This window comes from Thermanaerothrix sp., assembly GCF_056331585.1.
This window is the reverse complement of record NZ_JBWGPQ010000008.1, coordinates 1-56,873: the sequence shown is the minus strand read 5'-3', so window position 1 is coordinate 56,873 and position 56,873 is coordinate 1. Positions and strand designations below refer to the sequence as shown.

At 54.4% G+C, this 56,873-nt stretch carries 51 protein-coding genes, 2 tRNA genes, 1 pseudogene and 1 other annotated feature (1 of these 55 running past the window's edge); of the genes and pseudogenes, 32 read left to right on the top strand and 22 right to left on the bottom strand.

Going from position 1 to position 56,873, the window contains the following annotated elements; translation table 11 throughout:
- From AC01YT_RS04850 to AC01YT_RS04830, 5 genes are all read left to right on the top strand, one after another.
- Window positions 1–2,146, top strand: the end of a protein-coding gene (locus tag AC01YT_RS04850) for a GAF domain-containing protein (RefSeq protein WP_476673200.1). It extends 4,712 nt beyond the left edge of the window; 2,146 of the gene's 6,858 nt are visible here — the last part of the coding sequence; the start codon falls outside the window, past its left edge; it ends in the stop codon at window positions 2,144–2,146.
- Window positions 2,147–2,155: 9 nt separating this feature from the next.
- Window positions 2,156–2,542 (top strand): response regulator transcription factor, encoded by a 387-nt coding sequence (locus AC01YT_RS04845; RefSeq protein WP_476673199.1) that lies wholly within the window; start codon window positions 2,156–2,158, stop codon window positions 2,540–2,542.
- Window positions 2,539–3,324 (top strand): alpha/beta fold hydrolase, encoded by a 786-nt coding sequence (locus tag AC01YT_RS04840; RefSeq protein ID WP_476673197.1) that lies wholly within the window; start codon window positions 2,539–2,541, stop codon window positions 3,322–3,324. Before AC01YT_RS04845 ends, AC01YT_RS04840 begins: the two co-directional genes overlap by 4 nt.
- A 68-nt stretch (window positions 3,325–3,392) precedes the next feature.
- Window positions 3,393–4,328 carry an MFS transporter gene (locus AC01YT_RS04835; protein ID WP_476673195.1) on the top strand — a complete coding sequence of 312 codons (936 nt, stop codon included), beginning with the start codon at window positions 3,393–3,395 and terminating at the stop codon, window positions 4,326–4,328.
- A complete protein-coding gene (locus AC01YT_RS04830; protein ID WP_476673193.1) occupies window positions 4,313–4,717 on the top strand; it encodes an MFS transporter in 405 nt (134 codons plus the stop codon). Before AC01YT_RS04835 ends, AC01YT_RS04830 begins: the two co-directional genes overlap by 16 nt.
- Before the next feature lie 2 nt (window positions 4,718–4,719).
- Here AC01YT_RS04830 and AC01YT_RS04825 read toward each other — a convergent pair whose 3' ends face one another.
- A complete protein-coding gene (locus AC01YT_RS04825) occupies window positions 4,720–5,622 on the bottom strand; it encodes a histone deacetylase family protein (RefSeq protein WP_476673191.1) in 903 nt (300 codons plus the stop codon).
- A gap of 85 nt (window positions 5,623–5,707) precedes the next feature.
- Between AC01YT_RS04825 and AC01YT_RS04820 the strand changes: the two genes are divergently transcribed.
- On the top strand, window positions 5,708–6,025 hold the full coding sequence (locus AC01YT_RS04820) for a hypothetical protein (RefSeq protein WP_476673189.1): 318 nt from the start codon (window positions 5,708–5,710) through the stop codon (window positions 6,023–6,025).
- Between the two features lie 50 nt (window positions 6,026–6,075).
- Here AC01YT_RS04820 and AC01YT_RS04815 read toward each other — a convergent pair whose 3' ends face one another.
- From AC01YT_RS04815 to AC01YT_RS04795, 5 genes are all read right to left on the bottom strand, one after another.
- The gene (locus tag AC01YT_RS04815; protein ID WP_476673187.1) at window positions 6,076–6,477 is read right to left on the bottom strand and encodes a bacteriohemerythrin; all 402 of its coding nucleotides are present in this window, start codon (window positions 6,475–6,477) and stop codon (window positions 6,076–6,078) included.
- 85 nt (window positions 6,478–6,562) lie between these two features.
- Window positions 6,563–8,041, bottom strand: coding sequence for a glycerol-3-phosphate acyltransferase (locus AC01YT_RS04810; protein WP_424912815.1), 1,479 nt, complete (start codon window positions 8,039–8,041; stop codon window positions 6,563–6,565).
- A complete protein-coding gene (locus AC01YT_RS04805; protein WP_476673185.1) occupies window positions 8,038–8,463 on the bottom strand; it encodes a hypothetical protein in 426 nt (141 codons plus the stop codon). The genes AC01YT_RS04810 and AC01YT_RS04805 overlap by 4 nt, the downstream gene beginning before the upstream one ends.
- Complete coding sequence (locus tag AC01YT_RS04800; protein ID WP_476673183.1) at window positions 8,460–9,989, bottom strand: radical SAM protein; 1,530 nt, start codon at window positions 9,987–9,989, stop codon at window positions 8,460–8,462. Before AC01YT_RS04800 ends, AC01YT_RS04805 begins: the two co-directional genes overlap by 4 nt.
- Before the next feature lie 103 nt (window positions 9,990–10,092).
- On the bottom strand, window positions 10,093–10,758 hold the full coding sequence (locus AC01YT_RS04795) for a hypothetical protein (RefSeq protein ID WP_424913205.1): 666 nt from the start codon (window positions 10,756–10,758) through the stop codon (window positions 10,093–10,095).
- A 158-nt stretch (window positions 10,759–10,916) separates the two neighbouring features.
- Here AC01YT_RS04795 and AC01YT_RS04790 point away from each other — a divergent pair, with 158 nt between their 5' ends.
- The 5 genes from AC01YT_RS04790 (at window position 10,917) to AC01YT_RS04770 (ending at window position 16,346) form a co-directional block, all read left to right on the top strand.
- Complete coding sequence (locus AC01YT_RS04790; protein ID WP_476673180.1) at window positions 10,917–11,390, top strand: Fur family transcriptional regulator; 474 nt, start codon at window positions 10,917–10,919, stop codon at window positions 11,388–11,390.
- A complete protein-coding gene (locus tag AC01YT_RS04785; RefSeq protein ID WP_476673178.1) occupies window positions 11,365–13,764 on the top strand; it encodes a heavy metal translocating P-type ATPase in 2,400 nt (799 codons plus the stop codon). The genes AC01YT_RS04790 and AC01YT_RS04785 overlap by 26 nt, the downstream gene beginning before the upstream one ends.
- A gap of 131 nt (window positions 13,765–13,895) precedes the next feature.
- Complete coding sequence (locus AC01YT_RS04780) at window positions 13,896–14,840, top strand: ABC transporter substrate-binding protein (RefSeq protein ID WP_424912205.1); 945 nt, start codon at window positions 13,896–13,898, stop codon at window positions 14,838–14,840.
- A gap of 4 nt (window positions 14,841–14,844) precedes the next feature.
- A complete protein-coding gene (locus AC01YT_RS04775) occupies window positions 14,845–15,606 on the top strand; it encodes an ABC transporter ATP-binding protein (RefSeq protein ID WP_476673176.1) in 762 nt (253 codons plus the stop codon).
- Window positions 15,603–16,346, top strand: coding sequence for an ABC transporter permease (locus AC01YT_RS04770; protein WP_424912207.1), 744 nt, complete (start codon window positions 15,603–15,605; stop codon window positions 16,344–16,346). Before AC01YT_RS04775 ends, AC01YT_RS04770 begins: the two co-directional genes overlap by 4 nt.
- Before the next feature lie 15 nt (window positions 16,347–16,361).
- Here AC01YT_RS04770 and AC01YT_RS04765 read toward each other — a convergent pair whose 3' ends face one another.
- The gene (locus tag AC01YT_RS04765) at window positions 16,362–17,279 is read right to left on the bottom strand and encodes a 1,4-dihydroxy-2-naphthoate polyprenyltransferase (protein ID WP_424912208.1); all 918 of its coding nucleotides are present in this window, start codon (window positions 17,277–17,279) and stop codon (window positions 16,362–16,364) included.
- A gap of 65 nt (window positions 17,280–17,344) precedes the next feature.
- Window positions 17,345–19,282, bottom strand: coding sequence for a glycosyltransferase (locus AC01YT_RS04760; protein WP_476673173.1), 1,938 nt, complete (start codon window positions 19,280–19,282; stop codon window positions 17,345–17,347).
- A 164-nt stretch (window positions 19,283–19,446) separates the two neighbouring features.
- Between AC01YT_RS04760 and AC01YT_RS04755 the strand changes: the two genes are divergently transcribed.
- The gene (locus tag AC01YT_RS04755; protein WP_476673171.1) at window positions 19,447–22,245 is read left to right on the top strand and encodes a helicase C-terminal domain-containing protein; all 2,799 of its coding nucleotides are present in this window, start codon (window positions 19,447–19,449) and stop codon (window positions 22,243–22,245) included.
- A gap of 172 nt (window positions 22,246–22,417) precedes the next feature.
- Window positions 22,418–22,816 carry a hypothetical protein gene (locus AC01YT_RS04750; RefSeq protein WP_476673169.1) on the top strand — a complete coding sequence of 133 codons (399 nt, stop codon included), beginning with the start codon at window positions 22,418–22,420 and terminating at the stop codon, window positions 22,814–22,816.
- Window positions 22,817–22,941: 125 nt separating this feature from the next.
- On the opposite strand, the gene AC01YT_RS04745 is transcribed toward AC01YT_RS04750, so the two are convergent.
- The gene (locus AC01YT_RS04745; RefSeq protein WP_476673167.1) at window positions 22,942–23,703 is read right to left on the bottom strand and encodes a DUF72 domain-containing protein; all 762 of its coding nucleotides are present in this window, start codon (window positions 23,701–23,703) and stop codon (window positions 22,942–22,944) included.
- 77 nt (window positions 23,704–23,780) lie between these two features.
- Between AC01YT_RS04745 and AC01YT_RS04740 the strand changes: the two genes are divergently transcribed.
- The 3 genes from AC01YT_RS04740 (at window position 23,781) to AC01YT_RS04730 (ending at window position 26,475) form a co-directional block, all read left to right on the top strand.
- Window positions 23,781–23,852 (top strand) — tRNA-Met (locus tag AC01YT_RS04740).
- A gap of 250 nt (window positions 23,853–24,102) precedes the next feature.
- Window positions 24,103–25,749: an FAD-binding protein gene (locus AC01YT_RS04735; RefSeq protein ID WP_476673165.1), complete on the top strand. Its 1,647-nt coding sequence runs from the start codon at window positions 24,103–24,105 to the stop codon at window positions 25,747–25,749.
- A 156-nt stretch (window positions 25,750–25,905) separates the two neighbouring features.
- The gene (locus AC01YT_RS04730) at window positions 25,906–26,475 is read left to right on the top strand and encodes a PadR family transcriptional regulator (protein WP_476673163.1); all 570 of its coding nucleotides are present in this window, start codon (window positions 25,906–25,908) and stop codon (window positions 26,473–26,475) included.
- Here AC01YT_RS04730 and AC01YT_RS04725 read toward each other — a convergent pair.
- Window positions 26,469–26,768 (bottom strand): hypothetical protein, encoded by a 300-nt coding sequence (locus AC01YT_RS04725; protein ID WP_476673161.1) that lies wholly within the window; start codon window positions 26,766–26,768, stop codon window positions 26,469–26,471. The two genes, AC01YT_RS04730 and AC01YT_RS04725, sit on opposite strands and share 7 nt — an antisense overlap.
- Before the next feature lie 298 nt (window positions 26,769–27,066).
- Here AC01YT_RS04725 and AC01YT_RS04720 point away from each other — a divergent pair, with 298 nt between their 5' ends.
- From AC01YT_RS04720 to cyaB, 3 genes are read left to right on the top strand one after another with little or no spacing between them, the layout of a single operon-like run.
- Window positions 27,067–29,370 carry a glycosyltransferase family 39 protein gene (locus tag AC01YT_RS04720; RefSeq protein ID WP_476673159.1) on the top strand — a complete coding sequence of 768 codons (2,304 nt, stop codon included), beginning with the start codon at window positions 27,067–27,069 and terminating at the stop codon, window positions 29,368–29,370.
- The gene (locus AC01YT_RS04715; protein ID WP_476673157.1) at window positions 29,367–29,795 is read left to right on the top strand and encodes a hypothetical protein; all 429 of its coding nucleotides are present in this window, start codon (window positions 29,367–29,369) and stop codon (window positions 29,793–29,795) included. Before AC01YT_RS04720 ends, AC01YT_RS04715 begins: the two co-directional genes overlap by 4 nt.
- Window positions 29,776–30,402, top strand: coding sequence for a class IV adenylate cyclase (cyaB, locus tag AC01YT_RS04710; protein WP_476673155.1), 627 nt, complete (start codon window positions 29,776–29,778; stop codon window positions 30,400–30,402). The genes AC01YT_RS04715 and cyaB overlap by 20 nt, the downstream gene beginning before the upstream one ends.
- A gap of 5 nt (window positions 30,403–30,407) precedes the next feature.
- Here cyaB and AC01YT_RS04705 read toward each other — a convergent pair whose 3' ends face one another.
- From AC01YT_RS04705 to AC01YT_RS04670, 8 genes are all read right to left on the bottom strand, one after another.
- Window positions 30,408–31,259: an alpha/beta fold hydrolase gene (locus tag AC01YT_RS04705; protein ID WP_476673153.1), complete on the bottom strand. Its 852-nt coding sequence runs from the start codon at window positions 31,257–31,259 to the stop codon at window positions 30,408–30,410.
- A gap of 16 nt (window positions 31,260–31,275) precedes the next feature.
- Window positions 31,276–33,165: a lysozyme family protein gene (locus AC01YT_RS04700; protein ID WP_476673151.1), complete on the bottom strand. Its 1,890-nt coding sequence runs from the start codon at window positions 33,163–33,165 to the stop codon at window positions 31,276–31,278.
- A gap of 69 nt (window positions 33,166–33,234) precedes the next feature.
- On the bottom strand, window positions 33,235–34,737 hold the full coding sequence (locus AC01YT_RS04695) for a M20/M25/M40 family metallo-hydrolase (protein ID WP_476673149.1): 1,503 nt from the start codon (window positions 34,735–34,737) through the stop codon (window positions 33,235–33,237).
- Window positions 34,738–34,766: 29 nt separating this feature from the next.
- Complete coding sequence (gene recO / locus AC01YT_RS04690) at window positions 34,767–35,612, bottom strand: DNA repair protein RecO (protein ID WP_476673147.1); 846 nt, start codon at window positions 35,610–35,612, stop codon at window positions 34,767–34,769.
- Window positions 35,613–35,642: 30 nt separating this feature from the next.
- A complete protein-coding gene (locus AC01YT_RS04685; protein ID WP_476673145.1) occupies window positions 35,643–36,053 on the bottom strand; it encodes a cytidine deaminase in 411 nt (136 codons plus the stop codon).
- Window positions 36,004–37,308 (bottom strand): hemolysin family protein, encoded by a 1,305-nt coding sequence (locus tag AC01YT_RS04680; protein WP_476673143.1) that lies wholly within the window; start codon window positions 37,306–37,308, stop codon window positions 36,004–36,006. The genes AC01YT_RS04685 and AC01YT_RS04680 overlap by 50 nt, the downstream gene beginning before the upstream one ends.
- Window positions 37,301–38,377 (bottom strand): bifunctional UDP-N-acetylglucosamine diphosphorylase/glucosamine-1-phosphate N-acetyltransferase GlmU, encoded by a 1,077-nt coding sequence (locus AC01YT_RS04675; RefSeq protein ID WP_476673141.1) that lies wholly within the window; start codon window positions 38,375–38,377, stop codon window positions 37,301–37,303. The genes AC01YT_RS04680 and AC01YT_RS04675 overlap by 8 nt, the downstream gene beginning before the upstream one ends.
- A gap of 136 nt (window positions 38,378–38,513) precedes the next feature.
- Window positions 38,514–38,584, bottom strand: a tRNA-Gln gene (locus AC01YT_RS04670).
- A 127-nt stretch (window positions 38,585–38,711) separates the two neighbouring features.
- Window positions 38,712–39,021, top strand: a binding site (T-box leader).
- A gap of 40 nt (window positions 39,022–39,061) precedes the next feature.
- On the opposite strand from AC01YT_RS04670, the gene trpE reads away from it, so the two are divergent.
- The 12 genes and pseudogenes from trpE (at window position 39,062) to AC01YT_RS04610 (ending at window position 49,902) form a co-directional block, all read left to right on the top strand.
- On the top strand, window positions 39,062–40,534 hold the full coding sequence (gene trpE / locus AC01YT_RS04665; RefSeq protein WP_476673139.1) for an anthranilate synthase component I: 1,473 nt from the start codon (window positions 39,062–39,064) through the stop codon (window positions 40,532–40,534).
- A gap of 15 nt (window positions 40,535–40,549) precedes the next feature.
- Window positions 40,550–41,119 (top strand): anthranilate synthase component II, encoded by a 570-nt coding sequence (locus tag AC01YT_RS04660; RefSeq protein WP_476673137.1) that lies wholly within the window; start codon window positions 40,550–40,552, stop codon window positions 41,117–41,119.
- A 12-nt stretch (window positions 41,120–41,131) separates the two neighbouring features.
- Window positions 41,132–42,151, top strand: coding sequence for an anthranilate phosphoribosyltransferase (gene trpD, locus AC01YT_RS04655; protein ID WP_476673135.1), 1,020 nt, complete (start codon window positions 41,132–41,134; stop codon window positions 42,149–42,151).
- A complete protein-coding gene (gene trpC, locus AC01YT_RS04650; RefSeq protein WP_476673133.1) occupies window positions 42,148–42,951 on the top strand; it encodes an indole-3-glycerol phosphate synthase TrpC in 804 nt (267 codons plus the stop codon). Before trpD ends, trpC begins: the two co-directional genes overlap by 4 nt.
- Window positions 42,941–43,603: a phosphoribosylanthranilate isomerase gene (locus AC01YT_RS04645; protein WP_476673132.1), complete on the top strand. Its 663-nt coding sequence runs from the start codon at window positions 42,941–42,943 to the stop codon at window positions 43,601–43,603. The genes trpC and AC01YT_RS04645 overlap by 11 nt, the downstream gene beginning before the upstream one ends.
- A pseudogene (gene trpB, locus AC01YT_RS04640) lies at window positions 43,604–44,788 on the top strand (tryptophan synthase subunit beta); the annotation flags it as partial.
- Window positions 44,789–44,833: 45 nt separating this feature from the next.
- The gene (gene trpA, locus AC01YT_RS04635; RefSeq protein WP_476673251.1) at window positions 44,834–45,688 is read left to right on the top strand and encodes a tryptophan synthase subunit alpha; all 855 of its coding nucleotides are present in this window, start codon (window positions 44,834–44,836) and stop codon (window positions 45,686–45,688) included.
- A gap of 124 nt (window positions 45,689–45,812) precedes the next feature.
- Entirely contained in the window at window positions 45,813–46,349 is a 537-nt protein-coding gene (locus tag AC01YT_RS04630) for a PadR family transcriptional regulator (protein ID WP_476673130.1), read from the top strand.
- Window positions 46,346–47,506 (top strand): ABC transporter substrate-binding protein, encoded by a 1,161-nt coding sequence (locus AC01YT_RS04625; protein WP_476673128.1) that lies wholly within the window; start codon window positions 46,346–46,348, stop codon window positions 47,504–47,506. The genes AC01YT_RS04630 and AC01YT_RS04625 overlap by 4 nt, the downstream gene beginning before the upstream one ends.
- Window positions 47,503–48,561 (top strand): FecCD family ABC transporter permease, encoded by a 1,059-nt coding sequence (locus AC01YT_RS04620; protein WP_476673126.1) that lies wholly within the window; start codon window positions 47,503–47,505, stop codon window positions 48,559–48,561. Before AC01YT_RS04625 ends, AC01YT_RS04620 begins: the two co-directional genes overlap by 4 nt.
- 3 nt (window positions 48,562–48,564) lie before the next feature.
- On the top strand, window positions 48,565–49,344 hold the full coding sequence (locus AC01YT_RS04615; RefSeq protein WP_476673124.1) for an ABC transporter ATP-binding protein: 780 nt from the start codon (window positions 48,565–48,567) through the stop codon (window positions 49,342–49,344).
- Window positions 49,345–49,902: a nucleoside-triphosphatase gene (locus AC01YT_RS04610; protein WP_476673122.1), complete on the top strand. Its 558-nt coding sequence runs from the start codon at window positions 49,345–49,347 to the stop codon at window positions 49,900–49,902.
- On the opposite strand, the gene AC01YT_RS04605 is transcribed toward AC01YT_RS04610, so the two are convergent.
- The 3 genes from AC01YT_RS04605 to AC01YT_RS04595 all read right to left on the bottom strand — a co-directional run bounded on the left by AC01YT_RS04605 (window position 49,895) and on the right by AC01YT_RS04595 (window position 53,148).
- Entirely contained in the window at window positions 49,895–51,607 is a 1,713-nt protein-coding gene (locus AC01YT_RS04605; protein ID WP_476673120.1) for a proline--tRNA ligase, read from the bottom strand. The two genes, AC01YT_RS04610 and AC01YT_RS04605, sit on opposite strands and share 8 nt — an antisense overlap.
- 18 nt (window positions 51,608–51,625) lie before the next feature.
- Complete coding sequence (locus tag AC01YT_RS04600; protein ID WP_476673118.1) at window positions 51,626–52,525, bottom strand: cation diffusion facilitator family transporter; 900 nt, start codon at window positions 52,523–52,525, stop codon at window positions 51,626–51,628.
- Between the two features lie 185 nt (window positions 52,526–52,710).
- Window positions 52,711–53,148, bottom strand: a complete 438-nt coding sequence (locus tag AC01YT_RS04595) for a GNAT family N-acetyltransferase (RefSeq protein WP_476673117.1) — start codon at window positions 53,146–53,148, stop codon at window positions 52,711–52,713.
- A gap of 561 nt (window positions 53,149–53,709) precedes the next feature.
- Between AC01YT_RS04595 and thrS the strand changes: the two genes are divergently transcribed.
- Window positions 53,710–55,503 carry a threonine--tRNA ligase gene (gene thrS, locus AC01YT_RS04590; protein WP_476673116.1) on the top strand — a complete coding sequence of 598 codons (1,794 nt, stop codon included), beginning with the start codon at window positions 53,710–53,712 and terminating at the stop codon, window positions 55,501–55,503.
- Window positions 55,504–55,602: 99 nt separating this feature from the next.
- On the opposite strand, the gene AC01YT_RS04585 is transcribed toward thrS, so the two are convergent.
- The gene (locus tag AC01YT_RS04585; protein ID WP_424911982.1) at window positions 55,603–56,805 is read right to left on the bottom strand and encodes a peptidoglycan DD-metalloendopeptidase family protein; all 1,203 of its coding nucleotides are present in this window, start codon (window positions 56,803–56,805) and stop codon (window positions 55,603–55,605) included.
- Window positions 56,806–56,873: the final 68 nt, after the last annotated feature.

Sequence of the window (56,873 nt, the reverse complement as noted above, 5' to 3'; positions counted from 1 at the left end):
TTTGGCACTGCTGTATAACCTATCAAATGAATTAGGGGCTTCCTTGGATTCGGCGCACATCCTGAGCCTAACCATGCAACGCTTACGAGATGCGTTGGGCGCCGACATGGCGGCGGTGCTGATTTGGGAGGAGGGAAAAGTCTCTTTGGCTATACTTACCCCGCCGGGGGAAGCAACATTACCTCAACCCTTACCCGACCTCGCGCTCTTTGAACGCTTGCAGGAAACGCGCGGGATTTATATTGTGGGGGACATTCACGGCGAGATGGAGATGATTGAGTTGGTTCGCGCATGGCCGACACTGGCAACAATGCGCTCTCTCATCATGGTGCCCCTGGCGAGTGTTCAGGTGATGCAGGGGTGGGTCGTGTTGACTTATGCTCAGGAGCATCGCTTTGCCTCGCCAGAATTGGAACTGGCGCGAACGATCTGTAATCAAGCCGCGGTAGCTTTGCAAAACGCCCGCTTGTTTGCCGAAACCCGTGCCCTCAAAGAGGATCTAGAGCAACGAGTCGCCTTGCGTACGGCCGAACTGCAACAGGCGAACCTGGAGACGCAAACTCTCTTGCGTGTGATCACAGAACTCTCGGCCAGCCTGGATATCCATCAGGTGTTGACCCGGGCCCTAGAGGTGCTCAATCAGGCCCTCGATGTGGAGGTCAGCCTGGTGCAGTTGATGCAAGGTGAGAGTTTCCTGCGTATGGTGCCTGATTTGGACCTGGAGCCGAAAGCCCTAATTGAGGCCGTCAAACCGCTACACCAGCGTGTGGTGAACCAACGCTTGCCTCTGTATTGGGATAATCTTGGCGCAAGCGAGGATGGGGAGACCAACGTTTTACGCGCTATTGGCGTGCAGGCCGTTTTGAGCGTGCCTCTGATTTTGGGTGAAGAGGTGCTTGGTTCACTGTTCCTAATTCACCGTCAACCAGGATACTTTCGGGAAATGCACCTCCATTTAGCCCAGGCCATTGCGCGCCAGATGAGCATCACCCTGAGCAATGCTGAACTCTTTGGGCTGATCCGCGATCAGGCAGAGAGTTTGGGGCAGATGGTGCGCGAACAGCAGATTGAAGCCAGTCGCTCGCGGGCAATTCTCGAAGCTGTGGCTGATGGGGTCATGGTGACTGGTGCTGATCTGCGTATTACGCTGTTTAACGCTTCGGCGGAGCGTATATTGGGCTTGCAGGCAAACCTGGTGCTCAATCAGTCCCTAGAGCGTTTTAGCGGTCTTTTTGGTGAAGCTGGCCATGCCTGGGTGCAGACGATTCAACGTTGGTCGGAGCAGGCCGAGGCGGCGGATGCCAGCGAAACGTTTGCCGGTCAAATGGTGCTGGAAGACCAGCGGGTGGTGGCCATACACGTTGCCCCGGTCTTCTGGCGTGATCACTTCCTGGGCACGGTTTCGATTTTCCGTGATGTGACGTATCAGGTACAGGTGGATCGTCTAAAGTCAGAATTCCTGGCTAATGTTAGTCACGAATTGCGTACTCCTCTCACTGCGATTAAAGGCTATGTGGATGTCATGCTGATGGGGGCGGCGGGCACCATTACCGAATCTCAACAACGATTCCTGCGCATCGTCAAAGAGAATGCAGAGCGCCTGATTCGAGTGGTGAATGACCTGCTGGATGTTTCGCGCATTGAGGCTGGGCGCGTGGAACTCAATCGGGCGGCTTTTGACTTGGCCAAAGTGGTGAGAGAGGGTTTGCAGGCGATGCAGGCGCGCGCTCGGGAAGAATCCCGTAACCTGATTTTTGAACTCGATCTGGCGCCCACTTTACCGCCAGTTTATGGCGACCGGGAACGGGTGCGCCAAATTGTGGAAAGCCTGCTGTCCAACAGTTATCATTACACCCCGGATCAGGGGCGCATCATGCTCAGAGTTTACCCCATAAGCGAACACGAGGTGCAAGTGGATGTGCGAGATACCGGGATTGGCATCCCTATTGAAGATCAACCGCGCATTTTTGAGCGTTTCTACCGCGGTAATAACCCCTTGGTGATGGCGAAAGCCGGCACCGGGTTAGGGTTAGCTCTGGCGAAAATCCTGGTCGAGATGCAGGGTGGACGAATCTGGTTCACCAGCAGTGGTATTCCGGGAGAGGGGAGCACCTTCTCATTTACTTTACCGATTGCGGAGCGTTGAGGGAATCCAATGACCCACATCCTAGTGGCTGAAGACGAACGTGATATCCGGGAACTCATTGCATTTACCCTGCGCTTTGCCGGGTATGAGGTTACAACCGTGAGCAACGGCGAAGAAGCCGTGCAGGTGGCGGCGCAGCTTCACCCGTCTTTAATTCTTATGGATGTGCGCATGCCGCGCATGGACGGCTATCAGGCCTGCCAGGCCCTCAAGGCCGACCCGGTGCTGAAAGACATCCCTGTAGTTTTTCTCTCGGCCAAAGGTCAAGAATCTGAGATTCAAGCCGGGCTGGCTGCCGGGGCAACCGATTATCTGCTTAAGCCATTCGCTCCGGATGAACTGACCCGGCGCGTGCGCGAATTGTTGGAGAGACATCCACCAACGATGGGAACATGAGCGCGATCCTGCTGGAAGACGCCATTGTGCATTATGAAGTCCTGGGGCGAGGCCGCCCGGTCATCTTTCTGCATGGCTGGGTAGGTTCGTGGCGTTATTGGATTCCGATGATGCAGGCGGTTTCATTGAATTATCGCGCCTATGCGCTGGATTTATGGGGTTTTGGGGACACGGCCAAGAACCGGCGCTATCGGTTGGATGATCAGGTTGAACTCCTGGTCGCTTTTATGGAGAAAATCGGGATTCTCAAAATTGCACTCATTGGGCATGGACTAGGGGCTTTGGTTGGAATGCGCTTTGCGGCGCGCTATCCCGAGGCAGTGGATCGTCTAATGGCGGCTAGCCTGCCATTGGGCCGGGATCAGGTCAGTCATCGGCTGCGGAACACCAGCCCGGATGATTTGGCGCACTGGTTGCTCAGCGGCTCTCCTCTCACTGAGCCCGTGTTGACGGATGCGATTAAGACCGATCCCCAAGCCGTGCTCACCTCATTGGATGATTTAAGGGAGTTAAATCTGGTGAGCCTCTGGCAAGAGTTCCGTTTGCCTTGCTTGCTGGTCTATGGATTGGATGATCCTTTGATCGAGCCAGCTTCAAATGAGCAGATTAATTTAATGCCCGAGAACATGCACCTGGTCTACTTTGAGAATGCGGGGCATTTTCCGATGTTGGATGATAGTAGCAAATTTAACCGCTTGACCAATGATTTTTTGGCCCTTCCGTCCGGGGAGAGTCCGCGCCAATTACAACTCAAAGAGGAATGGAAGCGGCGGGTGCGCTGAAGGAACACCTTGGCAACGCCGTGATATTTTGGGGCGAATTGAGCCTGCTTTGAACCTGGGGTACCGCAATGACCATAACGGCACTACGTCACCGAGATCGCGTGCAGCGGGTTTTTTATTGCACGTTTCGGGCTTTACGCCATCGGAATTATCGCCTCTGGTTTACAGGGCAGTCCATCTCGTTGATCGGCACCTGGATGCAATCAGTTGCCCAGCAGGTGTTGGTCTATCGTCTGACTGGCTCAGCGGCGGCGCTAGGCATGGTTAGTTTTGTGGCCTTGATTCCATTGGTGCCGTTTTCGCTCTGGGGAGGGGCGGTTGCGGATCGTTTGTCCAAGCGCCAAGTGGTGTTGATAGCACAATTCGTGATGATGGTGCAGGCGTTCATCCTAGCCGGACTAACCTGGAGCGGTTGGATTCGTATCGGGCATGTGTATGTGTTGGCTTTTATCCTGGGAGCCGCTAACGCCGTGGATATGCCAGCGCGCCAAGCGATGACTGTGGAGTTGGTGGAAGGCAAAGAGGATCTTACCAATGCCATTGGCCTAAACTCAGCCATGTTCAACCTGGCCCGCACCGTGGGTCCGGCGTTGGCGGGTGGCCTGGTGGCGACAACGGGTGAGGCAACCGCGTTTTTGATTAATGGATTGACGTTTATAGCGGTTATCGCCAGTTTGTTGGCTATGCGGGATTTGCCCATCCCAGAAGCAGATCCTTCGGGCGCGCAAGATGGGAAGTACCTATGGCAGGGTCTGCGCTTCGCCTTAGGGCAGGAAGTCCCCCGTTTACTCATCGCCATCGTGGCTTTAAGCGCTTTACTTTCCATGCCTTATACTACCTTGATGCCAGTTTTTGCCCAGCGAATATTGTTGGAAAGCGCTCGTCCAATCATAGCAGCCATGTGTGAAGGGCCTCTGGGTGCCTTTTCGTGCCGTGCGCCTGAGGCATTGCCGCTGGGGTTGCTGTTGACAGCTGTGGGGGTGGGGCGGTGCTGGCGGCACTGACAGTTTCGTCGTTCCCGGGGCGTACTCGCCGGGGAATGTGGCTAACCTTAGGTAGCCTTGGTTTCCCAAGTGCGCTGATTGCTTTCTCCTTTTCACGAACGTTTATACTCTCATTGGGTTTGATGTTTTTAGTCGGGTGGTTCTTCGTCCTCCAAAATGCATTGGCGAATACCCTACTTCAATTGCATACCCCAGATGCCTTTCGCGGGCGGGTAATGGCCGTCTATTCGATGACCGTTCAAGGGATGATGCGTTTGGGCGGCTTACAGGCTGGACTGATGGCAGACCGTGTCGGCGCTCCTGCCGCGATTGGGATAGGCGCGTTAGTTTCACTGCTGTTTAGTGGGCTGGTGGCCCTATACCGTCCAACCCTACGGCAACTGAGGTAATCTTACGCCATGCCCATGATATTTCGTGCCAAAACATAGGTTTGGAGGTGGGCCTCAACCGTGAGCTCAATCGGTTGCGCATAACCCCCGGCCATGACCAAGACCACCGGGATGTGGTGTGCCGAACAGGCATCTAGCACCATGCGGTCGCGTCGGGCTAACCCTTCCAGCGTTAAGTCCAAACGTCCTAAGCGATCCGCAGCAAGAGGATCTGCGCCGGCGAGGTAAAGTACGATTTGAGGGCGAAAGCTCAGCACGGCTTTTAAGCCCTCGTCCAGTGCAGCCAAGTAGGTAGCATCATCGCAATGGTCAGGTAAACCGATATCGAGGGTAGAAGGCACCTTGCGAAAAGGGTAGTTCTTTTCTCCGTGCAGGCTGAGGGTGAATATTTGTGAGTATGGCCCCAGGATGGCAGCAGTGCCGTTGCCTTGGTGCACATCCAGGTCTACCACCGCAATCCGGTGCACCCACCCGTGCTCGAGCAAGGCCATCGCTGTAACCGCCACATCGTTAAACACGCAAAATCCCATTCCCTGGTCGGCCAGGGCGTGGTGAGTTCCGCCGGCCAGGTTTCCGCTAATACCATCGCGCAAGGCGTGTTGAGCCGCTTGCCAGGTGCCTCCGACACTCAATAATGAGCGCCAAGCAAGTTCGGGGCTCCAGGGCAATCCAATTTGGCGTTCAATTTGGGGTGAGAGAGTGCCTTCTAAGACCGCCTGGATATAGGAGGGGGTGTGGGCCAAAGCCAGCAGGTCCAGCGGAATCGGTTCCGCCGGATGGAACCTTGTGGGGGGGATAATGCCTTGCTGAAGCAGGGCCTCGCGCAGCAGGCGGTATTTTTCCGCCGGGAAGCGATGCCCTGAGGGAAGGGGAAACTCGTAATGGTCCGAGTATAAGACGTGCATGATTAACCCTTGGCAGCCATGACTGAAGGGATTATAGTTACTTGAACAGCGAACGTCTATCCCTAGTTATGGAGGTGTCAAACCTATGGAGAAGCGTTTTGGGGCTTTGCGTGTGATTGGAATTATCTTTAAGGTTTTGGGGGTGATTGTTTTTCTGATAGCCCTGATTGCGGCGGTGGCGGCTTTGGTTGGCGGGGCGGCCCGCATGCTTGGTCCGGGCGATTGGCGTTTCATGATGCGTGGCTTGGGGGTGTTGAGCAGCCTGTGGATCCTGCTTTGGGGCGCGATCAGTGCGGTGTTTCTCTATGGCATTGGAGAAGTGCTGGATCTATTGATCGCGGTGGAAGAAAACACCCGCGCCACCCGCCTCTTGCTTGAACGTGAGCGCGGAAACACCCCTTAGAATGGTCTCAGTAGATGTTCCGAAACTGAATGAACCAAAGGCGTGTGATATTAGCGCACGCCTTTGGCGTTTAAAAATTGTCCATACCGCTTATCACTATCGTAGATATGGTTTCGCAGCCAATCTTTGAGAAAATTCATGACTGTAATGGAGAGGGCGATTTGGCCACTGCGGTACTCTTCCCGTAACTCCAGTACCTGCTGGGTCAATTCTTCATGTTGCTGATGGTGGATGGCGTAATCAGGATAGCCGTAGCGCACCATTAGTGCTTCTTCAGAGGCAAAATGGCTGCGGGTATACTCTACCAATTCATCAAAGATGTCGTTTAGAACGGCACGACCTTGGCCGGCGCTCATTGCCTCATAGAGTTTCTGGGCAATGGCGAACAGGCGTTTGTGCTGTTCGTCATACTGTGCTACCCCAATACTGTAGATGGAGTTCCACTCAAACATTATTTTGCTCTCCCTGATTCTTCTATCTTCAAATAAATTATCGCCAAAATCTGTTCGCATTCCATAAAGTAGAGGTTAATTTAACTTATTCGCCCTCCTGCCACCAAGCAGCACCCAGGACACCTGGACCAGCGTGGGCTCCAATCACGGGTGTCAATTCCGTTAAGTAATGCTCATAGGGTTGGAGGAGTTCAACAAGGCGTTGATAAAGCATCTCGCCCTCTTCCAAGGCATCGGCGTGAAAACAGATAAGAGCCACAGTTTTTCCGCCCAAATGTTTTTGCATCCAGTCAACCATACGCTCAATGGCTCTGCGGCGGGTGCGTTCAACGCTTTCCATGCGGATATGCCCCTGATAGAGGGAGAGCACCGGATACAGGCGAAGCGCCGATTCTAAAAGAGGGGTAATCACACTAACCCGACCACTGTGAGCGATGAAGTTGAGAGTATCCAGGACGCCAATGATGCCAATGCGGGGGATCAGGGCGGGCAAGGTATCAATGATCTGCTCGGCACTGGCACCGCTGGCGGCGATCCTGGCTGCGGCAAGTGCCAGCAACCCTTGCGCTGGTCCGGCCAGGCGTGTGTCCACCACGCGAGCCTGCAAACCTTCTTCGGCTGCCATTTGGGCAGCCAGGCTGGCACTGAAGAAACATTGGGTGAGCTCTGCCGGGGGAGTTAGAATCAGAGCCGTTTGGTCTGAGCCAACCGCCTGGCGGATAGCTTGCAGATATTCTCCGGGTGCGGGGGCAGAAGTCTTCGGCAGTAGACCGTCGCTGCGTAAACGCTGGTAATAATCGCGGGTATCCACATCGAGCCCATCGCGGGCAACCCCCTGGGGCAAGATAAGCGCCATAGGCAATATATGGATGCCTTCGCGTTGGCAAAGGTCGGGGGGCAACGACGCCACGCTGTCGGTGAGCACCACTGTGGTGGCTTTGGGTAGGGGAGTGATGCGGGGATGGAGTAGTTCATAGAGCAAGCGACGCGCATTGCGGGTCTGACGCCAATGTGCGAAGATTTCGGGTAGGGAACATACGGCGGTGGTGAAAGCGAGGATTATCGGCGTGGCGATGATCCAGGGATCATAGCCATCCCAGTAAATGAGCAACATGAGCACCGGAAACCCCAGTAAGGTGGCTAGGATGCCACTACCACCGCTGCCCAGGTAAATCATCCCATAAAGCGGAAGAGCCATCAGCGTTTGCTTGGGGGTGAGGGCGAGCAACACACCTAAAGTGGTGGCCAGCCCGCGGCCGCCGCGGAAGCGGAAGTAGAGAGGGAAACGATGGCCCAACACAGCAGCAACACCGGCAAATACCGTGCAAACCTCGGGTGCAAGCGAAGCGCGTGCCACCAGGATAGCAAGGCTTCCCTTGGCAATATCCACAATCGCCACGAAGGCCGCCGGTTTAATCCCTAAGTGACGGGCAACATTGGCGGTACCGGCGTTGGCGTCACCTAAGGTGCGGATATCCCGCCCGCTCCACCAGCGGCTGACCAAAATAGCCCCCGATAGTGAGCCGATTAGGTAGCCTGTAAGTACCACCCACACACATGTCATTGTCCCTCTCCCTCACCCAAGGACTTATTGGCCATGGGCTTCAACCGCACGACAATTTTGCTTTGGGGGTGGCACCAGCAATCATCCCCTTCGTGCTCCTCTAAATTATTATAGCTGTTGTGTCGCAGATGGGTTCGAGCAGATTCAAGGTTGGGAACTTCAAACGTGAGTTCGATTTCGGTATGAGATGGGGCTGAAGCATCTTGCAGAATTAAGTCCAGACCTTCTCCAAGCGAAAATACGACCTGTTGGTCTGAGGAGGTGGGGACCAACGGCAATCCCAATCCCTCGGTAAAGAGGGTACGATATATGGACAGGTTTTCCACCTGCAGGCGAATGCTCCGCAACCACCCGCGGGTGGAGGGGGATGAAGTGCTAAATAACCGGCGTAGCCAGCGATAACCCAGGAAACCGGGCGTCATGGGGTTGAAATCACCTCCGGAACGTGGGGTTGAGCGTTTAGGATATCCGTAGTTTCTGGCGTATGGCCTTCGATATAGGTGTGCTGCCAAACACGATCAGCCATTTCCTGGTACGTTCGCGCGTAATTCATTAAACCCTCTGCATAGGAGGGGTCAAGTAGAGCAGCACGGGCATTCTCATCACTGGGTTCGGGCTCGTGTTCTTTGATGAGCCGACGCAGGACATCATGATGATCACGAATCAGGCACGGGGCGAGAAGGTTCTGATGCTGGTAACTCGCCTGCCATCTTCGTATGCCGGTAAAAAACGGTTCGCGGTACACATCATTAAGATTGTCGCCCCGCGCGTAAACGTCCTTGATGTTGACCACGGCATACGGCACAAACACGCATGGACTGACGTTGCCATTCCAATCCACGTAAAAGTACCCGCCTTTGCCGTAGCCTCCCGCGGAGATGCACCCTCCGACTAGCGTGCCATGGTTCCAGAAATCGGCCAAGAGGATGCGCTTTTCGCGGATGAGACGCCAGGATTGTTGCCACATCCACAACCGTTGCTGAGGGGTGGGCATCAAATCCAGGGTGAAAGAACGCCCAATTGGCATGTACTGGAAAATCCAGCCGTAGAGGGCGTGTCGCTCAAAGAAGATGTAATCAATGAATTCTTCTGAGAGGATGATCTCGGCATTGTGCCGCGTTGCTGTGAGCGAAACCCCAAATGGGACGCCAGCCTGATAGAGGCGGTCCATAGCCGCCATGACGTTGTCGAAGACCCCGTGACCACGGCGTTGATCGGTCTGCTCACGCCAGCCTTCGAGCGAAATGGCCGGGGTGAGGTTACCCAATTCACTTAGGCGTTGGGCGACCTTGTCGGTGATCAACGTGCCGTTGGTGTACATCAAAAAGAAGGTTTTAGGGTGAGCAGCGGCTAGATCCAGGATGGTCTTACCTTGGGAACGATATGCCAAAGGCTCGCCGCCGCTGATGACAATAAACTGTGCTCCCCACAGTGTTTCGGCTTCGGTGACCAGGCGGTCTACGATTTCCCACTCCAATTTTTGGGAATTGGCGCCAGAATCGGCATAACATCCCACACAACGTAGGTTGCACCCCTTGAAGGGGCTGATGGTGAGGAAAGAGGGTTGATCATAACCATATTGTGCGCGGAAGGTTTTTGCGGCTTCGTGACGACGTTGTTTTTCCAGAAACAGATCCCGGATCAGCGTGTTGAACAGCCCTTGCAGCCAGGCCTTGGAAAGGTGGTACTCGGTGAGTGCACGCTCTGCAACCCGTAATAGGGCCAGAGCAAAGGCTTCTTGATCGGCGATCAGGCTGGGCAAGTCATTCCCGGCTAGCCGCTGGGCGTTGAATTGTTCATGAATTTGGCTCTCGATAGTACGCACAATCCAATGACGAGTGGTTTGGCTACGTGCCAGTAAGGGAGCTAATTCCACCACTCGATTGGTTAGCAGACTAAGGTGGCGCAAAGGCGTGAAGGAAGTTGTGGTTGAGGTTTTTGTCGTCATGAATCACCTCCGTTGATGGTCAAGATGCTAAATATAAAATACCCCCATCTGTGGATGGGGGATTGGATCAAAAGTGTTATTTGGGTGTTAAGCGCAGGCCAAATTAAGGTTGATATACTATGAAGTTATCAAAGAGGATCTCAACCCCCGGCTCGGCATACGTGCTTGCTATCAGGCCGACATCACCTTCTTGTAATGTCTCATCATTAACGGTGCGCAGCAAGGTGCCGTTAGCGTGTAGGCTTAGGGTATTGCCCACGCAATCGGCTCGAATATGGTTGGTGGTTGTTCCCTGCCGAATAGCAGTGTGGGATTCTAAGTTTTCAGCCCCGATGATCTGTGTTTCACCGTTAACTTTCTTACCGATGCCAAAATAACCATCGCTACTTATAAGGAAGAAGTAGAAGTTCTGAATATCCACATATCGGCAAAGGACCCCAAAGTCGTTGTCATCCGGACCGGCAACCTTGGTAGCATCCACTTCAATTCGCACATCTTTGAAATTCAGATTGGGATTCGCCCATACTTCCAGGTTAGGGGTATCCACGCGAATGCGGTAAGCACCATCCCCAGTGTAATCGGTCACACCATCGCTATCTTGGCGACGATCCCATCCGCTATCCGGGTCGGAGAAATCATCTTGGAACAGGATCTCAACCTGCGGCGTAGCCGTAGGCAAAGTTTGACCTTGGAATCCGCAGGCCAGTGCAGGCATTGTAAGGATAACCAATCCCAGAAAAAGAACCCAAAAAGCATTGCGCTTGCGCATGATGGGCACCTCCTTTGGTAGCAAAATCTGACTTATTTTAGCGTGTTTGACAATATTTTTGAAGAGATTGAAGGTTGGGGGATTGACAATTTGCGGCTGATGTTTATAATAATTATAAAATTATAATGATTATAATTTAGGAGTGAATACAAAATAAAATGGAGACAACATTTCTTCTCGATTCCCTACGTAAAGCAGGCCTGCGAATTACCCCGCAGCGCCAGGCAATTTGTGAACTTCTGGCGACCAGCCATGACCATCCGACCGCGACCATGATCTATGAGACCCTTAAGCCACGCTTTCCCTCCTTGAGCCTGGCAACAGTCTATAACACCCTAGAAGTCTTGGTGCGGCTAGGTGCAGTCAATGTCTTAGGAAATGCTGGGGATGGCATGGCGCATTATGACGCCGACACCGATCCGCACATTAACCTGGCGTGTGTCTCCTGCCACAAGATTGTGGATTTCCCAAGCCAATATGTGCAGTTTTTAGACGAAGAGATCAGCGCCGCTTCGGGCTATCGGTTGCTGGGAGCGCGCGTGTTGTACTACGGGCTTTGCCCTGAATGTCAGCAAAAGACATCCATCACACGGAGGGAAACCGATTATGATCACCGCCGAGACAACGCCTGAACAACGTTTTTCCAATGTACCCCCTTCGGGCTTGCGTTGCACCGATGTTTTTGCCGATACTTTGAGAGGATATGCCGGAGTTAAAGCCGTCCATTATGACTACAATCAGGGGCGCTTGCGTCTGATTTATGACCCCGAGGTGATCTCGCCCGAACGTGCCCTCAGCCTGGTCAATGAAGCTGGCCGGTTAGCGGCGGGGCGTGCTTATCAATGTGCTGCCCGCCGCGAAAACAGCGAAGCGGCATGTGCGTTATGTGCTTTGCAGTTGGGTCAAGGGCTGGGGTTAGATCCAGAACGGGTGGTATTTCGCAACGGTATCCTAGAGGTGACATGGGCTGAGGCGGTTCGGCCTGCGGCGGAGGTAGAGGAACTTTCGGCCCATTTACCCGGGCGGGAGATCACCCCCTCTCGCCTGGATGAGCGGCATATACAGGTCATATTTACAATTCTCACGGCATTTTTTACCTTAACGGCGTTGTTGCTCCAACGTTGGGATGCACCTGCACCAATTGTCAATGGGTTATTTGCTCTGGCATATCTCACCGGGGGCTGGTTTGGGCTGTTGGCGAGTTTGGAAGCTCTGCGGGAAAAAACCCTCAATGTGGATTTGCTCATGATCCTGGCGGCGTTGGGGGCGGCATTTATCGGTTCACCCGCGGAGGGGGCTGCGCTTCTCTTCCTGTTCTCGCTTTCTAATACCCTTCAGGCCTATGCCATGGATCGCAGCCGCAAGGCCATTGAGAAATTGTTGGACTTGCGTCCCCAAGTAGCCACCGTGAGGCGGGGTTCACGTTTAGTCACGCTACCGGTGGAAAAATTGGTACCCGGGGATATCATCGTGGTGCGTCCCGGTGAGCGCTTCCCGATTGACGGCGAGGTCATCAGCGGTGCGTCAGAAGTTAATCAGGCGACCATCACTGGTGAATCCATGCCAGTGAGCAAGCAGGTAGGAGATTCGGTTTTTGCCGGCACTGTCAACGGCAACGGTAGTCTGGAAGTGCGGGTAACACGCTTGGCACACGATACCACCTTGGCGCGCATTGTCCAGATGGTCGAAGAGGCGCAGGCCAATAAGGCTAAGACTCAACGGGTGCTGGATACTTTTGAGCAGTATTATGCCTTTTTCGTGCTTGGAGCTGCGGTTCTGTTAATTGTGATCCCTTATTTTGTCCTGGGGCAACCCTTTTATCCTACGTTCTACCGGGCCATGACCTGGTTGGTGGTTGCTTCGCCTTGTGCCTTGGTGATCTCGACCCCTGCCAGTATCCTTTCGGCCATTGCGAACGGCGCGCGCAACGGGGTGCTTTTCAAAGGGGGTGTGCATTTGGAGCGAGCGGCCAGACTCAAAGTGGTGGCCTTTGATAAAACCGGTACACTGACCCATGGGGTGCCTCAGTTAACAGGTGTTTATCCTTTGGAGAACCTGGATGAAAATACCCTCTTACAACAGGTGGCCGCTGTAGAAGCCCGTTCAGAGCATCCCCTTGGGGCTGCCATTGTGCGCGCGGCTCAGGAACGCGGTTTGTCCTTGCCCACGGCACTGAACTTCCGTGCTTTTCCGGGGCGTGGTGTCGAAGCCCAGGTTGAAGAACGCCATTGGCTGGTGGGCAATGTCCGCTTTTTTGCCGAACGTAATCTTCCCATCCCTACGGCACTCCAAGCCCGGATTCAGCAACTCGAGGCTGAGGGGCAGACAGTGATGTTGGCTTACACCAGTAACCTTTCCGGGCCCGAGGCTGGGGTGGGCCGTTTTGTCGGGCTTTTGACCGTAGCCGATGCCCTTCGTCCCGAGGCAGCCTTGATCGTCCAGGCGCTTAAGCGAGTTGGCATTGAGCGTGTGGTCATGCTGACCGGAGATAATGAGCGCGTTGCCGCGCGAATCGCGGCGCGCACTGGTGTGGATGCGTATTATGCCAATCTCTTGCCGCAGGATAAGGTGCGTGTCTTGCGAGAATTACGTGAGACTCATGGCTCGGTGGCGATGGTAGGGGATGGTGTCAATGATGCGCCCTCATTGGCAGCCGCCGATTTGGGGATTGCGATGGGGGGCGCAGGTACTGACGTAGCAATTGAGACGGCTGATGTAATCCTGATGTCAGATGATTTGCGCAAGATCCCCTATGCGTTGGGATTGGCGCGGCGCGCGCAACAGGTGGTGTGGCAAAATCTCTCATTTGCGTTAGCCATGATCGTCGTGTTGGTGGTAAGCACATTTGGTGCTACCCTGCCATTGCCATTAGGGGTTCTGGGCCACGAAGGGAGCACGGTGATTGTGGTCCTAAATGGGTTGCGCCTCTTGGCTTATCGTGGAACGGATACATGGCTATTCCAGCGAAAACCTATCTCGCGGATGTTGCGCCAGTTTTCTTCCTAGGTCTGGCTGGCTAATTCTTCTGGTCGCCTGTTCCGGTCTATCGGGCAGGCGACTGTTTTTAGCCTGACCGACGGTCATGGCCGACATTTGGGTTATACTTAGGCGCGGAATCTTCTGTGGAGAGATCAAGCATGAAAAAGTTGATGGGTTTTTTCCTGTTAGTCTTATTCTTCCTAAGTGCATGCGCGCCGGCAAAACCGGCCGAGGCGGTGACCATTCGGGTTGCTCTTCTTCCCATTTTGGATGGACTGCCCATTGTGGTCGCTCAACAAGAGGGTTTGTTTGAGAAATACAACGTCAAAGTTGAGATTCTTCCGGTCAGTTCGGGGCCTGAGCGGGATCAATTGGTGGCTGCCGGGCAGGCAGATGCAATGATCAATGAGTTAACGTCGGTGATGTTCTTCAATAAGGAAACCCCACAGGTACAGGCGGTACGCTTTGCCCGTACGGCAACAGCAGAGCAAGCTCTTTTCCGTGTTTTGGCGGCTAAGGGGGCTAATATTCAAAAGGCAGCGGATCTGAAGGGCGTTCCGATCGGGGTATCGCAAGCGACAGTCATTGAATATCTGACCCAGCGCCTGTTAGAAGTTCAAGGCTTCCAGCCAGACGAGATTCAGACGATTTCGGTGCCGAAAATTCCCGACCGCATGGCGCTTCTGGCCAGTGGGGAACTGAAAGCTGCCATGTTGCCGGAACCGTTTGCTACCTTGGCGGAGCAGCAGGGTGCAGTTCCGCTCTTTGATGATAGGCTTGCCCCGGAGTATTCCTTCAGTGTGATTTCTGTACGCAAGGCGCTCATTGATCAGCATCCGCAAGCGGTAAGAGGGTTTTTGGCCGCCATTGAAGAAGCGACCCAACACATCAATGCCGATCCCCAGAAATACAGTGGGCTGATGGTCGAACAAAAGATGGTGCCCGCACCCTTGGCCGAGGGTTTTCGCGTGCCCACCTACCCCTTGAAGGGGGTGCCAACCGAAGCGCAATTTATCGATGCGCTGGTATGGGCGAAGGCGAAGGGCTATCTGGATAAAGACCTGACCTATAGCGATTGCGTCAATCCAAAATTGCTGCCCTGAGAGGATGATCGAGGTCGAATCCATCACGTTTGGCTATACTCCCAGTGCGCCTATCTTTGAGGATTTTACCTGGCGCGCCGGGCGCAATGAATCCTGGGTAATCCTGGGACCATCGGGCTGTGGCAAGAGCACCTTGCTTTCCTTGCTAGCCGGTCTGCTGCGCCCCCAGCGGGGTGTGGTTCGCATTGATGACAAAGTACTCATCCGCCCACGTCCGCAGACCGGGTTAATCATCCAAGATTATGGATTACTACCTTGGGCAACGGTGCGCGAAAACGTGCGGTTGGGTTTACGCATTCGTAATTTCTATGGCGCCGATGGTGTTCACGCCCCCCGCGATTACCGCCCAACGTTGGATGTGGAACCCTGGCTGGAACGGTTGGGATTGCTTTCGGTCGCCGAGCACTATCCTGGCCAGATTTCTGGTGGTCAACGCCAGCGCACGGCAATTGCTCGCACCCTGGTCTTGAATCCGGATGTCTTGCTGATGGATGAACCCTTTGCCTCATTGGATGCACCAACGCGCGAAAATCTACAGCGCTTGGTACTGGATCTGTGGCAAGAACGGGGCTTAACCTTGGTTCTGGTCACCCATTCCATCGAAGAGGCGGCGCTGATGGGGCAGAAAATCTTGCTTTTGGGGAGGATGCCTAACCGCTTAGCCCGAGTGATTGAAAATCCCGGGATGCTTCGGTCCGGCTACCGGGATTCATTGGCGTATCATGACCTCTGCCGTCAATTGCGTGCCTTGTTGGAGGAAGTATGAGCCGGCGTCATCTACTTCTGGCCGGGTTAGCGTTGGTGGCGCTTTGGCAAGGGGCGGCGATGTTAGTTCGTCAACCCGTTTTGCCACCCCCGACAGAGGTCGGAGTGGCGTTATGGGAAGAAATTTGGAACGGTTCGCTGGGCGGGCATTTTTTAGCCAGCCTATGGCGGGTGGTAGCCAGTACACTGCTGGCCATTTTTACCGCGGCGCCAGTGGGCTTGATTTTGGGGCAGTCGCGGCGCCTTAATGCTTTTTTTGCGCCGGTTATTTACCTTCTCTACCCCATTCCAAAAGTGGTCTTTGTTCCGGTGGTATTGCTTTTCCTCGGTATTGGGGATCTTTCCAAAATCGTGGTGATCTTTTTAATTTTATTTTTCCAGATTTTGGTGCTGGTGCGCGATCAGGCGGCAGGTTTACGCCCGGAACTCATCCTGAGCGTGCGCAGCCTGGGGGCAGGCCGTCTAGCGCTGTTTCGCTTTGTCTATCTTCCGGCCAGTTTGCCTGCTATCCTAACGGCGTTACGTCAATCCATTGGAACAGCGGTGGCTGTGCTTTATGTTGCCGAGCTCTTTGCGACGCAGAAGGGTCTGGGATATTACATCTACCTCAACGGCAGCGCGCTTTTGAACTACCCCGCTATGTATGCGGGTGTGGTGGCCATGAGCGTGTTGGGGTTAGGGTTGTATTTTTTGGTGGATGGGATGGAGAAACGCTGGTGCCACTGGCAGACGGCCGCTTGATCTGCTTCACGAACGCTAGGAAAACAGGATTTTTTCGAGCACAATTCCAAGTGAAAACAGCAGGCTAAACACCATTACCAGCTGTGCACTCCCGGCCAGAGAATGATTGAGCGCCCGTCCCCGGTTTGACCAGACCCCACGGGTGATCCGAACGGCTAGCGGCAGTGAAGCCAGAGCAAGCAGTGCACCCAGAGGTAGGACCCCGGTTATACTTAAAGCGATGGTAACCAGGTATGCGAGGATCAATAAAACAAGATATTCCCGCCGCGTCCAGGCTTCACCGAAGCGAACGGCTAAGGTATGTTTACCGCTGGCGCGGTCGGTGGGGATATCACGGAGATTGTTAACGACGAGGATGTTGACAATCAAAAGCCCGATGGGAATAGACACCGCTACGGCCCCAGCGCTCACCTGCCGCGCTTGAACGTAGTAAGTGCCTATAACTGCGGCCAAGCCAAAGAAGACGAAGACGGCCACCTCTCCCCATCCGCTGTAACCATAAGGGCGCGGCCCACCGGTATAGGCCAGAGCGGCCAGAATGGACGTTAAACCGATTAATAGTACTGGCCAACCGGCCAGCGCGATCAGGTAAATACCTATCAGACTCGCCAGGCCAAACACGACCATGGTGCCGGCCAAGACATGGCGTGGCTTTAGTAACCCGGCTTGGGTGACGCGCAACGGCCCCAGGCGCTCCGCGGTATCTGCGCCTTTTTGGTAGTCGAAGTAATCATTCGCCAAGTTAGCGCCAATTTGTAGCAATAAAGCACCTGCCAGCGCGGCCAACGCTGCTCCCCAATGAAAGTGTCCTTCCGCCCATGCCAGTGCGGTGGCGGTAATGACCGGCGACGCCGCGGCAGGGAGCGTCCTTGGACGGCTGGCCAGGACCCAAGCGTGCCAGGAAGCGCTTGTGGGTGAAGGGTTCCCTTCCATCGAGACGGGCTGTATTATACCTTGAACATCGAGATGGTTGAAACCTTTTTAATCCTTTGATAAACTCAATGGGCCTCTTGAGGTGGAGCAGGGAAACCTTGCAACTGGAATGAGGGCGTGCGGACGGATTGGGCTTCGCTGAACTCTTTTCGCAAAAGTTCGCCCGGACGATAAACAAAGAGGTATTCCAAAAGAGAATCGCGCACTTTGGGTTCCAAGGTATCAAATGCGCCGCCGCCCTCTAGCCATCCTTGTTCATCGGCACGGCGCAACATCACCGATTTTAAGATGACATCAATACAGGGATGGTATGGGGTGCTAAAGGTCAAGCGGCCGCCCGACAGGGTTGTTTTGGCAGCAAAAGGCGCTTGGACCCAAAAGCCCACTCCGCTCAGGGAAAGATTGTAGATTTTCGCAGGATACTTATGGCCATCATGCTCCAAGCACCCCTGGAGATTTACCGAGAAGCGATAATGGCGGCGTTCGTGCCGGCGGCTGAGCACTTCTCGCACCCCCAGATAAACCACGGCGGCGTTGTAGGCCCCCCAGAACACCACAATCCAGAAGGCTTCGCGACTCAGGCCGGTGATTCCTGAAAACAGGAGGCGAAAACTGCCGAACAAAAGCGCCCCGATCATGGCGCCCAGCAAGGCAAAGTGCAAGCGCAGGGCACTGCGTTCTTTTTCATACACCGAGCGGTCTACCGACTTGGGTGTGACCTGGAATTTGAGCGGTTTGTTGACCAGCAGGACCAGAAGGGACTGAATAAAAACGACCATGCGTAAAAAGGCGTAGATTTCACTCTTGAAGTAACGGAAATAGCCTCGTCCTCCTAACTGATTGGCGACGATATTCAGGATGAAATAGGGCGTCCAGAAGAGCAGAAAGCGCGGCAGTTCAACCCGCATCGGAAGCACGTTAAAGAGCAAGATCACGACCGGCATCATCAGGAAGATGAATTTCTGCACCGATTCAATGTACGCCAAAAAACTGGCCAAATAGGAGAGCCGTTGTTTTAGAGTTAACCCGGGTATCCAAAGCGGGCTCTCTTTGCTGCGGTAAAGTTGCATCGTGCCTTGCGCCCAGCGTAAGCGTTGGAGCAAGTAAGCGGTGATGGTCTGTGGGGCAATGCCAAAAGCCAGGGACTCGTTAACAAACAGGGATTTCCAGCCGCGGCTGTGTAGGCGCACTGAGGTATGGATATCTTCGGTGATTGTTTCGGTGGCGACACCACCCACCTCTTCCAACGCCTTGCGACGGATGACCGAGGGACTGCCACACCAAAAGGCGCTGTTGGTGTAATTTTTACCTGGCTGGATGACGTGGAAGAAGAGTGATTGCTCGTGCCAGGTGGGTTTGCTCTGGTCGTGTTGTACCGAGTCGAGGTTATAAAATTCCTGCGGCAGTTGGACAAAAGCCAGCCGTTCATCCTCGAAATAGCCCAGCGTGCGTTCTAAGAAGTCTGGCTGCGGTACCATGTCGGCATCCAGCACGACGATGAAATCTCCATCGGTGTGCTTGAGAGCGTGGTTAAGATTGCCGGCTTTGGCATGGCGGTTGTCGGGACGGGTGATATAGCCTACGCCAAATCGCTCTGCCAGTTGACGCACTTCCTCGCGCCGTCCATCATCGAGCAGGTAGGTGCGGTGAGGATAAGTCATCAGACGGCAGCCGGTGAGGGTTGCCTCTAGAATCTCCACGTCTTCGTTGTAAGTAGGGATAAAAACATCCACTTTTAACCCCGGACGCGGTGGGCGGTAAGGAACGGGGGGATCGATGTGGCGGGTCATCCAGGAAAAGAGAAGGTAATTGACCACGCTAAACGCCTCGGCTCCCCACAGTAACCAGGAAAGGAAAGGCACCTCGGGATTGATGGTTTCGATGGCACGCCAGGCAAGGTAGAAAATCATGTAGGCGCCCACGAAAAGGGGAATCCAGAAGTGCCAGTCAACCCGACGCAAAAGACGCCATAAGGATGGAGAGGAGATACGTTTTAGCTCCATATGTGCTTCTATCCCTTATCTGCTTTTTAGTATGAAATGACGTTCCCGTTCTTTAAATAAAAACACTGTTAGATAGGCATAAAATGGATGTAAAATTTATGTTTGAAAAATCTACCCGTGGCTTAAGAGATCATCATATTAGGGGGATGGTATAATCCCAAGCGATGGCCTCGCTTGTTGCTTTAGATCTGGAAACGACCGGCACCGATCCGGCGCGCGACGCCATTATTGAGATTGGCGTCGTGCGGTTTAACGGCCCGCGGGTGGAGGAGACCTGGAGCACTCTGGTCAATCCCGGGCGGCCGATCCCCCCGGCGATCACCCAACTGACCGGGATTAATGACGTGATGGTGCGTGATGCGCCGCCGTTGCATGCGGTTTTGCCGCGCCTGGAACGGTTTGTGGGAGATGCCATCGTTGTGGGGCATAATATTGGGTTTGATCTAGGATTCTTACGGCGGCAGGGAGCCTTGACGCTGGTCGAAGCGGTGGATACCTATGAACTGGCAGCGATTCTCATGCCCTCTGCGAGCCGGTATAACCTGGGATCATTAGGACAGTTGCTCGGCATTCCTCTGCCCAATTCACACCGAGCGCTGGACGACGCGCGCCTGACCCATGCGGTCTATCATCGTTTGTATGAAAAGGCACTCTCTCTTCCTGATGACATTGTGCAGGAATTGGTGCGCTTAAGCGAAACGCTGGACTGGAAAGGATACTGGTTCTTCAGCGAGGTGCTTCAGCAGCGTGCGCGTGAGGGTATCCGAGCGAATGTGATACCTCGTGATGGGCGTGGATGGTTTCAACCGCTTAATGCGGAGTGGTTGGCGCGTCCTTTGGAACCTCGTGAGTCGCCCGTCCCGTTAGATGTTGAGGAAGCGGCGGCTTTATTAGAACCAGGAGGCGTCTTTTCACGCCTTATGCCCGGGTTTGAGCACCGTTCTGAACAGGTTGCCATGCTACGAGCTGTGGCACAGGCGCTTTCGGAAGGGTATCATCTGTTGGTGGAGGCCGGCACCGGTACGGGAAAGTCATTCGCCTACTTGATCCCGGCGGCGTTATGGGCGTGGCAAAACGGGCGCCGCGTGGTGATCTCTACCAATACCATCACCTTGCAGGAACAATTAATCAAAAAGGACATCCCAGATCTGGTGAAGGCCTTAGGATTGGATCTGCGTGCCACAGTGATGAAAGGGCGCGTTAACTACCTGTGTCCGCGCCGTTTGGAGGCGCTGCGTCAGCGGGGACCACAAAGCGTGGATGAGTTGCGCGTTTTGGGCAAAGTCTTAGTCTGGTTGTGGGAAGGGGGGAGCGGAGACCGCAGTGAAATCACACTCCACGGAGCTGCAGAGCGTGAAGTGTGGCAACGCCTTTCGGCTGAGGATGAGGAATGTAAGGCCGAGACTTGCCTCAAACGCACTGGTGGGGCCTGTCCGTTTTACCGCTCCCGGCAAGCTGCACTTAGCTCACATTTAGTGGTGGTCAACCATGCCCTCTTGCTGGCGGATGTTGTGGCCGGCAATCGTGTTATCCCCGAGTATGAGGGGCTGATTGTAGATGAAGCCCATCACCTGGAGGAGGCGACCACCAATGCCCTCAGTTATCGCGTCACTCGCGAAGATTTGGCGCGCATGTTGCGGGAGTTAGGGGGAACCTCGAGCGGGATCTTGGGGCATGTGCTCACCCAGCTGCGTAACGTCCTGCGACCCTCGGATTTCGCCGCGGTGAATCGAGAAGTTCAACACCTTACTGATTTGGCGTTTCAAGTTGAGCAAGATTTGGGGCAATTTTTTACTGCGCTAGACATCTTTCTTGACTATGAACGGGAAGGGCAGCCGTTGGGTATGTATGGGCAACAGGTGCGATTATTGCCCGGCAATCGCCATCAACCAACCTGGGAGGCGGTGGAACTGGCTTGGCAGGCAGTGCACGAACGCTTGGTGGCGCTTGTAGCGCGCGGCGAGCAGTTCGTACAAGCCTTGGGCGATGTATTGGGGCTGGCGCCTGAGGAATTAGATGATGTACTGGGGTCTCTCAATGGGGTATTGCGCCGCCTAAGTGAAGCTGATCACCAAATTACCGCGCTGGTAAGCCAACCCAATCCGGATTTTGTTTACTGGGTTGAAACTAGCGGTGGGGCTAACCGCATTGCGTTGCAGGTCGCACCGGTGCATATCGGGGCGCTGATGGAAAAATACCTGTGGAATGAAAAGCGCAGTATTGTGCTCACCTCGGCCACCCTGACGACCCAGGGAAATTTTGATTATCTGCGCAATCGTTTGAATGCTTTTACCGCCGATGAACTGGCGTTAGATTCGCCCTTTGATTACCAGAACTCAACCTTATTGTACATCGTCAACGATATTCCCGAACCCAATGGGGGCGGAGATTATCAGCGCAAAGTTGAGCAGGTGTTGGTGCAATTGGCGAAGGCAACCGGTGGGCGCATGCTGGTGCTCTTCACGTCGTATGCTCAATTGCGCCGTACCTCTGAAGCGATTACCACTCGTCTACTGGAAGCGGGTATTCAGGTCTATGAGCAGGGAGAGGGGGTGTCATCAAATTTGCTTTTAGAATCATTCCGTGAGAGCGAACGCGCAGTTCTGCTAGGAACGCGCGCGTTTTGGGAGGGCGTGGATATCCCCGGTGAAGCGCTTTCAGTGCTGGTCATTGTGCGTTTGCCTTTTGATGTACCATCCGATCCGATAGTTGCGGCCCGGGCTGAGACATTTGAGGATCCCTTCAATGAGTATCACTTGCCCGAGGCGATTTTGCGCTTTCGGCAGGGGTTTGGTCGCCTGATTCGTACTCAGACCGACCGCGGCGTTGTGGTTATTTTGGATCGGCGTGTCCTCTCTAAGAGTTACGGAAAGGCCTTTTTAGAATCCCTGCCTCAGTGCACAATGCGTGTGGCTTCGATGCAGGAATTACCCGCTGCTGCGGCACGGTGGTTGAATTTGTAGGTGTCAGGTTTTGAGTGGGGCGGGGGATAGGGGGCTCTTTAAGGCTTATCCCGATAAAGGGATGAATTTTGAAAGGAATCTGCGGCTTGTGCCCAAAGTTCTGTGTTATTATAAATCACAGGGGAATGAAGGCTGAAAATCCGGATAGAGATTAACTGAAAAAGGAGAGTTTATGTTTGCCACTACGCTAATGGATCAGATTGCCGCCCACCTTGATTTCTTGGGTTATGAGACCTCGTGGGGTGAGGATCGCGTTTTATTTGCCCGCCATCCGCGCCATTTTAATCTGATCGTGAAGGATTACGCCTTTGGTGTCCTGTTTACCACGTTTTTTAAGGTCAATGATAAGGGGCTATCGCATCGCAATGAGGTTTATCAGGCGGTGAATGCGTATAATCGGTTGGCGCGGGTCTGTCGAGGGTATTTAGATAAAGATTTTGATCTGGTGGTCGAGGCCAGTTTTCCTAACTTTTATGATAAGGGTGTCTTTGGGTCATTCATGGATACATTGAACGAGGATCTGCGGGCGCTGGCCGACGAGGGAATAGGCTTGCGGCAGTTTGTGCTCTAAACGACAAATATCGCAAACCATTTTCGGTTCGGAATAAAAACCCTGGTAATAAAAACTGACCAGTTGAACCCCATCTCAAAGGATGGGGAATACACGATGATATCTCTACAACCCTGGTTGAATGATCATGACGTTTCTTCACCATTTAGGATTTTTTGAAGGGTGAGGGCATTGAATGGGGCAAAGGCTTCAAAATCGTTATTGAAGAAGACGTACACCGTGTCTGCTCCTTGATCCACAGCCTGTTGTATCCAATAGGCGATTTCGTTAAGTTCATCATGCGTGTAGTTATGATAATACCAATGACTGCGGCCATGCAGTCGAAAATAGGCTGACGTAGCCGTAACCCAACCTAAGGGGTGACTCTTGGGTGAATCGGCTTCGCAAAAGGTGACACCGAGTTCGGTGAGCAATGATCTGGTATCCTCGGTGAGCCAACGCGGGTGACGGAATTCCACGGCCACCCGCGAGGGATCCTCGAACGCCAGGAGGGCATTGCGCAGGCGCGAGAGATCGTAGGGAGTGCTAGGCGCTAGTTGCAATAAGATCAGCCCTAGCTTCTCACCGAGTAAGTTAGCCGATGCCCAGAAAGTGTGGATATCCTCTTCAACCTCTACCAGGTATTTCCGATGGGTAATGGTCTTAGGGGCTTTGAGCACGTAACGAAAACCCGGTGGCGCCTGAGTTGCCCATTTCAGGTAGGTTTGATCTTTGAACGTGCGGTAAAACGTAGCGTTGATCTCCACAGTATTGAAATGTTGTGCATAATAGGCAAAACGTTGACTGGCTGGTAGATTTGAAGGATAAAAGCGACCCTGCCAATGAGGGTAAATCCAACCTGACGTGCCGATATAAAAATGAGAGCGAGAAAGTCCAGACTCAATCATCAGCAAGAACAAGCCACCGAACGTGGATGCGGAATGCTTGACGACTTGGTTTATTCTCATTATAATAATGATCGCGCTGCGGGGTAGAGCAGTGGCAGCTCGTCGGGCTCATAACCCGGAGGTCGGTGGTTCGAATCCACCCCCCGCTACCTGTAAAATGAAATCCGCCTTCAGAGGCGGATTTTGCTTTTAACTGGCAGGAAACCCTAACCTGAAAATAGTGTCGAGATTCTTGACGGATTTGTGTTCTAATTCTAATATATAAGCAGTAATATATAACAGTTATGGTATTCAGATTGATCGTGTGAAGGGCGATCAGTAAATGCGTTCCGGCGGCATGCCCGCTGCTGTGAGGGCAAGGATGGATATCCAATCTTTCATTTACATAAAGGGGAGCCTATGAACGGTGATGTTTCAAAAACGGTGGTGGTCGTTGGATCGGGTGCTGCGGGTATGACGGCAGCGCTGGCGGCAAAGGAAGCCGGCCTTGAGCCTATCATTGTTGAAAGCATGGACGCCATCGGTGGGTCCTCAGGGATGTCGGGCGGGGGAATGTGGATTCCCAATAATCCCCTCATGCTTAAGGCTGGGGTGCCCGATTCCTATGAGCAAGCCCGCTTGTATATGGATACCGTGATCGGCGATGTCGGTCCGGCCAGTTCACCCGAGCGCCGCGAGACCTATTTGCGCGAAGGTCCGCGGATGGTGGAATGGCTCTTGCGCTTAGGATTTCGCTTTTTCTATACCCCGGGCTATGCTGATTATTATCCTGAACAGCCTGGGGGGAGTGTCAAAGGACGGTGCATCGAACCTGATTTCTTTGACCTCAACAAGTTGGGTGCTTACAGAAACAAGATCAACGGTGCCCTTCCCCTGGCACTGCATACCTTAGATGCCTCTAAAATCTCACTCTCGTTTCGCCTTTTTTCGGCTTTTCTCCATACCGCCTACGTGATCGGGATTCGCAGCATTGGCAGCCGGCTGATCGGCAAGTCGTTGACCGGCCTCGGTGGTGCCTTGATTGGTCAACTCCTGTACCTCGCGTTGCAGCGCGCCATCCCCATTTGGACTAATAGCCCCATGGTGGAGTTGATCTACGAATCTGGAAAGGTCAAGGGCGTGGTAGTGGAAAAAAAGGGTAAGCGCATTGCTGTTTATGCCAGAGCGGTGATTCTAGCCGCGGGTGGTTTTGCCCATAATAATGAGATGCGGCAGGTCTATCATCCTCACCCGATTACCACAAATTGGACAGTAGCCAGTCCCGGTGATCTGGGGGTAGCTATCCAAGCCGGGATGGCTATCGGCGCCGCTACGGCCTTGATGGATGAAGCCTGGTGGGGGCCGGTGTTTATTGATCACAAGGGCAAAGCACAGTTCATGCTTTGGGAACGCTCAGCACCGTTTGGGTTTATTGTGGACAGTTCCGGTCAACGGTTTATGAATGAGTCCGCCTCATATGTGGATTGTGGGCATTGGCAGTACGAACGCCATAAACAGGTGCCAGCGATCCCTGCGTTTTTAATTATGGATTCGCGGCATCGAAAGTATTATCCCTTTGGGATGATGCTGCCGGGGATCACACCCAAAGAATGGTTCGAATCGGGCATGATGGTTAAGGCGAATTCGCTACCCGAGTTGGCACGGGCTTGTGGAATCGATGCGGAAAACCTCGTAAAAACGGCAGAGCGCTTCAATCGCTTTACCAAGACCGGCAAAGACCTGGATTTTCACCGTGGAGATAGCGCCTACGACCGTGTTTACAGCGATCCAACGGTCAAGCCCAACCCCAACCTTGGGCCAGTAGAGCGGCCGCCATTCTATGCGGTACGAGTGTGGCCCGGAGACCTGGGGACTAAGGGTGGTTTGTTGACCGATGAATGGGCGCGGGTCTTACGTGAGGATGGTCAGCCTATCGAGGGATTATATGCTGCCGGCAATACGACGGCTTCGGTGATGGGGCGTACTTATCCTGGCCCTGGTGCCACCCTTGGCCCAGCGATGGTCTTTGGGATGATTGCTGGTCGCCACGCGACGACTCTGGGTTAAGCGAGAAGAACGCGTGGTAGCTAACGTAAGAGCGAGGGTTGGGTGATCTGCGCTAACCCCCGCTTGCTTAATCCCGAGGGCAAGTCTTGGGTGTATCGGTTAAGATATGTCGGTGGTGATACAATCTCCGTAAGGGAGAAATGTCCGTAGGAAGAAATGAGCAGCATGGAAATTGACTATATCCTGCTTGGACTGATCAAGTTGTACAAAGAGGTAACCGGCTATGAATTAAACCGGATTATCCGCGATTCAAATCGCTACTTTATCTCGGTATCCCTGGCTTACATTTATCCGGTGCTCAAGCGTCTGTATCAGCGAGGTTGGGTGACCTATGCGGCTATGCCGATCCCCAATCGTCCAGATAAAAAGGTGTATCGTATCACACCCTTGGGTGAGCAGGCCTTACAAACCTGGCTCGAAGCCCCGATAGAACCGGATATGTATTTTCGATCTTTTTTGCTCAAAATGCAGTTTGCCACCCTCATGAGCAAGTCAACGATTCTGGTTCACATTGAACGCGAGATGCAACGCCTGGAAGAAAAGATCCGTGATGTGAATCAACTCTCCAACTGCATTGACTCGGGAAAACTGGATGCCCGAAGCTGTGAGGTACTAGCACGGATGGCTCAATTACTCCGTGATACGGATCATTTGCGGATCGAGTGGTTGAGGCGCTGGCAAGAAAACTTAGAAAACTGCAATGCGGCACCTGAGTTTCCTCAGTGATGATCTTGGTCCATCGTTCCTGGAGGGTTGAAAGGGGTTTTCTGGTAATCTTGCTCCAAGGCTGCTAATTGCTTTTCTAGGGCTTCCAGATCTTTTTTCTCCTGCTCCCATGCGGCTTTGGCTTGAGCTGTCAGTTGCCTTTTGGTTAGTAAGCTGGAAACGCTGCGCTTTCGGCCTCCGAACAGACTCATGAGCAACTCACCCCCAGCGCCCAGTTCTTCGATCCGCCGTTGCGAAAACTCGTCTTCCTTTCGCTTAACCTCAGCCTTTTGGCGCTCAATGCGCTCCTTCAAGGCATCTATCTTGCGTTGATAGGTCTCTTCCAGTTGGGCTTTCTCGGCGCGAATGGGTCACTTGAGCGGCTTGCTCATATTGTTTTCGAAAGTCCTCTTCTGTAACCGCGGGGCTGGCGTAGACTTTGAGTGCTTCGTTGGCACGCAAATAAATGGTTCCACGAAGTGAGTTTTGGCAAGAGTGGCTATAGTTACATAACGTCTTGAACGCCTGTGGGTTGCCTCACTGTTGTGGTGTGAGTTGAGTGTCGGGCCCAATTTACCCTCTTTTTCCTCGTGCTATAATCTCTCCTGAGCCATGGCTGAGTCGAAAACCCCTACCGAGTCCTCCTCCTCACCGCTGCGGCGCTCGGCTTTGCGCCAGGTAAATTTGCGCCTGATCTTGCAGCCGGGCGAACATTATCACCTGAATGTTACCACCCTAACCCCTGAGGGTGAACCCCTGGAAACCCATACCCTGGCACTGAGTAACCCACCGCAGAATGCTGAACCACTCCCTTTGCCATCTTGGGTGACTGAGGCAGTACCCTCGTCGGGTGCGAGGTTCTGGCAGCATCTTTGGTCGCGTGTGCAAGCCCTGCCGTGGGTGAGCGTTTTGACCGTGCTGGTCATAGCCTTTTATGCATTCACGCGTCTGGTAGGTTTAGACCGTTTCCCGAGCTATTTCTTCAGCGATGAAGCCGTGCAAACACTTTTAGCTGCCGATTTCCTACGCGATGGCTTACGCAATTATGACGGCGAGTTTCTCCCTACCTACTTCGAGAACGGCGGTCAGTACAACTTGAGCCTGTCGGTGTATCTCCAGGTGTTGCCTTATCTGCTCTTTGGCCGCTCGGTGATCGTCACGCGGGCAACGTCTGCCTTGATTACCTGTTTGGCGGCGCTGTGGGTAGCGCTAATAATGCGCCGAGCCTTTGGAAGTCGTTTCCCCTGGTTGGCAACGTTAATTTTGACCGTCACACCGGCCTGGTTTTTGCATTCGCGCACGGCGTTTGAAACGGCTTTGGCAACCAGTTTTTACGCTGGCTTTCTTTACTATTACTTGCGCTATCGCTTGGAGCAGCCGCGTTATTTGCGCTCTGCCGCCCTTATGGCTGCGCTAACCTTTTACAGTTACAGCCCGGCCCAGGTCGTGGTGGCGGTGAGTGTCGTTCTGCTGGCGGTACTCGATGTTCGCCATCACTGGCGGCACCGCCGCGAGGTGGGACAGGCACTGGGGTTAGGGGTGCTTCTGCTTCTGCCTTATGTTCGTTTTCAACTCACTTATCCCGGCGAAACGCTGCGTCATCTTGAAATCTTGCGCTCGTACTGGCTGCAGCCTCTGCCGTTAGAGGAGAAATTGCGCCTGTGGGGGCAGGAATATCTGCAGGGGCTCAATCTGCTCTACTGGTTTCGTCCTGATCCGCCGGATTTGATCCGTCATGTCATGAAAAATTATGGGCATTTGTGGCGCCCCGGGTTGCTCTTCACACTCATTGGTATTATTTTGGTAATACGTCACCTGCGACAACCGGCCTATCGTACCTTATTGGTGGCTGTATTGGCAGCACCGAGTGGAGCGGCCATGGTAGAGTTGGGGGTGACACGGGCGCTGTTTATGGTGATTCCGGCGGCACTGCTTACAGCATTAGGGCTGGAATGGGTGATCCGGCGCATAGGGCAAAGCCTGGCGAGTTGGCTAATACCCTCAGTTACCCTAAATGTGCTCGCCGGCATTACCTTTGCCGGGTTGAGCCTATATGGGCTGGAGATGCTCCATGATTCATTGCACAATGCGCCCCTGTGGTACCGTAATTATGGGCTAAACGGCATGCAGTACGGTGCACAGCAAATTTTTGCCGCTGTACAAGACTACCTTCAGGCTCACCCGGGGACTAAAATTCTGGTTTCACCGACCTGGGCCAACGGCACTGACGCCCTGGCGCGCTTCTTTGCCGGCGATCCTCTGCCGTTTGAATTGGGAAACATTGATGGTTTTGTGAATGAGTATCGTCCTGAACTAGAAACCCTGGTATTCGTGATGACCCCGGAGGAATATGAGCGTGCCCGTAATAGTCCTAAGTTTACGGGGCTCCAAATTGAGCAAATTTTGGCATATCCCGATGGTCAGCCAGGGTTTTACTTTGTCCGCCTGCGCTACGTGGACAATATTGAGGCCATCCTTGAAGCGGAGCGCCAACGGCGTCGCCTTTTGGTTGAAGGACAAATTACCTTGCTTGATGGCGGTCAAGCCCAGGTGGCGTACTCTTACCTCGATATGGGAGAAATTCAGCATGCCTTTGACGGTGATCCCACGACAATGATCCGCACCTATGAGGCGAACCCGCTGCGTATTCAGTTAACGTTCTCTGACCCAAAGTTAATTCATACGTTTACGTTTCGGGTTGGCGGTGTGCCCACTCGGGTGACCGTGCAGTTGTGGACGCCGAGTACGGCCGAGGCGATAATCGTGAGCCAAGAAGTGGGAGAAACGCCACTCCCGCGTGAGGTGACCCTGAGCCTACCGGCGCCGCAAGAGGTGCTCCGGATGGAGATTGAGGTTTTAAACGTGCGCGATGGTGAGCCAGCGCATGTGCATTTGTGGGAGGTGCAGTGGCGGTGAATGGATCGGGCCAACGCGCGCGACGCAGTTGGCACCATTGGGCGTTGCTCGGGGGAATGGCCTGGTTTACCCTGACTCAGGCAATGCGCTTGGTCCAGGCCATCGCATTATGGTCGTGGCTAATGGGGATTCAGTTATGGCCTGGCCCGACCTATCTTGCTGTGACGGGTTTAATCTGGGCGCTAGCCGGAGTGGTAGGCATCGTGGGGTTATGGAAACGCCGAGGTTGGGGGCTACGTTTGTGCGAGGCGACTTTGGTGGCCTGGATTGCGTGGAACTGGGCGGATCGACTTTGGGTTTCGTCTTCTCCCACCGGGCTGTGGAACTGGCCTTTTGCCTTGGCGGTTAACCTTATCATGTTGATGGGTGTTTTCCTGTTAACCCATGCCGAAAGAAAGGATGACTATGGTATCAGAGACGAGTAATGAAGAGGAGATTGAAGTTAAGTTTTATATCCGATCCCCGCAGCGGTTGCATCAGCAGTTGTTGGTATTAGGGGCGGAGGAAGTCCGACCCCGCCGTTATGAACTCAACCTGCGTTTTGATTATCCCGACCGCCGCCTGACGCGCGAGCACCGCGTGCTGCGCTTGCGTCGCGATGTCAAGGTTATGCTCACCTATAAAGGTCCTGCCCAACCCGACCTGCCGGTGAGCACAAGGCGTGAGATTGAGGTGGAAGTGGATGACTTTGACGTGGCGCGCCATCTGCTAGAGGCATTGGGGCTGGAAGTAAGTGTTATTTATGAAAAATGGCGTACCACTTATCGCTTAGGCGCGGCAGAAGTGGTTATTGACGAAATGCCCTATGGGATATTCTGTGAGATCGAAGGGCCAGATGCCGCAACGATTGAAACGACGGCGCGGCGTTTGGGTTTGAACTGGGATACCCGTATTCGCCAGAGTTACCTGGCGTTATTTGAAACGGTAAAGCGTGCTCTTCGCATTGAATCCCCCCACCTGACGTTTGAGGCATTTAGCGAGGTAAAAGTAATGCCCGAAGATTTAGGAGTGTGCTTTGCTGATGAGGAATAATGACCCTATGATGTGGTGCTAAGGAAGGCCATCAATGCCTGGATAAAAGCTGAGGGGTTTTCACGCTGTGGCCAATGTCCGCATTGGGGCAAGATGGTCAGTTGTGAACCGGGCAAACGTCGGTGAGCTTCATAAGCGCATTCGAGCGGCACCAAGCGGTCGTTTTCCCCGTGAATAAATAACGTGGGGACTTTAATCTTATTCAAGCGATCTAAATAGACGGTGCGTAAACCATTCTTAAGCACCTCATGGCGCTGGAAGGCGCGAAAGGCACGCCCGGCATGGAGTTTGCGCACCTCTTCCCACACAGCGCTCATCAAGTTGGAGTCAATTTTTCGCGGGTCATAAAAGACTTGCCGGAGTGAGGCTTTAACCAGCGCGGGGTAGCGTGTGATAATCCACCAGGTCAGGCGGTTAAGCCAATCCAGTTGGATCAGCCAGTACGACCAGCGATGCGCCGGGGCAAAACGCTGTAACCCATAACTGTCCACTGGTATCAGGCGTTGAACGCGCTCGGGGTGGGTGAGGGTCAGCCCAATCGCAATTCCCCCACCCATTGATACTCCAGCCACAGTGACTCGTGATAAATTGAGGGTGTTCAGGAGAGCCGTAACAAAGTCAATATAAAAAGCCATGGTGTAAGGGATATCCGGATGGGCACTGTCGCCATAACCAGGTAAATCAGGTGCATAAACTCGGTGGGTTTCAGCCAATGCAAGGATGATGGATTCCCAAGAGAGGCGCGCTGAGTCCACCCCGCCGCCATGTAAGAGCAGAATGGCTTGTTCGTCTTCGCCCATGCAAAACAGGTGCGCGGTTAATCCCTGGACCTCGAGAAACAAGTCTTTTAGGACCATTGTCGTATTCCTCTCATTATGGGCCGGGATAATTCCCACCCAGAGTAGCCGTAGCGCCGGGTTCGGGATATCCACCGGGCTGGGTAGGAGAGAGGGTACCTGGTGGATAATAACCTGGGCCGGGTGTGGCCGTAGGTCCACCAGGAACAGGGGTACCAGATGTGGGGCGTGGGGTGGCAGTTGGTGGAATCACCAGCGGAGGCGAGGGGGGTGTTTGTCCCGGATAAACCCATGATGTGGGGGTGGGTTGGATACCACTCAGGCGCTCGCTGATGTCACGTACGTAGTCAATCGCGCTTTGACAGGCAGGTTCCAGATGTGCGGCCACGTGTTCCCAATCGAGCGGCTCGCCGGCAGCGTAAGCCCCGCGGAGAGCGCGCAATAAACATCCTGGACCAGCGTTGTAATTCACCAAAGTGAAGCGCCACAGGTCGGTGTATGAACTGATCTCGCCAGCCCTGCGACCGGTCAGGTTGCTAATCAGGCGTCCGACCTGCTCGCAATTGGCTTTGAGCCCTTCGGCGAAAACACGCACGCTGAATTGCGCCTGGGTCAGGTCAATTCCGGCCGGGCACTCGGGGCAACTGGCATTGACTTGGCGCACCAGCGCGCCGCGCAACATTGCCTGTTCTTCTGCTTTGAGGTTACCAAACCCCAAGTCACAGCGCGATTGATGCAATACCAGGGGGCAAAACTGGGCAAAGAAACCGGGATTCCAGAGCAAAAGTGTGTCGGCGCCGTTCTCGGTGAGTTGTCCTAACCCTGCTTCGCGATAAGATTGGTAAATGCCCGGCCAAAACTGACTTTCGCGACTGAAGATGTTCTTGAGCAATTGGGCCGGGACACGACTTTCCTGGGCAACTTGCCAGATCTCTTCATCAAAACGATTTTGCCATTCTAGAACTAGGTCATAAGCGCGTTGTACCCCACAGGCGTTGGCGATCAAGGGAGCTTGTAATCCACCGGAGGGGCAGTCTGTGGCATCCACCTCGCCCCGGCTGATCAAGATGCCGGCTAAATAATAAAGCGTGAGCGAAGAGTACAAGGCTTGAGGATCTTCTGGGGTGCTGAGCCAGGGCGGCGGTCCGCCAGGTTCAGGAAAGGCCTGCCAAGTTTCGGCGCAACTGGCTGGTGCGCTACCGCGCCATTGAGAACTCAGGATGTCTACGTAATAGTAGGGTTGTTGATCGGTGTTTCCCTCCGGCGCCATGAAGTCGCCTTGTGGCAGCACGCGTACCAGTGCCGTGTAGTGGGGGCTAGAATCCCCATAAGAAGAGTCAGCCCAAAATTCCAGCGTTTCCCCGTTCAGGCCGGTCGGGCGTAAGGGAATAGAACAGGTGGCACCGCGGCAAGTAAAGGGTTCGCCACCTAAACTACCATTCACGGCGATAATGATTTCATTAGGGAGCGGTTCTTCGGCTTCCAGTCGCAGTAGAGGTAACCTATCACATTGCCCTGGTGGTAACTCAGGGCTGCAGCCTTCCAGATTTAACCAAACCGTCGGCAAGGGGAGTTCAACCTCGATCTCACGAGCGGCTTGCCATTGTTCAGCCAAGTGAAGATAGTACCCTGGGCACGACGTTAGAGGCTGATCAGGGGTGGAAAGGACACAGGGTTGGGTGTTGCGCCAGAGGTTATAGACGTGAGGTTCGCACCAAGTGCGGATTTCATCCGCGTATGGCAACCCTTCATGTTCGATGACCAACTCGCAGGCAATCCAGTTCGTGCGCCACTCAACCACCCACCACCGGTAGGCTGTATACTCAAAGGTCAATGTGGTTCGGCGGGCGTAGGGTTCCTCTGTGGGGGTGGATTCTTCGGCCCGAGCAATCGGGGTTGATGATGAACTCAGCCCGATCAGGACCAGGGCCAAAATTCCCCCTAATGCGGCGATTTTTCGAGCCATACCTGACCTCATTCGCGGCTTCCCAACCTTCGGGTCTCTCATGCATAAAGTGTACCATACCCCTTGGGGCTAGGTTGCTTTTCCCAGTTCATTCTCCAAGCGGGATTGTCCCCATACGCGCATGAGTAAGGCGTAGAATTGGATCATTTTGCCTAAGTTCTCGATAGAGAGGTGTTCATTGACACCATGAATTCCTTCGAGATCAGTGAAAGTTAGGGCATAAGGGGTAAAGCGATACACTTGGGGGCTTATCTGGGCGTAATAGCGCGCATCGGAGGCCATGACCATCAAATAAGGGGCAACCAGAGCCTGGGGGTACACGCTGGTAATAACTTGATAGAGGGCCTTGTAGGCAGAGGTGTGGTTAGATGAAATGGGCGATGGTGCCCAGGCGGCACCTGGAACGATCTCGATTTGAACGTTAGGATCGTTTACAACGCGGCGCACGTGTTCTAAAACGGTAAAGGGGCTCTCGCCCGGCAGGATGCGGGCATTAAGCCAGGCTTCAGCTTGAGGTGGGAGCATGTTTTCTTTTACGCCCCCGCGAATCAAGGTCGGGGTGAGCGTGGTACGGATTAGCGCGTTGGTGCGTGGATCTTGGCTCAGGCGGTGGGTTAGCCATGATCCAAGCAGCCAGGTATTGGCCAGCAGAAATTGCAGGGTGGGTGAGGCGGCACTACCCGCAGCGCTAAAGAGATCCTTTATGTGATCAAGACGAGCCGGGAACGGTTCGTCATTCAAGCGGGTGAGGGCTCGAGCCAGGCTTGAAATTGCAGTCTCGCGGGGTGGAAGCGCTGCATGACCACCTTCGCCTATGACCTTCAGGTGCAGGACGGTAAAACCCTTTTCGGCGACGCCGATCAGAGCCAGGGGGCTTTCGATGCCACGCACGACCTCCTCGGTCACTGCACCGCTCTCGTCCAGCACGGCCATAGGGTGAATGCCCTGCTCGGTCAGCCAGGTAGCGATTTGGGCTGCCCCGCGTTGCCCTCCGCTCTCTTCATCTTCCCCTAGCGCCAAGTAGATGGTGCGTTCGGGCTGATAGCCTTCTCGCAACAGCAACTCAACGGCTTCAAAAATAGCAATTAGTGGGCCCTTCATATCCAAGGCGCCGCGCCCCCAAACGGCGCCTTCGGCAATAACTCCCAGCACCAACTCAAAGGGCGGGTAGCGCCAGCCACTGGCAAGCCCTTCATCGGCGGGAACCACATCAACATGTGCTGAGAAGAGCACTGGCGCAAGGTCAGGTTGACGCCCATGCCAAATATAAAGCCGGCTATCTCGGCCAAAGTGAAGACGTTCCAGGATGGCATGAACGCGGGGATAACATTGTTCCAACCAGGTCTGAAAGGCAATAAAGGCGTCTGGTTTGGGGGGTGATTGATTGATGAGCGTGATGGTGGGGAAGCAGAGTGCCTCAGCTAAGTGTTCGGCGGCGATATCGACGTCACATTCGGGTACCAGAAGAGGGGGCAGCATAAGCGGCGGGCGGACAAAGCGCGCCGTACGTATGAGCATGATGGCGAGGAGAAACAATAAAGCAGCAGGAATCAAAGCTAAGAGCTGTGGCATTAGCGTCCCCCAAGGTAAATTCTCTATTATTATAGGTCAATTACAGTATCCGAAATGGTGGCTGAAGAGTTCTCTTCGGGTGGGTGAGAAGAACTGTCGGTAGTTAAAAGGTTCTGGCGCACTTGCCTTATAAATTCGGGACTATTGAGCCGTGCTTCCAAAATGTAGGTGAGGTAATCTCGAAGAATCCGCTCCATTTCCGTCGTGATCGCAGGGTTGGGGCGGGCTCGGCGGGCTTCGGTGTAGGTGCTGCGCTGCAAGTGACGCAGATAGCGCAAGGCATTCATGGATACAGGCCGCGCTGAGGGCTCAGCCTTGCCACAGGTTGGGCACAGTACACCCCCTAACGAGGACGAAAAATACTGATCTTCAGGTTGTATTAACCGGCGGCAGGTGACGCATTCGGTCAGTTCGGGGCGGAAGCCGGCCAGATCCAGGATATGCAATTCGAAATAACGCAAAATGAGCGCGGGCGGATCCAGGTTTTCGTCCAGCCGGCGCAGAGTATCCACCAGCAAACGGTAGAGGTTGGGGTTGGGACCTTCTTCGTAAGTCAAGCGTTCTAATAATTCCGCCACATAACTGGCATAGCCAATACCTTCAAGGTCTCCGTGCAGGGCTAGATTGGCTTCCAGGGTTTCAGCTTGGGTGACGATCCACAGATCGCGTCCACGCGCCAGCACCAGAGCAACGCGGGTAAAGGGCTCCAGGTGGCCAGCCTTGCGTGAGCGGATGCGGCGCACCCCTTTGGCTACTGCCCGCATTCGTCCGTACTCGCGGGTGAAGAGGGTAAGCAAACGGTCGGCTTCTCCCCATTCCTGGTGCTCGAGCACCACGGCTTCAACTTTAAGCACGCGTTCCTGAGCCAAATTCATGACTGCCGTTGAATTGGATTGGTGATGAGGTTACCGATCCCGTAAGTTTTGCGGCCCAAAGGCATGGGGTAGGAGATCGCTTACGGTGGCTTCCTGGAGGATTTCACCCCGAGGATTGGCGATAATGACCAGGGTATTTAAGCCAAATTCGCTCAAAACCTGGCGACATGAGCCGCACGGAAATCCGCCATCCTGGCTGACCACGGCAATGGCAATAAACTCACGTTCCCCTTCGGAGATGGCTTTGAAGACAGCAACCCGTTCGGCGCAAATGCCATCCGGGTAGGCCGCGTTCTCGACATTGACGCCGTCATAAATCTTCCCTGAGGCCGTTAACAGGGCGGCACCAACAGTATAGCCTGAGTAAGGGGCATAAGCCCACTGGCGGGCTTCAAGCGCTGTGGCTACTAACTGCTGGCGTGTTGTGCTGTCGAGCATCATTTGCTTCCTCCTCGGTTGGGGTTTGGACGGGTTGACGGATGGCATGAACGCGGCGGATACGGCGACCACTGACCTGCTCTACAATAAACGTCCAATCATCTACTTGGATCTGCTCCCCGCCCAGCGGTACTTTGCCCACGACGCTATAAATGTACCCTCCCAGAGTATCCGCAATATCGGTATCTAGACTTAAGTCGAGCAAATCGTTCACGTCATCCAGGGAGAGCCGTCCATGCAAGACGTACTCATCCGGGCCGAGTTTTTGGTAGGGCAATTCTTCGCTCTGATCATATTCATCCCGAATTTCACCCACGATTTCTTCAACAATGTCTTCAAGGGTGACCAGGCCGGCGGTGCCCCCGTATTCATCCACCACAATGGCCATGTGAATACTGCGTATCTGCATCTCGCGCAAGAGATCATCCACCTTTTTGGATTCGGGCACGAAATAGGCCGGGCGCAGGAAAGGGCGGATATTTGATGGCTTCTCGGGTTCGAGTTGAATGCGAAGAAGGTCTTTTGCGTAGAGCAGGCCTATAATATTATCTATGGTTTCCTCGTAAACCGGGACGCGGGAATGACCAGATTGGGTAAAGGCGCGGATCGCCTCTTCCACGGTAGTGCTGGCTTCTAGCGCCAGGATGTCAATACGGGGCACCATGATTTCGCGTGCCAGGGTATCCCCGAACTGGAAGATCGAATAGATCATCTCGCGCTCACCCTTTTCTAGACTGCCTGGCGTATCCTCGTTTTCAACCCAGGCACGGAGTTCGTCTTCGGTGACGGCGTGCGGCGAGGCTTCCACGGTCACCCGCCCCCTGCGCAGGGCGATCAATAGAACTGTTGCAGGACGGACCAGAAAACCCAATAAACGATAAAAGCCATAAAGGCGTAAGACCCATGTTTCGGCATGGGGTGCAATAGCACCTTCCAATAGATACTCGATGGCTAGAATGACACTACCCGCCAGCGCCACTCCCAACCAGCTGGTGACCAGGGTTGGACCTATCCGTAGCAGTGCTTGCCACAAGGCCCAACCCAAGAGCAAGTGCAAAAGGGAGAGGAGGAATCGTAACCCTATCCGCAAGTGAGGATCTTCCAAAAGGCGGATGGCGCGTTCGACTTCCTGTTCTCGTCCCTCAGCCCGCAAAATAAGACGTCCACGCTGAGTGCCGAGCAATGCGGCACGTAGTAGCGTGACCCCCCAATCTAAAAGCAGTAAGACAATTAACCCGATATTGAGAAAATTACTCATAGTGAGGAGACAAATCTTCTGAGGTGGAGATGGCCGATAGCAATTGCCTTGGATCGGCGCTTCCAACAAGGAGCGTTCCCTGGGAGGGAAAGATGGATGTGCCGGGTGATATCTGCTGACCTTGCAATGCGCACCCTACCAGATGGCAATTTTCACCCACTGTGACATCTTGCAGCAACGTAAAGGGGCCGATACGGCAGTTTTCCCCAATTTGGGTTTTACCACGTAGGGAGGTAAAGGGATAAATGACGGTGTCCATTCCGATTTTCACGTCAATTTCGATATACGTGCTGTTCGGATCCACAAAGGTGACGCCCTGGTCCATCCAGGCTGAAATGATGCGCTGCCGCATGATGGCCTCGGCCTCGGCTAAGTGAGCGCGGGTATTGATCCCCAAGGCTTCCCGCGGATCTTCAAGCACCAATGCCTGCACGTTCAGACCGTTTTGAGCGGCGATTCCAACGACATCAGTAAGGTAATACTCCCCTTTGGGCGAAAGCGGCACACGGCGTAGGGCGTCCCAAATCCAATCGGCCCTGAAGCAGTAAACACTGGCGTTGAGTTCACGGATGGCCAATTGCTCCGGTGTTGCCTGGGCTTCTTCCACGATCCCTTGCACCTGACCATTGGGCCCGCGCAAGATCCGCCCGAAGCCATAGGAGTTCTCGTTGATCAGAGTAACCAGGCTTAGTGGCCCGGAATTAGTGGCTTGGAGCGCGATCAGGCGGCGAAACGTGGTTGGTGTTAATAAGGGCATATCCCCAGTAACCACCAAAATGAGATCTGTCTGACCGACCAAAAGCGGCTCTGCCATTTTTAGGGCGTGTGCCGTTCCCAGTTGTTCGGCCTGGTAAGCAAAACGCACCCCATCACCGATGGCTTGACGCACTTGATCAGCCCCATGTCCAATCACAACAACCGGCGGCTCAGTTGTCACGACGCGCACGGCGCGCAGAACGTGATGAATGATCGGTAAGCCAGCCAAAGGATGAAGAACTTTAGGCAGAGCGGATTTTATCCGCTTGCCGTAGCCGGCGGCCAGGATGACAGGGGTGATACGTTGACTCATAGATGTGACTTTCCTCCACAAAACAAACGAGTCTTGCCAGGCGTTGCCCTAGCGGCAAGACTCACGGGGTAGGATGTGCGGCGTGATGACGAAGATAAGGGTGGGTCTTGGGCTTCGTTCATTGCCGACCACTAGGCTGGGGCGCCTGGATTCGAACCAAGATCCACGGATCCAAAGTCCGGTGTGCTGCCATTGCACCACGCCCCAGTGCTTGCATGAGAGCGCCCTTTATTTTAATCGCAAATTGAGGGGATGGCAATGCCTTGACAAAACTTAAGTTCGTTGTAAAATTGCCACCAATCCGAACCTCCCCATTTGAATAGCCTGACCGATTGTAAAGGCGTTGAAGGGAAAGAGTAAGCATCAACACGGCAGTCCAGAGAGCAGGGAATAGGTGCGAGCCCTGTCTGTACGCTGATGCTGAATGGTTCCCCGAGCCGCAGGGCGAATGGAAAGTAATGCCTAGTAGCCTGTGCCGGAGTTGCCACCGTTATCAGGGCAAAGAGTATATCCGGTTAAATCCGGCGTACTCGTAAGAGTGAGGCTGGCCTTTTCATCCCGTCGCATCACCGACGGGATTTTTTGTAAACCGGCTGGTCTAAGCAGGGTGGCACCGCGGGAAACAGTCCCCTCCCGTCCCTGATGGCGGAGGGGACTGCGTTTTAACCGTTGGAGGTGATGAATATGGTCTCCCTACAGCATGCCATTGTTAATATCCTGGCGGATGGTACGCGGGTGTATGAGTTACCCGCCGATACCGAGACCCCGGTATCTGCCTACCTTAAGATTGCCCATTCGGGGCCAACGTTTCTGCTGGAGAGTGTGGTGGGGGGTGAGCGATTAGGACGATACTCCTTTATTGGTTTGTTTCCTGAGCGGGTCTGGGTGTTACGTTCCAAGAGCTGGGAAGTTCAAGATCAATGGGAACAGACCCGTATGGTCGTGCCGGTAAATAGCGATCCCTTGGCGGTTCTGCAGCCTTATCTCCAGGTTGCAACCCCTGAAATGTCTTTAGCCCGCCATTTACCGCGCTTTACCGGCGGCTGGGTTGGCTACCTCGGATACGAACTGGCGCGTTATTTCGAGCCGGTGCTCGGGTTAACCCCTGACCCTTCACTACCTGAATCCGTGTTGTTAGAGACTGGGATCTTGATCGTCTTCGATCATGCCTATAACAAGATGTTGTTGATCGCACGTCCGGGGGTAAGGGGCACCGTGGAGGCAGAGGAACGTATAACCGAGGTTATGGCACGCTTGCGCCAGTCCCGTTTACCCACGTTGCCTTTTCATAAGAGGCGCAGTTCGATTGAAACATGCTCAACCTTTCCACGTGACCAGTTCCTTGCCGCGGTAGCGCAAACCAAGGATTACATTACCGCAGGTGAGATTTTCCAAGCGGTTCTCTCTCAGCGTTTGGTCCGGCCAGCGCAGGTACACCCCTTCCAGGTTTATCGCGCACTGCGCCGTCTTAATCCTTCGCCTTATATGTTTTACTTCGACTTTGGGGAGGTGGCAGGGGAGCCGTTTTATCTGATCGGTGCATCCCCTGAGTTGCATGTTCGGCTGGAAGGGAGGCGTGCTCTGATGCGCCCGATTGCCGGCACGCGGCCTCGTGGCGCTACTGCGGCCGAGGATCTCGCTCATGAGGCGGATTTGCTGGCAGATCCCAAAGAACTGGCGGAGCATATCATGCTGGTAGACCTAGCTCGCAATGATTTGGGGCGGGTATGCGAGTACGGAAGCATTGAGGTGCCAGAGCGCATGGTTGTGGAGCGCTATTCTCATGTGATGCACATTGTCTCTCAGGTTGAGGGACATTTGCGTCCTGAGGTCAACGCCCTCGATTTATTGCGCGCTACGTTTCCTGCCGGTACAGTGAGTGGAGCCCCCAAGATTCGTGCGATGCAAATTATCCGTGATCTTGAACCTCATGCCCGTGGCCCCTATGCCGGTGTTACCGGATACGTGGGTTGGGAGGGGAACATGGATACCTGTATCACCATTCGCACCCTGGTCTATCAAGGGGAACGCTTATTTGTTCAAGCCGGCGCGGGCATTGTCGCTGATTCGGTGCCCGAACGGGAGTACGAAGAAACGCTTAATAAAGCCCGTGCTCTGTTGGTGGCCGTAGACCTGGCCGAGGCCGAAGCGAAGTGAGATGGAGGGTTGGCGATGATTGTGGTCATTGATAACTATGATTCATTTACCTACAACCTGGTACAGTACCTGGGAGCCTTGGGGGCTGAGATCCAGGTGTTCCGCAACGATGCTCTCACTTGTGCGGACCTCCGGCAACTTTGCCCTTCTCACATTGTAATCTCGCCGGGGCCTGGTGACCCGGATGATGCAGGGATCTCTATAGCGGTCATCCGCGAATTGGGCTCGCGCATACCGATTTTAGGCGTGTGTCTTGGGCATCAGTGCATTGCGGCGGCATTTGGGGGACGTGTTGTGCGTGCTGCGCGAGTCATGCATGGGAAGACATCTTTTGTCCATCATAATGGCAATGTGCTATTTGCCGGGTTGCCCAACCCCTTTGAGGCGACCCGTTATCACTCTCTCTTGATTGAGCCATCCCTACCCCCCGAAATTGAGATCACCGCGTGGACTGAAGAGGGTGAGATTATGGGTGTGCGTCATACCAAGTTCCCCATCTTTGGGGTGCAGTTTCATCCCGAGTCCATTTTGACTCAGGAGGGACAGCGACTTTTGCAGAATTTCCTTGAAATAAAGCTCTCGTAAGGAGGTGGAAAAATGCTTCAACCGTATATTGCCCAATTGGTCAAATATCAGCATCTAAACGAAGCCCAAGCCGAAGAGGCAATGAACCTGATCATGCGTGGTGAGGCAACGCCAGCTCAAATTGGAGCCTATCTGATCGCTCTGCGCATGAAAGGTGAGACACCAGAGGAAATTTTGGGCAGTGCGCGTGCCATGCGTGCTCATGCTACGCCGGTACCACTGGCTTTTTCCGGTCCGGTGGTGGATACAGCTGGCACCGGAGGAGATGGGCAGCACACATTCAACATTTCTACCGCAGCCGCTTTTGTGATTGCCGGTACAGGGCGAAAAGTAGCCAAGCACGGCAACCGCGCCGCGTCGTCTCAATGTGGGAGTGCTGACGTGCTGGCAGCGCTGGGGGTTAACCTGGACCTTACACCGGAGCAGGTGGCGCGGTGCATTGAAGAAGTCGGTATTGGCTTCCTCTTCGCCCCCCGGTTTCATCCGGCGATGAAGCATGCCGTGGGCCCACGCCGTGAAATCGGCCAGCGCACTGTGTTCAACTTGCTGGGCCCGCTGACCAATCCGGCGGGAGCTACACATCAGTTGATTGGTGTGGCCGAGCCTCAATGGACCCACGTCATGGCCGAAGTTTTAAGTGCACTGGGTGGAAAGGCAGCACTGGTTGTACATGGTTACGGTGGGGTGGATGAATTAACGACGGCAGGGCCCAATCGAGTCAGCCATCTGAAGGATGGGCGAGTTGAGACCTATGATCTGGATGGGCGCGATCTGGGTTTGCGCACGGCGAGCCTGAATGACCTGCGGGGTGGGTCACCCGAAGAAAATGCCCAACTGCTACGCTCACTACTAGCCGGCGAAGATCGCTCACCGCGCCGGGATGTCGTTCTGCTCAATGCGGCGGCGGCTTTGGCCATAGAGGGGGGAGATCTGGCGGTAGCCTTGCGCGAAGCCGAAGAGTCTTTAGAAAGCGGTGCGGCTTTACGCCGCTTAGAAGCCTTGATCGCTTTCTCCCACGAGGTGGTCTTATGAGCCGGTTGCAGGTTATCTTTGCTGCCCGGGCTGAGGATCTGGATCGAGTTAAGCGCCAACACCCCCTGACCGAGGTGCGTCGTTTGGCCGAACAGAGCCCTCCGCCGCACGATTTTCTGACCGCGTTACACCCCCAGGATGGAAAGGTGGCTATTGTCGCCGAGATCAAACGAGCTTCCCCATCACGTGGCGTCTTGCGGGCAGATTTAGATGTTGTGAGCCTGGCACGGCTTTATGATGCGGGAGGAGCGGTGGCAGTGAGTGTGCTCACCGAACCACGCTTCTTTCAGGGCAACCTGGAAGACCTATCCTTAGTGGCGCGCACAATTCCTCTCCCGGTGTTACGTAAGGATTTTATTTTTGATCCCTATCAACTTTACGAAGCGCGGGCGGCAGGGGCGGGTGCGGTTCTGCTTATTGCATCCTACCTGGATAGGGTGCTTCTTCATGACCTAATGGTCTTAACTCAGACCCTGGGTATGACACCATTGGTGGAGATTCACACCGCAGAAGATTTGGAAAAGTCATTGTACGCTGGCCTACCGCGCCTCATTGGAATTAATAACCGTAATTTGCACGATTTTTCCGTCAGCCTGGACACGACGATTACGTTGCGCCCTTTGATCCCGGCGGGTATTCGGGTGATTGCCGAGAGTGGCATTCACACCCGTGAGGACATCCAGAGGTTACGTGTGGTAGGGGTTGATGCTTTTTTGATCGGTGAGGCCTTGGTATTGGCTTCCAATCCCGTTACTTTGCTCCGTGAGTTGCACGGGGAAGGAGATAGTCATGACGGCTAAGATCTGCGGAATCACGACATTGGAAGATGCTTTGACTGCCTTGACGGCCGGCGCGGCCTTGCTGGGGTTCAATTTTTATCCTCGCAGCCCGCGCTATCTTTTACCTGAAGAATGTCGCTCTATCGTGGAGGTGATTCGTTCACTTTATCCCAGGGCAACGCTGGTAGGTGTGTTTGTTAATACGCCTGCGGATGAAGTGTTGCGAATTTTGGACGAGTGCCAATTGGATTTGGCGCAGTTGAGCGGTGATGAATCGCCCGTAGAGGTCAGGCATCTGGGATGCCGTGCCTTCAAGGCTTTCCGCCCTCACTCCCAGGATGAGATGGAAGCGCTTCTTCAAGCCTATCCGTTACGTTCTGAACCCCCGGCCTGTCTGGTGGATGCGGCAAGACTTGGTGTCTACGGTGGTAGTGGGCAGGTGGCCGATTGGCAAATTGCGGCCTGGGCGTCCCAGCGTGTCCCGTTACTATTGGCGGGTGGCTTAACCCCTGAAAATGTGGCAACGGCCATTACCCAGGTTCAGCCATGGGGGGTGGATGTAGCCTCGGGAGTGGAAGCCACCCCGGGACACAAGGATAAAGCCCGCTTGGAGGAGTTCCTTCGCAAAGTGCGTGATACTTACACGATGCTATCCCTTTCATATAAGAGGTGAATGATGACAACACGCTTTTCGCCCCGCTTTGGACCTTATGGCGGCCAATACGTTCCTGAGACATTGATCCCGCCGCTCCAAGAACTCGCACAGGCGTTCATGGCTGCATTGGAGGATGCGGAATTTAAAGACACACTGGACACTCTGCTGAAGACGTACGTGGGGCGCCCGACACCCTTGACCTATGCGCGCCGCTTAAGTGCGGCTTTGGGTGGGGCTCAAATCTACCTCAAGCGTGAAGACCTGGCGCATTCAGGCGCTCATAAGATCAACAATGCGTTGGGACAAGCCTTATTGGCGCACCGGATGGGGAAGCGGCGGGTCGTGGCCGAAACAGGCGCTGGACAGCATGGGGTGGCGACGGCCACAGCGTGCGCGCTTTTAGGATTGGAATGCGTGATCTACATGGGTGAGGTGGACATGGCGCGCCAACAACCGAACGTGTTGCGCATGCGCCTACTTGGCGCCGAAGTACGCCCGGTGACAAGTGGCGGTCGCACGCTTAAGGATGCGGTCAATGAGGCGATTCGGGATTGGGTGACGCATGTAAAAGACACCTACTATTTGATTGGATCCGCGCTGGGACCTCACCCTTATCCGCACATTGTGCGCGAGTTCCAGGCTATCATTGGTCAGGAAGCGCGGGCGCAAATTTTGGCCGCGCGCGGATGCCTTCCGGATGTGTGTATTGCCTGTGTGGGAGGCGGCTCGAACGCCATTGGACTTTTCTCTGCCTTTCTCGAGGATGAAGAGGTGCGCTTAATCGGGGTTGAGGCGGGTGGTCTGGGCTTGGCGAGCGGTCAGCACGCTGCGCGACTGGCTAAAGGAGCGGGTGCCCGCCCTGGTGTGCTACACGGTAACCTAACCTACCTACTTCAAGATGACGATGGTCAGGTTTTAGGGACACATTCCATTTCAGCGGGGTTGGATTATCCGGCGGTTGGTCCGCAACATGCCTGGTTGCATGAACAGGGCCGGGTTACATACACGACGGCGACGGATCGTGAAGCCCTGGATGCCTTTCAAACGCTGGCCCGCCTTGAGGGCATTTTACCGGCGCTGGAATCGGCTCATGCCCTGGCTGAAGCCATTCGTCTGGCGCCTCAGTTGCCTGTAGAGTCCATCATTCTGGTCAATCTCTCTGGGCGTGGAGATAAAGATCTGGAGAGTGTTGCCCAAGCGCTGAACTCGCCCACTTCTGTTCTGGATCTTGGGCAATCCTTAACACGAGTGCGTCTTTCTACCCCGTCCTTGATATCGCAGCGGGCATTACCCGTAGGTACAGAACGTGTTGCCAATGCTTTTGACAAAGCCCGGGAGAGGCGCCGCCCGGCGATCATACCTTACTTTCCGCTTGGGTACCCTTCCTTAGAAGATTCCTTGGAGGTGATTAAGTCCTTGGCCCAGGCTGGCGCTGACCTGATTGAACTGGGGATTCCTTTTTCAGATCCACTAGCGGATGGTCCGACCATTCAGCACGCCAGTCAACTTGCTCTGGCCCAAGGGATGAATGTTCCCGCCGCCTTGGAGTTGGTGGTGCGGTTGCGGGAGCAAGGCCTGGAACAGCCCTTCCTTTTCATGAGCTATCTCAACCCGTTGTTAGCCTATGGCCTGGAAGCCTTTATCCGGGACGCTGGTCGTGCTGGCGTGGACGGTTTGATCATCCCGGACCTTCCGCTCGAAGAATCCCTACCGGCACGACGGGTGTGTCAGGCGCATGATCTGGCTTTCGTCCCACTTATTCCGCCCAACCTCACTGAAGCCCGGATTGCGCAAATAGCCCAAGGTGCAACAGGGTTTCTTTATTTGGTTTCGGTAACCGGCGTGACCGGGGCACGCGATTCGTTGCCACCTGACCTGGGTGCTTTTATCCGCCGTGTGCGCCAGATCACCCTATTGCCCTTGGCGGTGGGATTTGGAATTGCCTCGCCTGACCAGGTCCAAGCCTTGTATCCGCTGGCAGATGGGGTCATTGTGGGTTCCGCGCTGATCCAGGCCGTGGCAAGATCAGCCCGACCCGCAGAAGCCGCGGCAGATTTTCTGGGTTCTCTGGTTCACGCGGTAAATGGGGTGGGAAAATCTTGACTGAGCGGTGACAATCCTTATAATTGTATGACAATTATCACTTGACGGGGATTGAGGGATAAAGTACACTTTTCAATAGATATACTCACTCAGTGAGCATTGACCGTTATGTGGGTTTTATCCCATGCGCCGTTCGCCTACTCCTGAATACCCGCTGTTAGCCCTCTTGCTGGAACGCCCAATGCATGGGTATGAACTGCATCGGGTCTTTAGCCAGGATTTGGGGAATATCTGGCATCTTAGCCAGAGTCAGTTATATGCCTCATTGGCACGCCTGGAAGCGCGGGGCTGGGTAAAGGGGCACGAAGAGGCCGCCGAACGTGGGTTGCTGCGGCGCGTGTTTGTGCTGACCGCACAGGGACGGGTTGCCGCCGAGGAATGGCTTTATCAACCCAGCCGTTGTAGCGTGCAGATCATTCGTCTGGAGTTACCAACCCGCCTTTATCTCCTGAAGCGCCTGGCACCCCAGACTATCCCCGACTTCCTGACCCGCCAGCGCACTGAAATTTTGCGCGGTCTAGAGCGCTTACGTGTGCAATGTCAAGACATCCCCGATCACCAACCCTATAATCGCATGGCGTGTTTGTTGCGTATTCACCAGGTGGAATCCCTCTTAGCCTGGTTTGATCAAACTTTTTCGGACATAGGAGGATCGTTATGAAAACTCGGGTTGCCTTGTTCACTCTGTTACTGGTGGCGCTCATGGTTATATCCTGCACGGCCACCCCGCCAACCTCAATCCCGACGACAAATCTTTCTGGAGGCCCTACGTCAGAAGCGACGGCAGCGTTCACAGAAGTGCCCACTCCTACCTCAAGTCCCATCACCATTACGGATGCTTTGGGACGCGCAGTGACCCTATTACACCCGCCGAAACGGGTCGTTATTGCAGGCCGTGCTGTTGCCATGTTAGCCGATGCAGCCTACCTCTTCCCTGAAGCCATTGAGCGGGTGGTCGCTCTTTCTCGCACCAGCCAAAGCGCCGAGGGAGATTTCCTCACACTGGTGGATCCCAATCTAGAAAAAAAGATTGCTTTTGAGACCAAGGTTGGAGCTGAGCAAGTGGTCACGGCGCAGCCGGATGTGGTGATCATGAAAACATACATGGCCGAAACCCTGGGAAAACCCCTGGAGTCATTGGGCATTCCGGTGGTTTATCTCTCGCTAGAGACCCCCGAGGAATATCAGCGTGACGTACGCATCCTGGGACAAATTTTCCAGAATCCACAGCGGGCTGAGGAATTAGTTGGTTATTTTGATGCTCAGGTTCGAAACGTAACACAGCCTCTGCAAGGACTCGCACCGGAGCAAAAGCCGCGCACGCTGTTGCTCTATTATTCCGATCGCGATGGTCAGGTGGCGTTTAATGTCGCCCCAAAAACCTGGATGCAAACGATCATGACCGAACTGGCGGGCGGGCGCCCGGTTTGGACGGACATTGGGTTGGGAAGTGGTTGGACCAAGGTGAATTTGGAGCAAATTGCGGCATGGGATGCGGATGTGATCGCCATCATCGCTTATACGGCTAACCCCGATGAGGTGGTAACGCGCCTGAAGGCCGACCCGCAATGGCGGGCGATGCGAGCAGTGCGAGAAGGCCGACTGTATGCGTTTCCCAAGGATTTCTACTCCTGGGATCAGCCGGACGTGCGTTGGGTGTTGGGTTTACGCTGGCTGGCCTGGCGCCTGCATCCCGATGCTTACCCTGGGCTGGATATGATGCAGGAAACCCGCACCTTCTTCGAACAATTATATGGGATTGATGCAAACACGATCGAATCCCGCCTTCTGCCTCTCTTAAAAGGGGACTTAAAGTGAACTTAACCTCCTCCGCGCGATCCCTGGGTTTGACTCCACGTGCCTCACCCTGGTCAGAAAGCCGGGCGCGCTCCCAACAACGCCTGCTGTGGCTGGGGTTGCTTCTGATGGTTGTGTTAGGGGTCTCACTCTTCCTGGGACGCTATCCCCAAGTGGGCTTCTTGACTCCGGCGCAACTCCGTGAAGATGCGCTTGCCCAGCGCTTGATTTTAAATTTACGCCTGCCGCGCCTGCTGGCCGCGGCCATGATAGGGATGAGCCTGGCTGGGGCGGGTTTGGTGCTTCAAATGGTGTTCAGCAACCCGCTGGTCGAGCCAGGATTTCTGGGTGTATCACAAGCCGCGGCATTTGGCGCTGCATTGAGCATCATCTTTTTCGGGGGGGCTGCCTGGGGTATTCAGGTCAGTGCCGTGATTTTTGGGTTAGGTGGGTTGGCACTTTCTTATGTACTGGCGCGACGGGTGCGCTATGGCGGTTGGGTGTTGCGCCTGTTGCTCTCGGGAATCGCGGTTTCGGCGTTTTTCGCCTCAGGCGTGGGGCTGGTCAAATACTTGGCTGACCCCCTGCGCCAGTTGCCGGAGATCACTTTCTGGTTGTTAGGCGGGTTATCAAGTGTAACCTGGCGTCCGTTTGTGACGGCTCTACCCCTGATGGTGGTGGGATTAACGATTTTGGTCTTGATGCGGTGGCGCTTAAACTTGCTTGCCTTGGAAGATGAAGTGGCTTTTTCATTAGGTGTTGCGGTACATCGTGAGCGACTCTTGGTTCTTTTAGCAGCTGTGATGGTTACGGCAGCGTCAATTTCTATCGGCGGATTGATTGGCTGGGTGGGGTTGCTGGTGCCGCAATTGGCGCGGCGTTTGAGTGGCGCGGATGCACGCTTCGCCTTACCCACGGCACTGCTTTTAGGTGGTGTGTTTGTTGTGATTTGCGACGATTTAGCCCGTATCTTGAGTGCGGGTGAAATCCCCCTGGGTGTGTTGACCTCGCTTTTGGGTGCAATAGGGTTCCTACTGCTCATGACCTGGCCGTCGGTGAAGTCGGTGAAGGTATGAGTCATGACGGACATCATTCTGCGATTCGAAAACGTGACCTTTCGTTATCCCGAAATCCTATCCGAAGCATTGCAGGGACTTACCCTAGATGTGCCCCGTAGCAAGGTCACAGCCATTTTGGGACCGAATGGCGCGGGAAAAACCACCCTTTTACGCCTGGCTTATGGGCGTTATGTTCCGACGCGAGGGCAGATCTGGCTTGAGGGTCGCCTCCTGGGGGCGTACACGCGGCAGGAAATCGGGCGGATGGTGGCGTTAGTACCTCAACGTGAAGCCAATCCCTTTGCCTATTCCCTGCTGGAATATGTGCTTTTGGGACGTGCGCCTTATCTACTGCCTTTGCAAATGCCTGCGGCATCTGATGTGGCCATTGCTTGGGAAGCGTTGGAACGAGTGGGACTGCACCATCTGGCGCGTCGTTCAGTGCAGGCTTTGAGTGGAGGGGAATACCAATTGTTGCTGGTGGCGCGGGCACTGGCACAGCAGCCACGGCTCTTGCTTTTGGATGAGCCTACTTCACACCTTGACCTGGCCAATAAAAAACGCCTGATTGAGTGCCTTAGAAGCCTGGTCAGTGCTGGGGTTACTATTCTCATGACCTCGCATGAGCCAGACGTGGTCTCTGCTTTGGCACAGCATGTTATCTTGATGCGCGAGGGGCGGGTCTTGCACAGTGGGCCTTTGGATGCGTTATGGACGGCTGAGGCGTTGAGCGAGACTTATAACGTTCCTTTGCGGGTTTGGACGTTCGATGGACATCGCTATGTGACGTGGGAGTCGTGAATGACGTTGTTTTCACCCCATTTGTGGATTTTCACCGGCGATATCGGCATTGGAAAAACAAGTGTTTGCCAACGATTGGTAAATGAGGCTCGTAGCCTGGATTGGGATGTTGCTGGGATCCTGAGTCCTGGCCTTTATCAGGCTGGGCAAAAGGTGGCCATCGAGGCCGTAAATTTACGCAGCGGAGAGCGCCGTACTTTAGCGTGGCGGGTAAACAGCGGGGAGATCGTGGAAGGTGAGGTTATTCACACCCAAGAATGGTGTTTTGACCGCGACACCTTGCAATGGGGAAATAGCGTATTTGAGGCGGCTGCGCCATGTGATTTTCTGGTGGTAGATGAGATTGGACCATTGGAACTCGAACGGGGGGAAGGCTGGGTGGCTGCTCTCGCGGCATTGGCCTCCCGCGCCTATCGTTTGGGGGTGGTCGTGTTGCGGCCATCCCTGCTCTCACATGCAGCGCGCTGGGCACCGGCGCGGGTTTTGGTTATTCGTCATCCCGGCCAATCTGTGACTCTGGCTGACCTGCTGGAAGAAGACGGATGCCAACCTAAATAATGTATTCGTGGCGTGGAGGCAGCGTTTGATGTTCTTTCACCCAACGCGTGATTTGAGGGATCACTTCGGCCAGGGAGATCATCTGGGAATGACTACTATTGCGCCACTTAACCTCTACGGTGGCTGTCTCTAGTGTGCGCGGGCTGAGGGTGAGGCGCAGCGGTGACCCGATCAAGTCAGCGTCGTTGAATTTGACCCCTGGGCTCGCCTCACGGTCATCGTAGAGGACGCTGATCCCGGTGGTTTGGAGCAGTCCGTACAGGCGCTCGGCTTCCTCAATCACGTGCGGGGCTTTGCGCCCACCTAAGGCAACCAGGTGAACGGCATATGGTGCAAGAGGTACTGGCCAGATCAGACCGTGTTCGTCATGGTACTGTTCGGCCAGGGCTACGATTAGGGCTTCTAAACTAAGCCGGAAATACGCGAAAAAGATGGGGCGGCTCTGCCCGTTTTCATCCAGGAAAGTTGCCCCCTCCAGTGCACCCGGGGCCGTTACCCAGGCCAAGGGCAAACCGCTAGCCTTGACCAAAGGAGCAGCACAATAAGGACAAGGGTCGCCCGGCTCGGCCAGGGTTATGTCGCTGATTAGGTCGGCGTTGAAATCACGCCCGAAATTAACATGGCGTAGGTGGGCGTCAGGTTGATTGGCGCCAGCCACAAGGTTGGGGGAATGCGGGATCAGATCATCTACGATAATCTTTACCCCTGGTTTCAGTCTGATAGGTGAAGCATAACCGGGAACTGCCCCAACTGCCGTGATTGCTTCGGAGGGAGCAGGCCGCAGGTGACGCGCGCCAAGCACACTGGCAAGTTTGGCTTCGCTAAGGGTGCGGTCGCCACGCACTACTGCCAGGACCAGATACTCGGGACTCTCATTTTCGGTCTGGGCCAGATAAAAGACGGCTTTGGCCAGACGGGAGGCCGGAAGGCCAAGAAAAACGGAAAGGTCACGGATGGTTTGTATCCCTGGTGTTGAGATAAGTTCTATAGGGAGAACAGGTTCGGGAGATAACTCGGGTTTTTTGAAGGTAGCAAAGGCTTCTATGGCGGCATAAGGGCATTGAGGACAATGCAGTATAGACAAATGACTTTGGGGATATGGTGCCCAAATTAATTGAGGCGAAAGGGTGCTTGGGAGGCCAGCATGGGCTAAGTGCACTGGCAGATCCAGGCGTTGCAAAGTATTTCCAATGGCTTGGAGGTAGCGCCGTTGGAAACTTTCCAAAGCGGTGGGTGCACTTACCAAGGCAAAGGATTCCAGCACCAAGCCCTGGGTTAGATGGAGCGGAGAAATACCTTCCCAAGGCGCAGATGCCAATGGTGATACGTGGTAGAAGATAAAGGGCAATTGGCGATAGGTTTGGAGATCGTGCTGGGCGAGTGCACGAACCGCTTCAAGTTGGGTTGCTGCCAGGGGCGAGGTGGGTGCGGACTCATACCATGCTTGTGCCAGGGTATCCCAGGGGGTGGGAGAGGACAGAGTTGTAGGTGGTGGTAAATATATCCGCTGGGCTTCCAGGTGGTCCATTTCGGATTCAAGAAGGCGCAATACATGCTCTAAAATGCGCTTTCCTAACGGGAGATAAGCCCATCCTGCCCCAAACAGCCGGAGGTAACCGGCGCGGACTAACCAGGCTAGACCCTCCATAGGACAATTGGCCGGTGCTTCGCGGAGGGTGGGGGGAAAAAGGTGAGAGAGACGCATGGCGGCGGTTACTTCGAGTCAGTCTATCCAATCGTCAGGTTCGATATGGACGTAAGCCCGATCCACTTCCGGGATGGATTCGACGCGGGCAATCACTTCGTCGCAGATGCGGTGGGTTTCAACCAGGGGAGTGGAGCCGTCCACATTGATGTGCAGGTCGGCAACCAGGCGCGGGCCAGCGTAATCAGTCATCAGGTGATGAACGCGCAAGACACCCGGTACCGATTGGGCCGCCTCAACGATCTTGTGACGGAGCTCTTCAGAAGCACCGGCGCCGGTCAAGTAGTTCAGATTCTCACGTCCGGCCCGGTAGGCAGCGCGGAAGATCCACAAGGCGACCAGGAATCCGGCGATGGGGTCAAGTAAGGGATGGACGAACTTCGATCCCGCCGCACCGATAAAGGCGGCGGTAGAGGTCAAGACATCACTAAGATTATCCTGGGCGGTGGTGCGAAGCGTTGGGCTATGGAGTTTAATCGCCAAGCGGGTGATTGCGAAGTACATGCCCGCTTTCACACCTGCGCTGAAGAGCAGCACTAAAGTGGGTAACCCGGGTTCGATGGCCAGCCCTCCGGCCAGAAAGCGTTGCAGTGAGGCACGCGCAGCCTCGAATCCGGCAAAGGTCATCGAGAGGGTAACCATTAGGCCAACCAGAGGTTCAAACCGGCTGTGACCCTGAGGATGAGTGAGATCCGGTGGGCGCTGGGCTAGCCACAAACCAAAGACCATTAGCAATGAATAGACGACGTCCGAGGCAGAGTTTGCTGCGTCAGCGTACAGTGCAACGCTGCCCGATAGGTAGGCTGCCAGTGCTTTTAAACTTACCAAGAAAATATTGCCCCCTAAGGTGATCCAAAGCGCCTGGCGATACCACGCTTGCACTTGAGGTTGAGGTTTATAGTCGCGCACCCACCGCATGATAGTGGCTGTTACTCCGTTTGTTTGGTTCCATGGTTGCCAGATTAGGTCCTGGCACTTGTTTCGTACCTTTTCAGCGCATAGTTTACCATAGAAGGTTAACGGTTCTGCTAATTGGTGAAACATCTTTGGTCGCAAGAGCCAGGATGAGGCCATTCCCTTGCCCCCGACTGGCCGTTGAGGCGTCATTTTAGCCCAAGGATGGAGATTTTCACCTGACCCAAGGTGAACCAATGCAGAATTCTAACCCATTGGCCTGTCCGTCGGAAATAAGGCGGCAGTTCGGCGAACTCTATCACGTCAAATCCAAAGCGAGTGTAAAAGTCTATCAGTTCGGTTCGGCAGGTCAGGTACAACGGAGGCGGGTTTTCTGCCAACAATTGACGGATAATGGCACTGGCGACCCCGCGCCTGCGCCATTTGCGCTGCACGGCAATTGAAGCCAGTTCACGCGAACCGTCGAAATGGGGTTTTACCTGCCCGCAGCCGATGATATGTTCATCCTCGTCTATGGCCAGCCAAAAACGTCGCCAATCCAGCCCAAACGGGTTGAGCCGCTCAGCGTATATTAAGCGGCGGATGGGCATGGCATCCTTGGCTTCGGCACGGCGTAAGCGATACATAAGGCAAACATCCTGAATTATATAATAAGCGCTGGGACTAATTATATAATGAGCGGTTAAAGGAATTTTCTCATTCACGTTCTTGTCATCGCGAGGAATTTTTACGGGGGTGTTTTTTCGGAAGCAAAGGGTGGGAGATGAACGCCAGTTATTTTGTGCTTCACGTGTTGATCGGCATTTCAATCTTAATTTCGCTCGTTTATAACCAATGTTGGAATTTCTCTTGCTTTTCTGCGCTTTCGCCTATATAATGTTAGACACTTCATATCCAAAACGCGCTGACCAGGACGAGTAGCCGCAGTGCGCGCCGACAGAGAAGGGGCATCATAGGTTGAGAATGCCCTGCGGACAGGCGGCGGCGAAAACCACCTGCGAGCGGAAGCCTGAACGGGAGTTAATCCCAAGTAAGGTGAACGGTTGACCCCGTTATTGGTCGTAACGAGATGGTCGGTGATTAAACCGACTAATCTGGGTGGAACCGCGAGCGCCGAACGCTTGCCCCAGAGCGGGCAGGCGTTCTTCGTTATTTTAGAGAGGTGTACAGATAAAAGGAGGTTAATCATGCCGCAGGAAAAACAAAAAGAACGCTACGAAGACTCATGGCTTTACCGCATTCGTCATTCGGCGGCGCATATTATGGCCCAAGCCGTGCTGGAAATGTTCCCAAACGGCAAAATTGCCATTGGGCCGCCCATCGAGGACGGGTTTTACTATGATTTTGATCTTCCCCGTCCGCTAACCCCGGAAGATTTGGAGAAGATTGAACAGAGGATGCGCGAGATTATCAAAGGGGATTACCCCTTCGTCAAAAAGGTGATCACGGCCGACGAGGCGCGCCAGATTTTCCGTGATCAGCCCTATAAACTGGAGTTGATTGATGGGTTGGAAGCTGGCGGAATGGACGAGGATGGCAATCCGCTTACGGAAAAGCCGGAGATCTCCATCTATGCCCATGATAAGTTTGTGGATTTGTGCCGCGGGCCGCATGTCGAACGCACTGGGCAGATTAACCCCGATGCGATCAAGTTGCTCAATGTGGCTGGGGCTTATTGGCGCGGCGATGAACGCCGTCCCATGCTTCAGCGCATTTACGGCACTGCCTGGGAGACACCGGAGCAACTTCAACATTACTTATGGAAACTGGAAGAAGCCAAAAAACGCGATCACCGTAAGCTTGGCAAAGACCTCGATCTCTTCAGCATCAATCCGGAAGTTGGTGCAGGCTTAATCCTGTGGCATCCTAAAGGCGGGATGATCCGTCATTTGGTGGAGCAGTATTGCAAAGAAGAACATCTCAAACATGGCTATGTGCCGGTCTATACCCCGCATATTGGGCGGAGTACGTTGTGGGAGACCAGCGGTCACCTGCATTGGTACCGCGAGAACATGTATCCGGCGATGCAGGTGGAAAACGAGGAATATCTGCTCAAACCGATGAATTGTCCCTTCCATATCATGATTTACAAGAGCCAGATCCGCAGTTACCGCGAGTTACCGATCCGGATGGCGGAATGGGGCACAGTTTATCGCTATGAGCGGAGTGGGGTCCTGCATGGCCTGTTGCGGGTGCGCGGCTTTACCCAGGATGATGCGCACATTTTCTGCCGTCCCGACCAGATGCCGCAAGAGATTGACAGTACCTTGCAGTTCTGCTTGCACATCCTGCGCCGTTTCGGAATGACCAACTTCCATGCCTACCTCTCCACCCGCGATCCCCAAAAGTTTGCCGGGCGGGTTGAGGATTGGGAAAAAGCAACCGAGGCCCTGCGTCAGGCACTTGAGCGCGCCAGCATTGACTATGACATTGACGAAGGCGGTGCGGCGTTCTATGGGCCAAAGATTGACCTGAAGATGATTGACGCTTTGGGGCGCGAATGGCAGCTAAGTACCATTCAATTTGACTTCAATCTGCCCGAACGCTTTGAACTGGAATACATCGGTGAGGATGGTCAACCGCACCGTCCGTTCATGATCCACCGTGCCCTTCTGGGCTCAATGGAACGGTTCATGGGCGTGCTGATCGAGCACTACGCCGGCGCCTTTCCGGTGTGGCTGGCCCCGGTGCAGGCGGTGCTCATCCCAATTGCGGATCGCCATCTGGATTACGCTTACCAGGTGGCCGAAAAATTGCGTGCGCAAGGGCTACGCGTGGAGGTGGATGAGCGTCCGGAACGGATGAACGCCAAGATTCGCGACGCGCAGTTGCAAAAGATCCCGTATATGCTGGTCGTAGGCGATAAAGAGGCCGCAGAAGGAAAAGTGGCGTTGCGTCTGCGCAATGGTGAGAATCCCGGTCCAATGTCGTTGGATGCCTTCATGGCCCGGGCCCAAGAGGATATCACCGAAGGGCGTTGAGGATCGGTCAATTGTAAGTTTGTGATTAACCGGTCAGGCGCCATGGGTTTCGGAACCCAGGCGCCTGACGGCTTCTCCTCCTAGATTTGGCGCAACGGTTTAGGGCAGGAAGTCGTGGGGGTTGACTTTGCCGTAAACATCATGGCGCATTTCAAAGTGCAGGTGCGGCCCACTGGAGCGTCCGGTGCTTCCCATTAGACCGATCAGGTCACCCTGATAAACGCTTTGACCACATACGACGTTGATCTGGCTGAGGTGGGCGTAGAGCGTTTGCCAACCGTTACCATGATCAATCACGATGACGTTGCCGTAGCCCCAGTCGTTCCAACCGGCGTAGACGATAACGCCGTTATCGGCGGCATAAATAGCAACTCCGATCGCGCCACCAATATCAATCCCATAATGGTTGGTTGAGGGTGAGTAATCATAGCCTGAGATCCACTTAGAGGGAGTGGGCCAGATGAAGGAACCCGTGCCCACCGCGCCCTCGGTGATGACGCCACAGGCGCCGGGACCCATGATCTTGGCTACACCAGGGTTCTGGCGGGTGATGCGGGGAGCACTCCAGGTGACGAACTCGCGCCGACCGCCGGGGACAAAGATTTTTGTGCCGGCTTCAATGTTGGGATGAGAAAGATCACCCAGCTTGGTCGGGTCAAGGTGATTGCCCGGCCAGTTGATGATATCTTCGGGTTTGACCTTAAAAAATTCGGCTACTTTATTGAGACTGTCGCCCTCATGCCAAGTGTAAAGCAGGCCATCGGTAGGCAGGATGTTGAGCATCTGGCCGGGTTGTAAAAAGTGGGGATTATCGTAGAGGATATCGTAGTTACCCCACAAGATTGTCTCGGGTTTGAGGCCGAACTTCTCAGCAATCCCGAAGATCGTATCGCCTTTCTGAACCTCATATTGCGTGATCTCAAAGCGCGGACGGCTGGGGAGGATGGTCTTTAGTTGCGTACGGCGCACCACACCGTTGATGGCAACCTCGGTATCGGGGAAGGTGAAGGCAGGGATGGTTATCGTGGGTGTGGCAGTGGGCAAGGCTGCGGCTTGTGCTGCTCCCCCTGCGGCCAGAGGTGTGCTCTGTGGGGATAAGTTTCCCATCACCGCGACCACAATGAGGATAAGAACCAGCGATGCCAATCCTGAGGCAATGCGCAACGTTATCTCACCCAACCCCATGCGGGTCAGGTGATCCCACCAGTCGGGAAAATATTTTACTGGGTCGGAAGATTTCGGAGCATCTGCCCCGTTTAAGTCAAAGTTGGCTGTTTCTTTTTCTGCATGTAAAGGATGCATGCCTTGCACCTCACAGTGTCAATATATCACAAAATTTGGCGCAACGTCAAGCGCTATGGGTTGGGGAG

Excerpts from the sequence above, each read along its gene's own strand:
- AC01YT_RS04845 (WP_476673199.1), top strand. The coding sequence starts at position 2,156 with ATGACCCACATCCTAGTGGCTGAAGACGAACGTGATATCCGGGAACTC.
- AC01YT_RS04840 (WP_476673197.1), top strand. The coding sequence starts at position 2,539 with ATGAGCGCGATCCTGCTGGAAGACGCCATTGTGCATTATGAAGTCCTG.
- AC01YT_RS04835 (WP_476673195.1), top strand. The coding sequence starts at position 3,393 with ATGACCATAACGGCACTACGTCACCGAGATCGCGTGCAGCGGGTTTTT.
- AC01YT_RS04825 (WP_476673191.1), bottom strand. The coding sequence starts at position 5,622 with ATGCACGTCTTATACTCGGACCATTACGAGTTTCCCCTTCCCTCAGGG.
- AC01YT_RS04820 (WP_476673189.1), top strand. The coding sequence starts at position 5,708 with ATGGAGAAGCGTTTTGGGGCTTTGCGTGTGATTGGAATTATCTTTAAG.
- AC01YT_RS04815 (WP_476673187.1), bottom strand. The coding sequence starts at position 6,477 with ATGTTTGAGTGGAACTCCATCTACAGTATTGGGGTAGCACAGTATGAC.
- AC01YT_RS04810 (WP_424912815.1), bottom strand. The coding sequence starts at position 8,041 with ATGACATGTGTGTGGGTGGTACTTACAGGCTACCTAATCGGCTCACTA.
- AC01YT_RS04805 (WP_476673185.1), bottom strand. The coding sequence starts at position 8,463 with ATGACGCCCGGTTTCCTGGGTTATCGCTGGCTACGCCGGTTATTTAGC.
- AC01YT_RS04800 (WP_476673183.1), bottom strand. The coding sequence starts at position 9,989 with ATGACGACAAAAACCTCAACCACAACTTCCTTCACGCCTTTGCGCCAC.
- AC01YT_RS04795 (WP_424913205.1), bottom strand. The coding sequence starts at position 10,758 with ATGCGCAAGCGCAATGCTTTTTGGGTTCTTTTTCTGGGATTGGTTATC.
- AC01YT_RS04790 (WP_476673180.1), top strand. The coding sequence starts at position 10,917 with ATGGAGACAACATTTCTTCTCGATTCCCTACGTAAAGCAGGCCTGCGA.
- AC01YT_RS04785 (WP_476673178.1), top strand. The coding sequence starts at position 11,365 with ATGATCACCGCCGAGACAACGCCTGAACAACGTTTTTCCAATGTACCC.
- AC01YT_RS04780 (WP_424912205.1), top strand. The coding sequence starts at position 13,896 with ATGAAAAAGTTGATGGGTTTTTTCCTGTTAGTCTTATTCTTCCTAAGT.
- AC01YT_RS04775 (WP_476673176.1), top strand. The coding sequence starts at position 14,845 with ATGATCGAGGTCGAATCCATCACGTTTGGCTATACTCCCAGTGCGCCT.
- AC01YT_RS04770 (WP_424912207.1), top strand. The coding sequence starts at position 15,603 with ATGAGCCGGCGTCATCTACTTCTGGCCGGGTTAGCGTTGGTGGCGCTT.
- AC01YT_RS04765 (WP_424912208.1), bottom strand. The coding sequence starts at position 17,279 with ATGGAAGGGAACCCTTCACCCACAAGCGCTTCCTGGCACGCTTGGGTC.
- AC01YT_RS04760 (WP_476673173.1), bottom strand. The coding sequence starts at position 19,282 with ATGGAGCTAAAACGTATCTCCTCTCCATCCTTATGGCGTCTTTTGCGT.
- AC01YT_RS04755 (WP_476673171.1), top strand. The coding sequence starts at position 19,447 with ATGGCCTCGCTTGTTGCTTTAGATCTGGAAACGACCGGCACCGATCCG.
- AC01YT_RS04750 (WP_476673169.1), top strand. The coding sequence starts at position 22,418 with ATGTTTGCCACTACGCTAATGGATCAGATTGCCGCCCACCTTGATTTC.
- AC01YT_RS04745 (WP_476673167.1), bottom strand. The coding sequence starts at position 23,703 with ATGATTGAGTCTGGACTTTCTCGCTCTCATTTTTATATCGGCACGTCA.
- AC01YT_RS04735 (WP_476673165.1), top strand. The coding sequence starts at position 24,103 with ATGAACGGTGATGTTTCAAAAACGGTGGTGGTCGTTGGATCGGGTGCT.
- AC01YT_RS04730 (WP_476673163.1), top strand. The coding sequence starts at position 25,906 with ATGAGCAGCATGGAAATTGACTATATCCTGCTTGGACTGATCAAGTTG.
- AC01YT_RS04720 (WP_476673159.1), top strand. The coding sequence starts at position 27,067 with ATGGCTGAGTCGAAAACCCCTACCGAGTCCTCCTCCTCACCGCTGCGG.
- cyaB (WP_476673155.1), top strand. The coding sequence starts at position 29,776 with ATGGTATCAGAGACGAGTAATGAAGAGGAGATTGAAGTTAAGTTTTAT.
- AC01YT_RS04705 (WP_476673153.1), bottom strand. The coding sequence starts at position 31,259 with ATGGTCCTAAAAGACTTGTTTCTCGAGGTCCAGGGATTAACCGCGCAC.
- AC01YT_RS04700 (WP_476673151.1), bottom strand. The coding sequence starts at position 33,165 with ATGGCTCGAAAAATCGCCGCATTAGGGGGAATTTTGGCCCTGGTCCTG.
- AC01YT_RS04695 (WP_476673149.1), bottom strand. The coding sequence starts at position 34,737 with ATGCCACAGCTCTTAGCTTTGATTCCTGCTGCTTTATTGTTTCTCCTC.
- recO (WP_476673147.1), bottom strand. The coding sequence starts at position 35,612 with ATGAATTTGGCTCAGGAACGCGTGCTTAAAGTTGAAGCCGTGGTGCTC.
- AC01YT_RS04685 (WP_476673145.1), bottom strand. The coding sequence starts at position 36,053 with ATGATGCTCGACAGCACAACACGCCAGCAGTTAGTAGCCACAGCGCTT.
- AC01YT_RS04680 (WP_476673143.1), bottom strand. The coding sequence starts at position 37,308 with ATGAGTAATTTTCTCAATATCGGGTTAATTGTCTTACTGCTTTTAGAT.
- AC01YT_RS04675 (WP_476673141.1), bottom strand. The coding sequence starts at position 38,377 with ATGAGTCAACGTATCACCCCTGTCATCCTGGCCGCCGGCTACGGCAAG.
- trpE (WP_476673139.1), top strand. The coding sequence starts at position 39,062 with ATGGTCTCCCTACAGCATGCCATTGTTAATATCCTGGCGGATGGTACG.
- AC01YT_RS04660 (WP_476673137.1), top strand. The coding sequence starts at position 40,550 with ATGATTGTGGTCATTGATAACTATGATTCATTTACCTACAACCTGGTA.
- trpD (WP_476673135.1), top strand. The coding sequence starts at position 41,132 with ATGCTTCAACCGTATATTGCCCAATTGGTCAAATATCAGCATCTAAAC.
- trpC (WP_476673133.1), top strand. The coding sequence starts at position 42,148 with ATGAGCCGGTTGCAGGTTATCTTTGCTGCCCGGGCTGAGGATCTGGAT.
- AC01YT_RS04645 (WP_476673132.1), top strand. The coding sequence starts at position 42,941 with ATGACGGCTAAGATCTGCGGAATCACGACATTGGAAGATGCTTTGACT.
- AC01YT_RS04630 (WP_476673130.1), top strand. The coding sequence starts at position 45,813 with ATGCGCCGTTCGCCTACTCCTGAATACCCGCTGTTAGCCCTCTTGCTG.
- AC01YT_RS04625 (WP_476673128.1), top strand. The coding sequence starts at position 46,346 with ATGAAAACTCGGGTTGCCTTGTTCACTCTGTTACTGGTGGCGCTCATG.
- AC01YT_RS04615 (WP_476673124.1), top strand. The coding sequence starts at position 48,565 with ATGACGGACATCATTCTGCGATTCGAAAACGTGACCTTTCGTTATCCC.
- AC01YT_RS04610 (WP_476673122.1), top strand. The coding sequence starts at position 49,345 with ATGACGTTGTTTTCACCCCATTTGTGGATTTTCACCGGCGATATCGGC.
- AC01YT_RS04605 (WP_476673120.1), bottom strand. The coding sequence starts at position 51,607 with ATGCGTCTCTCTCACCTTTTTCCCCCCACCCTCCGCGAAGCACCGGCC.
- AC01YT_RS04600 (WP_476673118.1), bottom strand. The coding sequence starts at position 52,525 with ATGCGGTGGGTGCGCGACTATAAACCTCAACCTCAAGTGCAAGCGTGG.
- AC01YT_RS04595 (WP_476673117.1), bottom strand. The coding sequence starts at position 53,148 with ATGTATCGCTTACGCCGTGCCGAAGCCAAGGATGCCATGCCCATCCGC.
- thrS (WP_476673116.1), top strand. The coding sequence starts at position 53,710 with ATGCCGCAGGAAAAACAAAAAGAACGCTACGAAGACTCATGGCTTTAC.
- AC01YT_RS04585 (WP_424911982.1), bottom strand. The coding sequence starts at position 56,805 with ATGCATCCTTTACATGCAGAAAAAGAAACAGCCAACTTTGACTTAAAC.